The organism is Herbaspirillum sp. Her3 (genome assembly GCF_057961275.1).
This window is the reverse complement of the sequence record NZ_CM176328.1, coordinates 4,716,561-4,774,231: the sequence shown is the minus strand read 5'-3', so window position 1 is coordinate 4,774,231 and position 57,671 is coordinate 4,716,561. Positions and strand designations below refer to the sequence as shown.

Below are 57,671 nucleotides of genomic sequence, written 5' to 3'. Positions count from 1 at the left end.
TCGACGACAAGCCCGTCGGTGCGGATATCTTTACGCGAGAAGCCTGCGACCCACGCCATTCGGTCGTGGTGGAAGCATGCGCCGGCAGCGGCAAGACCTGGCTGCTGGTGGCGCGCATGCTGCGCCTGCTGCTGGCGGGTGCGCAGGCGCCGGAACTGCTGGCCATCACCTTCACCCGCAAGGCCGCGCAGGAAATGCGTGAACGCCTGCTCGAACTGCTGCATGAACTGGCCCTGGCCAGCGATGCCCAAGCCGCTGCGCTGTTGCGCGAGCGCGGCGTGGCCGAGCCTGACCTGCCCCGGCTGTTGCCGGTGGCGCGCGGCTTGTATGAACGCATTCTTTCGTCCGAACAAAGCCTGTCCATCGATACGTTCCACAGCTGGTTCGCCCGCCTGCTGCAGATCGCGCCGCTGGCCTCGGGCGTGCCGCACGGTTATACCCTGACGGAAAAAAACGGCGAGCTGCTCGATGAAGCCTATCGGCGCTTCATGCAGAAACTGGGGGATCCCGATGGCGCGCCGATCAAGGCGGCGTTGCTGGAACTCTACGAACTGGCGGGCGACTTCAATGCACGCCAGTTGCTCGACGCCTTCATCGACAAGCGCGCTGAATGGTGGGCGGCCACGCAGGATGATGAAGAGGAGGGCGGTGAGGAAAACGTCATGCCCTCCCCCTTGCGCTGGCTGGAAGACCTCTGCGGCGCCGATGCGCAGCGCGATGCGCGCCTGTCGCTGTGGGAGGTTCCCACGCTGGTAGCGCGCGCAAGCCAGATTGCGATCCTGCTGGGGCAGGGCGGTAGCGCTAACAAGACGCGCGCGGTAGCCATCGAATCCGCCTTGACAGCGGGCCCCGCACTGGAGAATTTTGATGCGCTCTACAACCAGTTCTTCGATGACAAGGACAAGCCACGCAAGAACGGCAAGGTCAAGTCGCTGCTGGCGGCGCTGGTGCAGCACTTCGAGGCTGGCGAGGAAGCCGCGCTGTCCGCCTTTGAAGACGAATTCAATGCGATCGGTGCAGAACTGCGCAGTCTGCAGGGACGCAGCAAGGAGAAGGGCGTACTGCAACTCAACCGCGCCCTCTTCACCGCAGGCCGCGCCTACCTGGCCAGCTACCAGGAAGTGAAAGCCGAACAGCGCGTGCTGGACTTCGCCGACCTCGAATGGCAGGCCTACCGCCTGCTGCGCAACGAAGCCAGCGCCGCCTACCTGCAGACCCGTCTGGATGCGCGCTACAAGCACATCCTGCTGGATGAATTCCAGGACACCAACCCGCTGCAATGGTGCATCGTACGCTGCTGGCTCGATGCCTATGGCGGCGATGCGGCCCAGCCCAGCGTGTTCGTGGTGGGCGATCCCAAGCAGTCGATCTATCGCTTCCGCCGCGCCGAACCGCGCGTGTTCGTGGCAGCGCGCGAGATGCTGCGTGCGCAGGGGGCGGCCATTCTGCGCGCCAACCAGACCCGCCGCAATGCGACGGCGGTGGTCGCGGTGCTCAATCGTTCATTCGTCATGGGCTGCAATCCCTTGTTCGCTGAACAGACCACGCTCGGCCTTGCTGGTGGCGAGGTCTGGCGTCTGCCCCTGGCGCGGCAAGACGATAGTGCAGAAAACGTCACCCCGCCTGAAACCACCGAAGAACCGGCCTCTGCAGACACGGCGCAGAACGAGCCGGACATCATCCCCTGGCGCAATCCGCTGACCACGCCGCGCGGCGAGGAAGACGATGCGCGCCGCCTGCTGGAAGGGCAGGCGCTGGCGCAGGCGCTGTTGAAGGCGTATCGGGAAGTACCGGTCATCGAGGGCCGGGGCACGCGCGCCATGCGCTGGGGCGACATCATGCTGCTGGTGCGCAAGCGCACCCACCTGGCCGCCTATGAGAGCGCCTTGCGCGCGGCCGGTATTCCCTTCATTTCCGACAAGCGCGGCGGCCTGCTCGAATCGCTGGAGATCGCCGACCTGATCGCGCTGCTGACCTTCCTCATCACGCCCAACGATACGCGTGCGCTGGCCCACGTCCTCAAGAGCCCCATCATCGGGGCGGCCGATGATGACCTGGTGCAGATCGCGCGCCGCGTGGCACAGGCCGAGGGCGGCCACTGGTGGCAGCACCTGCAGGCCATGCAGCAGGAGGGCGCAGCCTCGGCCGCGCTGGTGCGTGCGGTCACGCTGTTGCAGCGCTGGCTGGCGGCCGCGCCGCACCTGCCGGTGCATGACCTGCTGGACATGATCCTGCATCAGGGTGAACTGGTGGCGCGCTATGCGCAGCATGCCTCGCCGCTCACGCGCAGCCAGACCCTCGGTAATATCGCGGCCTTCGTCGAGCTGTCCCTGAACATGGATGCGGGCCGCTATCCCAGCCTGCCCAAGTTCATCGATGCGCTGCGCGTCCTGCAGCGCAGCTCCGGCGGCGATGCGCCCGATGAAGCCAGCGTGGACGCCAGCGCCGATGCCGTGCGCATCCTCACCGTACACAGTGCCAAGGGGCTGGAGGCGCCGGTGGTGGCGATCCTCGATGCCAATCACAGCGATTCGGTGGAAGACAACCTCGGCATCCTCTGCGCCTGGCCGCAGGACCAGGATGCGCCGACGCATTTCTCCGCCTTCGGCCGCCGCAGCGAACGCGGCTGCGCGCGCGATGCGCTGTTCGAGGAAGAAGAGCTGTTGAAGACCCAGGAAGACTGGAACCTGCTTTATGTCGCCATCACGCGCGCCAAGCAATTGCTGCTGGTCTCGGGCGTGGCCGGCAAACGCGGCGCTGGCGAGGGCGGGGTGGTGGAGGGCAGCTGGTACCAGCGCCTCTTCGCCAGCGATGCCCCGGTGCGCGAGATCAGCGAGGAGTCGGTCCACGGTGCCGATGCCGCCGACATCGAGGAGCACTTCTCGCTGCCGCTGTTCGATCCCAAGCCGGTGCCGATGTCGCTCTTTGGCGCGGACGAGGACGGCGCGCTGCCGGAGGTCGACGCCGATGGCACGCTGGTCAGCACCGACGCCATCGATGAAGGCGTGGCCCTGCATGCGTTGCTGGAACGTCTCACCCACGGCAACGCCTGGCCGTTGCGCCTGCCGTCAGCCTCCACTCTGGTGCGCTGGCTGGGCATTTCCTCGGAGATGGCGCAGGTGGTGCATGCGCAGGCGCGCGAGGTGCTGGCCCAGCCGCAGCTGGAACGCTTCTTCAATCCGGCGCTGCATCGCTGGGCGCGCAACGAGATGGAAATCGTCGCGCCGTCGGGCGTGCTGCGACTGGACCGCGTGGTCATGTTCGACGATGAAGTCTGGGTGCTCGATTACAAGCGCCGCCTGCTCGATAGCGAACGCGCCGATTACGCGGCCCAACTGGCACGTTATCGCAGTGCGCTCGTGTCGGTTTTTTCTGACAAACGAATCAGGTCTGCGCTGATTACCGCTGACGGCATGCTGACGGAACATTGAGGCTCCCCCAACTACCGTCGTCTTCTCCATGCGCTTCGGACAGATTCCAGACATTCAATAAACATCAGATCAGGAAGTTAGAACTCATTTCATCAATAAACGTGAGTGCGAGCGAGTCCCGTTTGGGATGAAGTGCAAGGCGCGAATTTGGGTCAAGACTGGACGTCTTGACCCAAATTCGTAACGCAGCAATTCGCCCAAACGGGCCGCTCCCTTCGGGTTCTGCCCAGAAAGGGCGCTGGCCGCGTTGTGCTCCTTGCGTGTGGCACCGCCACACGACGCGTCGCACGCCTTGCCAGCGCCCTTTCTGGGCAGAACGCATCTCACGTTTATTGATGAAATGAGTTCTGGCATTTCCGTTGTAGGTAAAAAAAACATCATCGCGTAGAGCAAGAGTGATATCTTCTGGGCTCCGAGTTTTTTGATGGCAGATTTTTCCTTAGAAAATCTTCACCAGAAAAACGGGCCTGTTCTCGTCGGGCAATCCGTGCACCCCATGTGCGTTACGCTGCCCGCGCTCACGCGATCCGCGCCGTGCATGCCGTATTACGCCATGCGATTGCGGTTCAACACCTAATCGTTACAGGAGGAGATATGGAGTGGGCTCTTCCGTCGTTCACCCTCGCACAGACGCTGCAATGGAATGCCCTGCTGGTATTCGGCGGCCTGCTGCTCTTCGGGCTGATCGCGGGTTACATCGTTTCCAAATCCCCATGGGTGCCACGCATCACGGGGTATCTGCTGGTCGGTTTCCTGCTGGGCACCGGTGGCTTCAATCTGCTGTCCGGTGAAGTCCTCAAGGTCACCAACATCTTCGCCGACATCGCCGTGGCGCTGGTGGTCTATCAATTGGGCCGCTATGTGGACATCGGCTGGCTGCGCCGCGAAAAATGGCTGATGATCACCGTTGGCGTCTCGGCCGTGCTGTGTTTCGGTTTCGTCAGTGTTGCATTGAGCTGGTTCGGTACCGATTCGGTGATGGCGCTGTTGGGCGGCGTGATGGCCATCGCCACCGCCCCTGCCGTGGTGCTGGTGGTGCTGCGCGACCTCAAGGCCGAAGGCCAGGTCACGCGCCGTCTGGCTGCCATGACGGCACTCAACAATTTCGTCGCCGTGCTGGCGGCTTACGCGCTCTTGCCGGTCATCGCGCATGAGGCGGGTACACCCGTCTGGACGCTGATCCAGCACACGCTGTATTCGCTGATCGGTTCGGCCATCCTGGCCTATCTGACGTATTGGTTGATGATGCCGCTGGCGCGCCTGCTGGGCCGCGAAAGCAGTTCGCAATTCGTGCTGGTGATCTCGGTGATCGCGCTGGCCATCGGGGTGGCGCATGCGCTGCATCTGCCGGTGATGCTGTCCATGCTGATCTTCGCCATCCTCTCCAAGAACCTGGATCGCCAGTTCGACCTGATGGAGCTGGAGTTCGGCGTGGCCAATGAATTGTTCATCGTGATGCTCTTCGTCACGGTGGGTGCGTCGATGAAGCTGTCGGACCTGAGCCTGCTGGGCTTCTCGGTGCTGATCCTGATCGCGGCGCGCTTCCTGGCCATGGGGCTGGGCATCTTCCTGTTCGCCCGCTTTGCGCGCATGAACTGGCGCCAGGCCGGCCTGCTCACGCTGGGTACCTTGCCCATGACCGAGGTCGGCGTGGGACTGATGCAAACCGTTTCGTCGCTGTACCCGCACACCACGGCCAATGTCTTGCCGCTGCTGGCGGGCAGCATGGTGGTCCTGGAATTCCTGGGGCCGGTGGCAACCCAGTTTGCCTTGATCAAATCTGGAGAGAGTGGACGCGAATGACTACCGAGACACTGATCCGCAACGAACATGACGCCCCCGCCAGCCAGGCCCATGTGGCCGGCCCGCAGGGCAGTGCCGGCATTTTGCCGTTCGGTTCTTCCACGCCCTTTACCATGGGCATCGAGCTGGAACTGCAACTGGTCAATCGCCGCAACTACAACCTGGCCAGCGATGCGGTGGACCTGCTGAACTGGATCGAACCGCGCGACCTGCAAAAGCAGATCAAGCTGGAAATGACGCAGGGCATGATCGAGCTGAACTCCGGCATCCATACGCGCGTCGATGAACTGATCGAAGAACTGAAGGGCTTGCGCGCGGCCTTGAACAAGGGCGCGCAGTATCTCAACATCGACGTCTCCGGCGGCGGTGCGCATCCCTTCCAGCACTGGAACGAGCAGCGCATCACGCCCAGCGAGCGCTTCCATTACCTGCACGAGAAATACGGCTACCTGGCCAAGACCTTCACCGTCTTCGGCCAGCACATCCACATCGGCGTGGAGAATGGCGATGATGCGCTGTATCTCACGCACGGCTTCTCGCGTTACGTGCCGCACTTCATTGCGCTGTCGGCGGCGTCGCCGTTCTATCAAGGGGCGGACACCAAGTTCGAGTCTTCGCGCAGCAACGTGGTACGCGCTTTCCCGCTCTCGGGCACGGCGCCGGTGCATACCACCTGGGCCGAGTTCGAGACGTATTACGATGAATTGCACCAGATGGGCATCATCGCCAGCATGAAGGATTTCTATTGGGACATCCGCCCCAAGCCCGAGTACGGCACCGTCGAAATCCGCGTCTGCGATACGCCGCTGACCATCGAGCATGCCGCGCACCTGGGCGCCTATGCGCAACTGCTGGCACGCTGGATCCTGACCGAGCGGCCCTTCGTGGTCGGGGATGATTTCTATCTGCTGTACCAGTACAACCGCTTCGAGGCCAGCCGCTTCGGGCTCAACGGCCAGCTGGCCCTGCATGGTGCCACGCCATCGCAATCGCGCAAGCTGCCCATCTATGAACACCTGCTGCAGCAGTTGCAGTTGCTGGAGCCCTATGTGGCCAATGAGGCGGAACAGCAGACCATCACGCGCTTGCGGCGCATTGCGCATGATCGTTTGTCCGATGCGGGCTGGCTGCGCCAGATGTTCGCCCAGCGCGGTTCGCTCAATGACATGATGCGCTTGTCGTCGGAATTGTGGATGGGCGTGGAGCCGCCGCCGTATTTCCAGTAAATGATATAAATGATTTGCTGATTGTTGAGGTAAGGTTGAGGCACCTGGCATCCGCCGTGTTTGCAGAGCGCAGCGGATGATGGGAGGAAGAAGGCAAGGGGCCGGTGTCACGAGATGCCGGCCCTTTGTCTTTGGTGCGTTGTTTCCCGGCTCTTGTCTTGCGGGGCCGGGATCGCCGACAATCACAGCTTTGAAGCGGCCTCGGGCTGCACCGAGATGCGTGCCGGAGGAAGCATGAGCAAAAACAACCCCAATCATTTTGATGTCGCCATCATCGGCGCCGGTGCGGCCGGCATGATGTGTGCCGCCGTGGCGGGCCAGCGCGGCCGGCGCGTGGTGCTGATCGATCACGCCGCCAAGCTGGCCGAGAAGATCCGTATCTCCGGCGGCGGCCGCTGCAATTTCACCAATGTGGGCGCAGGTCCGCAGCATTACCTGTCGCAGAATCCGCATTTCTGCCGCAGCGCCTTGTCGCGCTATACGCCGCAGGATTTCATCGGGCTGGTCAAGCGGCATCGCATCGGTTTCCATGAAAAGCACAAGGGGCAACTCTTCTGCGATGACTCCGCCGAGGACATCATCGCCATGCTCAAGGCCGAATGTGAGGCCGGCAACGTCAGCTGGCGCATGCCCTGCACGGTGCAGGAGGTGGGCAAGAGCGGCGAGCTGTTCCGCATCGCCACCAGCGCCGGCGAGATCCAGGCGGCGAGCCTGGTGATTGCGACGGGCGGCTTGTCCATCCCCAAGATCGGGGCGACCGATTTCGCCTATCGCATCGCCCGCCAGTTCGACTTGAAGCTGGTCGAGACCCGTCCGGGCCTGGTGCCGCTGACCTTCGATGGCAAGGCCTGGCAGTCGCTGACCGAACTGGCCGGCATTGCGCTGGAAGTGGAGGTGGAGACGGGCGTGAAGAAGGAACGCGGACATTTCCTCGAAGACCTCCTGTTCACCCATCGTGGCTTGTCGGGCCCGGCCATCCTGCAGATCTCCAGTTTCTGGAAACCGGGCACGCCCCTGACGCTGAACCTGCTGCCACAGCTGGACGTGGCCGAGACCCTGATCGAGGGCAAGGGCACGCTCAAGAAGAACCTCGGCAACCTGCTGGCGCAGTGGCTGCCCAATCGGCTGGCCGAAGGCTGGCTCAAGATCAATGGCTTCGATGCCGGGGCGCGCATCGCCGACATGCCTGACAAGTCCCTGAAGAAGCTGGGCGATTCGCTCAACCGCTGGGTCATCCTGCCCAGCGGCTCGGAGGGCTACCGCAAGGCCGAAGTCACGCTGGGCGGGGTGGATACGCGCGAGCTGTCGCAGCAGACCATGATGGCCAACAAGGTGCCGGGCCTGCACTTCATCGGCGAGGCCATGGACGTTACCGGCTGGCTCGGTGGCTACAATTTCCAGTGGGCCTGGGCCTCAGGTGTGGCGGCGGGTTCGGCGGTGTGACGCCGGCCTGGAAGGCCGATGTCTGACTTGTTCCTTCATTTGCCCTTGACTTCAGGTGAAGGATCATCTTGACTGAGGTAAGTGACTGATTCTTAGCCCTTTTTTACCACGAGGGTGGAAAAAATGCCACGTTTGGCCTTCCAATCGGGGGCTAGTGCTGCTACAATCGCTTTCTTTGCTAATCCAACCTAACCTTTTTGGTTTGAATTTACATGACCACTATTCGCGTTAAAGAGAACGAGCCGTTCGAAGTTGCAATGCGTCGCTTCAAGCGCACCATCGAGAAGACCGGTCTGCTGACCGAACTGCGCGCACGCGAGTTCTACGAAAAGCCGACCGCTGAGCGCAAGCGCAAGCTGGCTGCTGCCGTGAAGCGTCACTACAAGCGCATCCGCAGCCAACAGCTGCCGAAGAAGCTGTACTAAGAATTTCTCGCCGCGCGTTCGTGCGGCCGATGTGTAAACCCGCTCCGGTGTTGGTCCGCAGCGGGTTTTCGCATTTATTCCCGATTTGTCGTGGTGTTTTCTCCGGGCTGGCGGCTGGCCTGGTTTTTCCTATGGGCAGCCCCAAATAGGAAGGAAAAGCGCCAAATCGGGCTGGCGATAAGCCCATCCATGTTCTACGATCCTAAGACCGGGGCCGCCTTGTTGCCGCCCGGAATACTGGATGCGGGATGGCGCCAGATCGCAGAATACTCATCCACCTCATCTTCGGAGTACCCCATGGGTTTGAAAGAGCAGATCACGGAAGACATGAAGGCCGCCATGCGCGCCAAGGACATGGGCAAGCTGGGCACCATCCGCCTCTTGACCGCCGCGATGAAGCAGAAGGAAGTCGATGAGCGCGTCGAACTGACCGACGCTCACGTGCTGGCCATCATCGACAAGATGGTCAAGCAGCGCAAGGATTCGATCTCCCAGTTCGAAGCTGGCGGCCGCCAGGACCTGGCCGACGTCGAGAAGGCCGAACTGGCCGTGCTGTCGGCCTACATGCCGGCCAGCCTGTCGGATGACGAGATCAAGGCCGAAGTCCAGGCCGCCGTGGCCGCCACGGGCGCCGCCGGTCCCCAGGACATGGGCAAGGTCATGGGCGTGTTGAAGCCCAAGCTGGCCGGACGTGCCGACATGACGGCCGTGTCCGCGCTGGTCAAGGCCGCGCTGGCTTCGTAAGCAGCGTCTTCGTCGCATTGCCGCCAACCCCGCTACCCAGGTGATTCCTCAGTCGTTCATCCAGGACCTGCTCAACCGCGTCGATATCGTCGACGTGGTAGGCCGCTATGTGCAACTGAAGAAGGGTGGCGCCAATTTCATGGGCCTGTGCCCCTTCCACAACGAGAAGTCGCCCAGCTTCACCGTCAGTCCGACCAAGCAGTTCTATCACTGCTTCGGCTGCGGGGCGCACGGGACGGCGATCAGTTTCCTGATCGAGTATTCCGGCATGGGTTTCGTGGAAGCGGTCAAGGACCTGGCCCAGAACGTGGGCATGGTGGTGCCCGAGCGCGAAGACAGCATTCCCCTGGCCCAGCGCCAGGAAAAGCAGGCCAGGAGCATGGCCTTGTCCGACGTGATGTCGCGTGCCAACGATTTCTATCGCCACCAGCTGCGCGCTGCCCAGCCGGCCATTGCCTACCTGAAGGGGCGCGGGCTGACCGGCGAGATCGCCGCGCGCTTCGGCCTCGGCTATTCGCCGGACGAGTGGGATAGCCTGCGCCAGGTCTTTCCCGATTACGAGAACGAGGTGCTGGTCGAGTCCGGCCTCGTGATCGACAAGAGCGAAGAGGGTGGTGGCCATCGCAAGCGCTATGACCGCTTCCGTGGACGCATCATGTTCCCCATCCGCAATACCAAGGGCCAGGTGATCGGCTTTGGCGGTCGCGTGATGGATGGCGGCGAGCCCAAGTACCTGAACTCGCCCGAAACGCCGCTGTTCCAGAAGGGCAGCGAGCTTTATGGCCTGTTCGAGGCGCGCCAGGCGATCCGTGAAGCCGGTTACGTGCTGGTCACCGAAGGCTACATGGATGTGGTGGCGCTGGCCCAGCTGGGTTTCCCGCAGGCGGTGGCTACGCTGGGTACGGCTTGTACGCCCATCCACGTCCAGAAGCTGGTGCGCCAGACCGATGAAGTGATCTTCAGCTTCGACGGCGACAACGCTGGCCGCCGCGCCGCCCGCCGTGCGCTGGAGGCTTGCCTGCCGCATGCCTCGGACAACAAGACCATCAAGTTCCTGTTCCTGCCCAAGGAGCATGACCCCGACAGTTACGTGCGCGAAATGGGCGCGCCCGCCTTTGAGGAGCAGATCCGCGAGGCGCTGCCGCTGTCGCAGTTCCTGCTGCGCGAGATCATCGGCGAGAACGACCTGCGTACGCCCGAAGGCCGCGCCCATGCACAGTTTGCCGCCAAGCCGCTGCTGCAGGCGCTGCCGGCTTCCGGATTGCGGCTGCAAATCGTGCGCAGCGTGGCCCAGGCCACCCAGACCACGCCGGCCGAGCTGGAAGTGTTGTTCGAACTGGAAAAGCCGGTGGCGCGCGTACGCAGCGCCCCGCCGCGCACCAAGCGCAGCGCCCCGCTCGGGCTGGAACGCCAGATCATGCGGCTGCTTGTGGCGCATCCGCAACTGTCTGCCGACCTCGATGCCGCGGCGCTGGAAGCCATCGCCCGCATCGCGCCGGACCAGGCCGAGATGCTCACGCACCTGGTCGGCGTGGCCCAGGGCATGGGCGAGCAGGCCAACTTTGCCGCGCTGGTCGAGCACCTGCGTGAAGGTGGTCCCGAGTTCGACTCGATGATCGCGGAAATCGCGGCCGAGTCGGAATCCGAATTCGACGTGGTGCGGGCCGAGATGGCCGGCGCCATCCGCCAGGCCAGGATCCGCGCCCTCGATGAGGAGATGCAGATGCTGGTGGCCTCCAACCTGCGCACCGAGGAGGAGCGCAACCGCTATCGCGAGCTGATGCAGCGCAAGGAATGGCTCAAGCGCCAGACCGGCGGCGCCGTCGCGGCAGGTTGAGTGCAGCTTCACCGGCAGGCGCCGGAGGCGGGCGGAAAGAAGGAGATGGGCAGGCAGGGATTCCCGCAAGGTTCAGCGGGGCCAGGTCTGACGGGTGTGCAGGAGCAGTAGATGCCCGGATGTGGAAAACACGGTAAAGCGCTGCAAATTGTCGTGATTTACGCACCGGATCGCTGGCGGATGGCCGAATATCCCGGCTTGATCCCGGAGAAAAGAGCCCCATCTGTGCTATACTATAGGGCTTTAGTTCCGCCGGATGGCTCTTGCATCCCCACCCTGCGGCGACATGCCTTCACCCCGGCGCATCGGGGGAAGGACGGCAGATAGCGGTATTGCTGCCGGATTGCAAGCGGCACGACTGCCTGCTGCGCGCGATCGATGGCCCGCCGGTAAAAGGAACGTTGCGCGTGCAGCCGGGGTCTACCGGGAAATCGGTACCGGAGTTGCATCATTAGCATGACTTGATTGGCGCAATGAGTGAATTCTCAATTGGCAGTTGATTCTATGGCAAATGCAATGAAGAAACCCGCGAAAACTCCAGCAGCGTCGGCAAAGAGCAGCAAGACGGCAACGGCGGTAAAATCGACCGCCGCGGCCAAGACCTCCCAGGCGGTAGCCGCCAGATCGCCCGTCAAGGGGACGGCGAAGGCAGCGGTGACCACCGTAAAACCCGCGGCAAAGACTGCAGCAGCAGCGACGCCGAAAACGACGGCAGTCAAGACAGCTGCCTCCAAGCCGGCCCGCGCCGCAGCGCCCAAGGCGACTGCAACGCCAGCCAACAAGTTACCTCAAGCCGCCGAACAAGCGGTTTCTGTGAAAGCGACGAAGACTTCCGTGACCACCAAGAAACCCGAAACCAAGACCGCCAAGACCACCAAAGCTGCAAAGGTCGAAGGCAAAGACGTCAGCGCGACCGCCGCGTCGAGCGTAAGCCAAACCACTGATGCCGCTGCCCTGGCAGCCATCGACACGTCCGGCTATGTGCTGCCGAGCGTCAAGGTGCCGGGCCGCCGTGGCCGCAAGCCCAAGGAATTCCAGCCCGAGAGTGATGAAGTCGCCGCACTGAACACCATCGAGCGCACCGAACTGAAGGCCGCCGACAAGGCCAAGGCCAAGGATCGCAAGGCCAAGGAAAAGGCCCTGTTGAAGGATGCCTTCTCTTCCGACACCGAAGCCAGCGAAGAAGAGCTGGAGCGCCGTCGCCAGAAGCTGAAGACCCTGATCAAGCTGGGCAAGGAACGTGGTTTCCTGACCTTCTCGGAAATCAACGACCACCTCCCGGAAAACATCGTCGACCCGGAAGCCATCGAAGGCATCATCGGCACCTTCAGCGACATGGGCATCTCGGTCTACGAGCACGCCCCTGATGCGGAAACCCTGCTGCTGTCGGACAACGTGGCCAACGTCGCCAGCGATGACGACGCCGAAGCCGCCGCCGAAGCTGCCCTGTCGACCGTGGACTCCGACTTCGGTCGTACCACCGACCCGGTGCGCATGTACATGCGTGAAATGGGTTCGGTCGAACTGCTGACCCGCGAAGGCGAAATCGAAATCGCCAAGCGCATCGAAGATGGCCTGAAGGACATGATCCAGGCCATCTCCGCCTGCCCGACCACGATCGCCGAGATCCTGGCCGCAGCGGACCGTATCTCCAAGGACGAGATCAAGGTCGACGAAATCGTCGATGGCCTGGTCGATCCCAACGAGAGCGAACAGCAGGTCGAGGCCGCCGCCTCCGACTCCGATGAGGACGACGAGGAAGAGGAAGAAGAGGAAGAAGACGAAGAAGAAGAGGAAAGCGAGAGCACCGGCTCGGGCGCTGCCGGCTTCTCCGCCGAACAGCTGGAACAGTTGAAGCGCGACGCGCTCTCCAAGTTCGCCGTCATCGGCACCCAGTTCGAGAACATGCGCAAGGCCTTCGAGAAGGAAGGCTACAACTCCAAGCCTTACGTCAAGGCGCAGGAAATCATTTCCAACGAGCTGCTGGGCATCCGCTTCACTGCCAAGATCGTCGAGAAGCTGTGCGACACCCTGCGTGCGCAGGTGGACGAAGTGCGCACCGTGGAACGCCAGATCCTGGACGTGGCCGTCAACAAGTGCAACATGCCGCGTGCGCACTTCATCAAGGTGTTCCCGGGCAATGAAGTGAACCTGGACTGGGTGGATGGCGAAGTCGCCGCCAACCATGACTACAGCGCCGTGCTGAGCCGTAACGTACCGGCCATCAAGGAACTGCAGCAGAAGCTGATCGACCTGCAGGCGCGCGTGGTACTGCCGCTGCCGGATCTGCGTGCGATCAACAAGAAGATGGGCGCTGGCGAGAAGAAGGCGCGCATGGCCAAGCGTGAAATGACCGAGGCCAACCTGCGTCTGGTGATCTCCATCGCCAAGAAGTACACCAACCGTGGCCTGCAGTTCCTGGACCTGATCCAGGAAGGCAACATCGGCCTGATGAAGGCGGTGGACAAGTTCGAATATCGTCGCGGCTACAAGTTCTCGACCTATGCGACCTGGTGGATTCGCCAGGCCATCACCCGCTCGATCGCTGACCAGGCGCGCACCATCCGTATTCCGGTGCACATGATCGAGACGATCAACAAGATGAACCGCATCTCGCGTCAGATCTTGCAGGAAACCGGTGCCGAGCCGGATCCCGCGACCCTGGCGATCAAGATGGAAATGCCGGAAGACAAGATCCGCAAGATCATGAAGATCGCCAAGGAACCGATCTCCATGGAAACGCCGATCGGTGACGACGACGATTCGCATCTGGGCGACTTCATTGAAGACAACAACACGCTGGCGCCGGCCGATGCGGCGTTGCATGCCTCGATGCGCAACGTGGTCAAGGACATCCTGGATTCCCTGACCCCGCGCGAAGCGAAGGTGCTGCGCATGCGTTTCGGTATCGAGATGTCGACCGACCATACGCTGGAAGAAGTGGGCAAGCAGTTCGACGTGACCCGCGAGCGTATCCGCCAGATCGAAGCCAAGGCATTGCGCAAGCTGCGCCATCCTTCCCGTTCCGACAAGCTCAAGAGCTTCCTGGAAGGGAATTGATCTTAAGGGTGAGTCAGGATTGGCCGGCGAGATGTTAAAATCGCCGGCTGATTTTTTGGCCCCCTAGCTCATGCTTGGTTAGAGCAGCGGACTCATAATCCGTTGGTGCCGTGTTCGACTCACGGGGGGGCCACCAGTACTAGAGCGGCTTAGCGACTTATTGTTCTAAGCCGCTTTTTCATTTGCTGGGGGATTTTTGCCCATTTTGACCAAATGGCTGTGGGCAACTGGACTGTTTTATTCAACTGCTGAAGGCTCAGGTGGTACTTGATCCAGAGAGAATACAAAGCCACATTGCGTTCGAGGTCGGCTTTCAAGACTGACGAACACGTGAGGGTCAGATTGCGGCGCTTACTTCAGTGATCCATTGCACACACTCCTCCCAGACATTCTCCTCAGCTGACGCGATTGCTGTTTGTAGTGCCTGGCTGCGTGCGGCCAGATGGTCTAGTCCCATGGCCAGCAAACCGCCTTGCAGGCGATGCAGAATACGCATGACGTATTCGGCCTGTCGCGCCTGCAATGCCTGCTCCAGCTTTTGCCTTTCGTGCGGCCAGGTGTGCCGGAAGGCTTCCAGCAGGATCTGGCCGAGCGGGTCGTCTGCGTCTTCCTGCGCGGCCCTGACCGGGGCGAAGCGGCTCACCAGTTCTTGCATCTGTTCCAGCGAGCCTGGTTTGTAGAGGATGGCATCAAACAGTCCCGCCGGTAATTGCGCCAGGCTGTCCGGACCGGCAGCCGTGGTCGCGATGATGCAGGCCTTTGCCTGCTCCTGGCGCACGCGCTTTGCCAGGGCTACGCCATCCAGTCCCGGTATGCCCAGGTCAGTGATGAGCAGGTCTGGTGGCCGCGCCTGCCATTGGGCCAGCGCATCCAGTCCATCGCGCGCCAGCCGCATGCGCGAGCAACCGAGCGCCTGTAGCTGCTGCTGGATCAGGATCAGATTGACGTAATCATCTTCGACCACCAGCACGTCCAGCGTGCTGGCCACCCGGCAGCCAACGGGCAGGCGTGGCACCGATGTCGGGCTGGGGCGCGCCTGTTCGGCCAAGGCGCGGCACCATGCCCGGCGGTCGAATGCGCTGACTTCGCACCAGCGCTCCTCGCTGCCACCGTGGCGCACCACATCTGCCCGTATCAGCACTGCATGCACAGGCTCCTTGCGCGGTGTAGCCAGGAAGGCGGCTACCTCTTCCGGTGCCACCAGATGCTGTGCTCCCGCTATCGCCGCTCCCGGTGAGGCTACCTCGGTTCCCCAGTATCGCAGGTAGTTGCGCAGCATGTCGGCAGTGCCGGTGTCCCTGGCGTGCAGGATGACGTTGCGTCCGCGCAGTGGCAGCAGATCGGCCTGCACGGTGCGCGGCATGGTTGCGAGCGCGATATCGGCACCGAAGACGCTACCCCGCCCGACCTCGCTGCTCAGCGTGATGTTGCCGCCCATCAGTTCGGCCAGCCGTCGGCACAGGGACAGCCCCAGTCCGGTGCCACCGAAGCGTTGGCTGATGCTGTCGTCGGCCTGCTGCAGCGATTTGAAGATGCGCTGGCGCGCGCCGGGGGAAATGCCGATGCCGGTATCGGCTACTTCGAAGCGCACCACGGTCATCGCATGCGTGCTGCGTAGCAGTTGCACCGAGAGCGTGATGCTGCCGCTGGCGGTGAACTTGACCGCATTGCCCACGAGGTTCTGCAGGATCTGCATTATTCGCCGAGGATCACCGTGCAAGGGTTGCTCCAGCGCGACGTCCGGCAGGCAGCGGAATTGCAGGCCCTTGTCCAGCGCCAGCGGCGCGAACAGTTGCGCGCATTCTTCCAGCAAGTCGTTGACGTTGAGTGCTTCCGAGGCCAGTGTGATGGTCTGCGATTCGATTTTGGTGATGTCGAGGATGTCATTGACCAGGCTCATGAGCATGTCGAAGGCATGGCGAATCAGTTCGATGCGCTGACGCTGCGGCGCCGACAACTCTTCGCGCGCCAGCAGTTCCATGTGGCCGATGGCACCGTGCAGGGGCGTGCGGATCTCGTGGCTGACCTGGGCCAGGAACATGGATTTGGCCTGATTGGCGCGGTCGGCCATGCTCTTGGCTTCCAGCATCAACGCTTCATGCGCCTTCTGCATGTTGAGATCGATCATTCCCAGCAACAGCACGTCCTGCCCTGAAAAGCGGGTACGCGACCAGACCGCGCCCAGATGGCTCACACCGCCATCACGCAGCGGCAATTCTGCTTCGATCATGGCTTGCTGCAGATTGTCGCCAACGCGCACGGCGGTGAGGATCTGGGCGTAGAACTCGGAGCCGGGCAAGGTCGATTGATCCAGCATCTGCGCAGCCACCGCATTGCGCAGCACTACCTCGCCCGATCCGGGCGCGTAGACGGCAATGCCGACCGGCAGCGTGTCGATGATGGTCTGGCTGAACTTGCGGCTTTCCACCATGGCCAGCGCTTTTTTCTGCAGCGGACCGATCACGCAGCGATCGAAATATAAGGTGGCGGCCCACACGAACAGCAGCGAGAACAGACCCCAGAATGCGCCGGTGGTGAAATTGCCCTGCAAGCCTGCCAGCACGTCGCTGAGCGTAAAGGTATAGACCACCACCCATTCCGGACCCTCGATGGTCTGCGCGATGAAGAAGCTGCCGTCGTCATGGAAATGTCCGGCGCGATCTTGCGGGTCCATCTTGCGCTGGACGTGCTCCTTTATGTGCTGCATCAGGGGCGGCGCGATTGGGCGACCGGGCTGGCTCAGCAGCCGCGTGCTTCCTCCGCCTTCGAAGACGAACAGGCCGGGTGTGTCTTCACTCTTCATGAAAAACTGGCGGAACTGGCTCTCGGGGACCGAAAAGACGGCGGCGGCATCATCCTTGTCCACAGGAATGCGCACCGCCAGCTGCGTCACGGCAGCACGCACCAGCGGTGCACTCAGGGCCGGACTCATCCATAGCACGCGCTGTCCGCTGCTGCCCTGGGCCCGCGCAGCACGTTCCCGCTCGGCGGCGAAGGCAGCATTGACAGGCGCACCCATGCCACTGATGAAGTGCGCCACCCCTTGTCGGCGTACCTGCGCGGCTTCTACATCCGTGAGCGGTGGCGATATGGCCAGGAAGCCGGCATCGCCGGTGTAGAGGAAACCATCCAGTGTCACGCCCGGTTCGGCGGGATTGAACATCGGCAGGGCCGAGGCCTGTCGCAGCAGGAGCAGCAGACGCGCCAGACGCATGCGATCAGCGGCGGTATCGCTGCGGACCATCAGCGAGAACGGCACGACGGTGAGCTTCTCCGGACTGAGCGTGATGTTCTCGCTGGCGACGATGGAAGTGTACGCGTCCAGCGCCAGCAGCTCATTGCGGTACAGGTTCTGCAGGCGGCTATACATCTCGGCAAACTGCACTACGCGTGCGGTCAAGCGGTCAACCTCGGCCTTGATCTGTTCGCGCTTGCTGGTGAAGGTGCCGATCTGGCGTTCGCGGAACTGGGAAAACGCACTATAGCCCAGGGAGAGTATCGCGCAGACGATGGCAACGGAGAGCAGGCTGGCGCAGCCATACAGCACACGCCGATAGTAGCGCTCGGACAGGGCAAGGATCTGGCGCGGCATGCGGTTCAGTTGCCCAGGTTCTGGAATACCTGGCTCAGCTCGACGTCATTGCTTACGCCGAGTTTTTTCATCGCTGCGATCTTCTGGTTGCTGATGGTCTTGGGACTGCGGTTGAGGCGCGCGGCGATGGCGCTGATCGACATTCCCTGACAGATCATGCGTGCCACCACCAGTTCGCGCTCGGACAGCTGGCCCAGACCGCTCTGTCGCGGCTGAGTGCTGAACAGGCTGCCCAGCAGGGCCGATGACAGCGACTGCGGCAGATAGATCTGGCCGTTCTGTACGCAGTAGATGGCTTGCGGGAGATTGACGAATTCATTGCGGTTCTTGCCGATGAAGCCGACGGCACCCAGTTCCAGAGCGCTGGAGATGATCTGCGGCTGCGCATGGGCACTGAGGAAGATGACCTTCAGGGCCGGATGATGGCGGCGCAGACGCTTGAGCAGGTCCAGTCCATCGGCTTGCAGATCGTCGTCGAACGCATAGTCACACAGAAGCACGTCCACCGGTGTCTGCTCCAGCGCGGTCATGAGCTGGGCGATGCTCTCGGCCGAAAAGCGCAGCACGATATCGGGACAGGGCGCGAGGATGGCTTCGATCCCGCGCAGGACGACCGGAAAGTCATCCGCGATCCCGACCCGGATCAGTATCCCTTTAGCTGCCATGGTGGCGTCCCCTTTCTGTTGCTGCCGCTGTTGGATGCCGGCCGTGGCAGACTGCCCGACGCTCGGACCGGTTCATTCGCCGGAAGAAATCCGGTGCCGCCAGCGGCCTGGCGAAATAATATCCCTGAAATTGCCGCACTCCGATGCGCAGCAGATCTTGCCATTGTGCTAGCGTCTCGATGCCTTCGGCGGTCACGTTGGCCTCCAATACGTTGGCCAGGGCCACGACTTTTTCGATGAGGCGACTGTACATGGAATTGCTGTGCATCGCAGTAACAAACGAGCGGTCGAGCTTGAGACAGTCAATACGGCCGCTGGCGAGCTGGTGCAGGCGAGCATCACCGACGCCGAAATCGTCGATGGCTACGGCGATGCCGGCGCGCTCGCACTGCGCGAACAGCCGGTCGCAGGTGGCCGGATCAAGGTCGCCGCCGCGCTCTGGCATCTCTATCATCAGTTGCAATTTCCCTTCCTGCAGCCCGTGTAGCAGGGTCTGGCAATGCGCCACCAGCGAGCCGTCCTGCAGCAGCTGGCGGCAGATATTGAAGGACAAGACGAAGGGTTGCTGCAGCTTCAGCCGGGACTGCACCCATGCCAGCCGCACTTGGCGAAGCATCTGCCTCGTGGCAGTCGCCAGCAGTTCCTCTTCGTCCAGCCTGGCCAGGAAGTGGCCGGGGGCGAGCACGCCGGCACGCGGATGCTGCCAGCGCATCAGGATCTCGGCGCCTATCCAGTTCCCGTCTGCGGCGACGATGGGCTGGAAGAAGGGGTGGAACTGGCGCTGGCGCAAGGCCTGCAAGAGCTGCGCGCGTGATATCGGTAGCGTGCCAGCCTGAGGACCGGTGGAGGCAAGGTCTAACATGTCATCTCCGTTCAGGGAACAGCTGGCACGGCCAACGTGGCGTCGTGTTCAATGGTGAGTCCGGCATCGTCGAGCATCTGATAGTGCAGGCGTGGCGCCTGCCATGGAGGGAGGCTGTCGCTGTCATCAAGCGGGTAGCGCTGCTGAGCGAAGGGCGGGACCATCCTTTCAGGCGCGACGGCAGGCATGAACTGTCGGGCGCCATCGCTGAGCACGAGCGCGGCAAACGAGACGAAATAGGGACTGTCATTACGGCATGTCAGTACCCATTGCTGCGGTTCCCGATGCAGCTGGAAGTGCAGGGCGGTGTGCCATTGCGCAGCGGGATCGGGCACGCCTGGCGGGCGATAGAACACCTTGATCTGGGTATTGAGTCCCAGCACCAGGCGCGATCCCTGCTGTGGTTCGGCATGCGCGGGCAGCAGGGGGATTTCATAGAGATTGAGCCAGAATGCTGACTCCCTGTCTGCCGGCAGCGGCTCGCCCGTGTAGAGTACACGGACCTGGCTGATATCGTGGGGTTGCAGCCGCAGCACCGAGGGCATCACGAACATTGAGGACAGCACCATGTCGGGTGCCAGGCTGCCTTCGCCCTGATCCACCCAACTTTGTACCACCACCGGGTAGTCATTGGTGTTGGCCAGGCGCACGCTGATTTCGCCTGCCCCCTGGCTGAACACCACGCGGGTACGCTCAGGCATCACCCCGGCTTGCGTGCGGCTGCACAGTGCCATCGCCAGCAGCAGGCAGACACGCATCCACGCGCTCGCGCGGCCAACCATCCCGATCCGCTTGCGCTTCATTGGCGGCCTTGTCGCACATCGGGCCGGCTGGCGTCGGCCGGCAGGAATTGCTCGCGTCTGGGCGCAGCGATGCAGCGCGCTTGCAGACGCAGTAGTGGTGATGACAGGTCCTGGCCGTTCAGATCGTATTGGACGGCGCATCGTTCCTGCGGCCCCTCTCCCCAGCGCACCAGCAATTTGCCGCGCAGCTGGTCGCTGCGCAGATAGGCCTGGCTGCCTTGTCCTACCATCCCCACCACCTCGCCGCGCTGATCCAGGACGTCAGCGCCCATGGGCAAGGGATCGCCACCCTCGCGAAGCAGCCTCATCAGCATGGCATGGCCGGCACGGGTCCTGAAGCTGAGCTTGAGCGTGGCTCCCGCATAGGGAATCACGATGCGCTGGCTTTCCAGAATTTCGCTTTTTCCGTTCACGCCGGTGGTGGCCAGTTCCACCACGTTGCGATGATAGGGGGACAGCGACGGCAGAAGCGCGAAGCCGTTGCCATCGATCACGGCACCCTGGCCGTTGAAGAGCCTTGCGCCTTCGGCGCCCTTCGCTTCCACCAGGGCGAAGCTGTCGCCAAGATAGGGGCCGAAGGTGATGCCGCCGCCATGTATTGCCAGTGCACCACGTGCATTGGCAGAGGCCTGCCAATAGTCGCGGCCGTGCGCCAGGTTCAGATTGAGGTTGGCCTTGGAAAGACGCGCTCCGAGGTTGCCATTGATGCTGTCCTGCCCGCCCCCTCGCGCATGGCTGGCGCCCACGCCGTAGCTGACATTGTGCGGTCCCGGTAGCATCCCGGAAAGTTGCGTCTGGTACTGGTCTTGTCCGTCCGCCTTGACGACCGAGGTGTTCAGCGAGGGGCGCTCACCACCGGGGCTGCCCAGCGGAATGGACAGCGACAGCATCACCGATGACCCCGGTCGCGCCGTCACCGGCAGGTTGCCGTCGCGTACTTGCGGGGAGCCGTGAACGGCGCTGACCTGCTGCCGTTGGAATGCCAGGTTGAGGCTCATGCCGTTTCTCCACATGGTCGAATAGCCGAACTGCAGCTGGGTGATGCGACTGCGGTCGTGATAGAAGGTTTGCGTCAGGCCGGAGAGATAGAGCGAGCCGACGCTGCCCAGTTGCTGGCTCACCGACAGATCGAAGCGCGAATGCTGCTGGTAGCTCAGGGAGTTGCCCAACGCGCAATGGCCGTTACGGCAGATAGCCCGCTCGCTGAGGACGTCGCCCAGCTCACGGTAGCCTGCCGTCGAGTAGCGGTAGCTGGCGATGGAGAATTGCGTGCCGGTGGCGTCGAAGGAGCGCGAGTACGACAGGCCCGTCATCCAGCCGCCGCTGCTCTTGCGACCGGTGTTGGCATGCGAGTAGTTCAGGGCAAGGCCGACCGATCCCAACGGACCCGCCAGGGTGGTTCCCAGCACTGCCGACTGGTAGCCTGGGGCCAGGCGAGAGCCGAGGCTGGCCGTCATGGTGTTGCTCATGCCGCGCTGGTAGAGCGCGTCCACGAACAGCGCCCGCGTATCGGTATCGCGCGTACGGCCAAGCGTCAGACTGTAGCGCGAACGGCCTGGACGCATCGATTCCGGCAGGGCCGAGAACGGCACACTGAAGTGCGCGCGCGAGCCATCGGCTTCGATCACCGTCACGTCGAGGTCACCGTTGTAGCTGGTCGGGTAGAGATCATCGATGACGAAGCTGCCCGGTGCCACCGTGGTGCGATAGATTTCGCGTCCCTTCTGACTGACGATGACTTGCGCATTGGTCCGTGCCGAGCCGCGGATGATGGGCGCATAGCCGCGCAGGGAATCAGGCAGCATGCGTTCATCCGAACTCAGCTCCACTCCCTGGTAGGCCAATCCTGATAGCAGCGAGCCCGAGGTAAAATTCTCGCCTGCCGTCAGCTCGCTGGTCCATTGCGGCAGTGCGCGCTTGACATAGGTGCGCACCGGATTCCAGCTCAGGCCGTTGCGGCTGTCGTAGCCCAGACTTCCCTGCTGGCGCAGTCGCCACAGTCCCAGGTTGACGCCGCTATTGGTGAAGCCGTAGGTCGAGGCGCTGGTGGCCTGGGCGGTGCGCGCGTAGTACTGGCTGATGCTGTAGTTGATGAAACCGATGGTCTGGCCCGGATCATAGAGTTCGGGATCGACATGGCCGCGCGCCACATGCTTGAGCTGCGATTGCGGGATGGTGACGTTCAGGCGCAAGTTGGCGAGGTCGAACACGGCCTGGGCACCCGCCGCCAGCTCATCAATGCGAGCGCATTCACGCTGCCCTAGTTGCGCCACCAGATCGGGACGCAGATTGAGCAGCGCTGCATCCTCGGCCTTGAAACAGGGTGCTACACCCCGGCTTTCCAGAAGATCGAAGCGCAGCGAGCGGCGATGGCTGAAGCTGCCATTGAGGAAGATGTCCACGCTGTAGACTCCGGGCTCAATATTGCCGATCCGGTTGAAGCGCGACAGACTGCCCTTGTTGATCGGCGAGGCCATTTCCAGTGCTTCGAGGAAACGATAGGAGGATTCGGGTTGGGTGGCTGCCGCCGGTTCCATGCACAGCAGACCGGTTCCGATCGACAGAATGGTCCATGCGGCGCCGCGCGACGGCGATGTAGCGTGCTTCATCGCCATCACCGTCATTGCACAGGATAGTCGCGCACGACCTCTACACCGACATCGTTGACGATGCGCAACTGCATGCGCAGCCTGGACAACTCCACAGGCATCTGTGGCAGCGGCCAGCGCAGTTCCTGGAAGGGACGGATCAACGTGGCGCGGACCAGCGCCTGCGGCTGCCCATTGACCAGCAGCGCAGCCTGCTGAAGGACCACGTGGTAGGCGCTGGCATTGCGCACCACCATGCTTGCAGCAGCGCCAGCGCTATCGATCGCAAAGCTCAGTGCATCGGGTGCGCGTGCCGCATCGGCTTCGCTGTCCAGACCCGCCGGACGATAGAACACTTTCATGCGACTACGCACGGTGAGCACCAGCTGGTTGTCGCCGACCGAACCGGCTTTCAATGCCGGTACCTGCAGGAAGTTGAGAAAGAACAGCGACTCCCTGTCCTGCGGGAGCGTCGCGCCCACATAGGACAGCCTCACCACTTGGCCGCTGCGGGGCTCCATGCGGAATACCGGGGGGATAACCAAGAACGGTGAGGGCAGGTTCTCCGCACCATCCGTAGCGCCTGTGCGGCCATCATCCAGCCAGATCTGGACCAGGTTTGGATGATCGTCGGGATTGCTGAAGCGCAGCGCCTGTTCGCCCGCGCTGGCGGGATAGATGGCGCGGGTGCCGAGCATGGTCACGCTGGCGTGGGCGTCAGCGCTTGCAATGAATACCAGCACCATGAGCAGTCCTGCGAGCAAATGTGTTCTTTTCATGTCGAAAACGGCAGCCGTCCCGGAGCATGGCGCCGGGGGCGATGAAAGCGATGCGAAGGGGAATGGGCTAGGGCCTGTTCAGCCAGCGCATGGGGCGCTGGCGCAAAGGCAGGTGCGAGGGCGCGCTTGCGGTGCCCGCACCTCGGAATGGCGCTGCGCGGACTGATCCGCCGGATCAGCCCTGCCAGGGTCTCAGAGGTAGTCCAGAGCGTATTGCACAGAGCCGATTACCGAGCCGGCGGTGGCCGAACCGGCTTCCGAGACGTAGCGCACGGAGAAGGTATGCGAGGCGCTGGTGGCTCCAGCGGCGATCTCCAGTCCATCGACCGAGGTGGCGCTGCCGCCGACCAGCCTGATGGCGTCGCCGCCGACGCTCTTGCGCAATTGCAGCGCCACATTCTTGGCCGTCCCCAGGTTGGGGATGTTGTTTCCGCTGGTGGCCGCACTGGCGAGGAACTGGGTCTTGATCTTGAGGCTGTCCGACGCCGAGGAGGAACAGCCGTTGACGCTGACCACGAATGGGGTTTCCCCGGCTGCGCTGCCAGCGGCCACCAGATCCCCCGATGCTACCGTGGGCAGCAGGACCACCGGATTGGCTGCGCCATCGACCATCACCTGGCAGGTCTGCTGGTTGACCTGGCCGCGGAAATTGATCGTGTTGCCAGCCGCCATCGCCAGCGATGGCGAGACCAGCATCAGGATGACAAAGTGCTTTTTCATGTTTACCTCCCAAAAGGAACCGGTTGCTTTCAACGGAGAATGCGGGCCGCAACCGAAGTGCCGAACATCAGGCAAATCTTAGGCGCCACCCATGCTGCGTGTGGATCGGGCAAGGCCCATTCCGGATGGGGCGAGACCTGAATGTGGTATGGGCAAAATCCCAAAGCCCGGGGCGGCGGAAAATGGGTGAAGGCCCATGCCAATTGAGGAATCGGCCCATGTATCCGGTCCCGATCTGCGGGGATGATGTCGTGCTTGTCCATCCTTGCCAGAACCAGTTCATGTCAATCCGTCCATCCTGTCGCGCATGGCGCGGCGCCCGTGGTGCCTGGCGCCTGCTGTTGGTGGCGCTCGCGCTGTGTCTGTTGGCGGCGCCGGCGGCACAGGCGACCTGCAAGCGCAACAACCGATCCAGCTATCCGTTCACGCCGCTCAGCGATGGAGGCTCTGCACAGTTCTGGTTCGGCCGTATCAACCTCGCCAGCACCGAGATCGAGCCCGTGGGCAGCATGCTGGGAACCGCCGTGGCCACCGCTGCCGAAGCCTCGGGCATCGATGGCGACACGCTGCTGTGGACCTGCGATCTCGCCGATGCCGGCCAGATCTATGAAGTGTTTTCCACCAATGGCGATGATCGTGTGGGTGGCTTTGCGGAGATCGGCACCAAGGATGGACTCTATGGCTTCTACCGGACCTGGTTTCCTGGTGTGGCCATCCGGCTCACCCATCTGCGTTCGGGCAAGGTGCTATCGCGCTATTACCAGTCCAGCCGGCTCGATACCTATGACATTGATCAGGCCGCCAAGAAGATCCTCATCCGCGCCAAGCACCTTAGTCCGATCAAGGCCGAGGTGGCGCGTGTGTCAGACCTGTCACCCGGCACCGGCACCAGCAACTGGTGTGCCGGGGCACCCGATAACCAGCGCTGGGCGGCGGTCGCCTACACCTGCACCCAACCCAATGGCTACCTGATGTTGCGCGGGCCGGGCTATAACCGGGCCAGTGGCGACACCGATGATGATGGGGAGGATCACGCTTATCGCTATCGCTTTTTCGGTGCGGCCAATGGCATTGCCTTCGGCATGCGCATGGGCGCCACGCTTAGCGTGCTGCCTTCTTGTATGGTGCAGAACGTCACGCCGGAAGTGGTTTTTCCGGCGATCTCCGAGACCGAGCTCAATCAGGGTGACACCCGGCAGGCGGAGTTCACCCTGACGTTCCGCTGCGACGAGGGCGTCAACAGTACGCCGCCCTTCCAACCGGGAACCGACGACAATCAGACCGCCTTCGGCATCCAGGTCTCGCCCGGCGCGCTGGCAGCCGCGCGGCTGATGGGCTATGTCAATCAGGCTCAGGGAGTGCGCTACCTTCTCTCCGACGGTTATGGCACTGATCCGAGCGTGGCCAAGGGTGTGGGAATCAGTCTCAGCGACGCTGAGAGTCACCAGCAGATGCAATGGTTGAGCTCATCATTGAGCGGACACTGGCTGCCGAGCGCGTTTCCTGCGGGGGCCAGTGCCGGCTGGCACCGTCTGAACGCGTCCGGCCAGCAACGCTGCAAGCCACGCCCACCTTCAGCTCCAGCGTCTACCGGACAGTTCACCGTGGAGAAGAGGCTCACTGCCACTTTGCAGAAGCTGCCAGGACAGACGGTCACGGCGGGCAGGGTATTTTCGACGGCTTATGTGATCGTGAAGGTACAGTAATCCGATATAACCAGTGTTAATTGAGCACAATTCATGACCCCATTGCGACCGGTCTGGAGGCAGCGCGCCGTAAACATTAGCTACAGAGTTGAAAACCGAGGAAGCAAATCTTGATCTGCAAGGCGAATCTCAATCGCATTTGCTACCTTGATGTGCTCCTTGTTTTTTACGGAGAGCGTTTGTAGGGGCCGAGTCGGAGAGCTCGCTCGGCGTAAGTTTAGATTGCCGAATGTTGTTTATATGTTTGAGTACAACCTGGGCGCACTCTTCTTATCGCAAACTGTAAGTCAGCGTTCCATAGCCGAGCTGATCAAAACCACCACTATTGGGGCCGTAATTTCCTCCTCCACCCTCAGGGCGGACCTTCTCTGCGGACATTTTGGTATACGGCGCCTCCAGGCCCTTGAGCACCACGTAGTGAGCATAGAACAGCTCCCATACAGGTCGGATGTCTCCGCGTCCGTCGGGAGAGATCACTTCTTGAGTGACATCACTGTTCTTGTATGTAGTGTAGGGGACGTCAAAGCCGAGGTTATATCTGGCGACGTATTCAACACCCTTTAATACTCGGTTGTCCTCATAGCCGAACAGATCCACTTTTTGATTCCAAGCCATCTGGCATATCGCACCCAATAATCCGACATTCAAGGTGTTGTGCCCTTGGTCGCGACCACTTTCTTGAGTCTGCCCCAGCCCATCAGAATAGATCTTCCAGACCACATGATTGATGGAACCGTTGCCTTTCCCATGTTTGAAGTAGTCGACAGCCTCATCGAATATTTCCTGCTTGTCGGCCAATATTCCGATCGCCATCATCGAGGCGATATTTGCCAAATCCCAGTTGGCCCAATAGTGGTCGATCTTCGCCCCATTGTGATTCACAAGAAAATCGTGATTCATGGGATAGAAAACGTCGAGCATCATTTGTTTGAAGCGAGCGAAGTTTTTCTGCGGCCACTTTTTGTACCCTCTCAGGAGTTCGGCAGCATTGGAAATTTGATAGCCATAGATCCCTGAGGCCAGGAATCTGTCAGAACTCCCGCTGATCGTTTTCAGTCGGTCGGACCATGCGTCAAGAATGTATGCAGCTCTGTCGGCATATCTATCGTCTCCGCTGATGCTCCACCTCAATGCAAGCGCATAAGCTGCCGCCGCATCGTTAAATAAGCTGGCGTAATTTTCGCCATGTCCTTCACCATCCTTGCCTCGATAAACAATCTCAACAGGCCTGGGATTCCACGTCAGCGATGAATGGGGATTGGCGATCAGCAGGTTCCAGCTGTCAATCCAGGGTTTTTCCAGATGAGCCACATTCTTTTTCATACGCAGCAGATCGGACTGGCTGTGTAATGCACCCGGGTGATCGAAGGCACTCGCCGCCGTCGACATACAGCTCAGAGTAAGTGCCAACATCAGCGGAAATGGCGAAAAGCTATTTTTCATAAAGCGCATGATTGTTTCTCGGGCCTTGATCAGAACCGAGAATCTTCGCACACGCGCCTGACAACAATTTGACGGCTGAGTAGTCGTGCTGGACGGGGCGAAAATGCGGGTTGATTCACTGGCACACATCGCCAGACGTTCGGGGTAGCCAACTGCCGTCCCTATGAACGATCAAACCACAGCCGCCCTAACCAACGGCTGCTCCGCCAAGGTATCCCGCATCAACGTCAACGCATGCTGAATATCCCCCCGACTGGCAATCCCCCCAATACAAACACGCACAGCCTGCACCGGCGCAGTAGTCACCGCAAACGCATCCACCCCCACCACCGCCACCCCATTGGCCCGCATCTGCGCTGAAAACGTACTGGCCTGCCATCCCCCCGGCAGTTTCACCCACAAATGAAAAGCCTCCGGTTCCGAGGCATACCCATGTTCAGGCAAGATACGCGCCGCTATCTTCTGCCGCGCCATCGACTCCTTGCGGATATTGGCCAGCGCCAGATCCGCCACGCCATCGCGTATCCAATAAGTCGCCAGGGTCGAGGTAATCGGTGAAGCCATCACCGTAGTCGCACGCAGTGCCGCCGTCAGGCGCGCCGCCGAGGCGGCATCAGGCGCCACCATATAGGCAATCCGCAAACCGGCCCCCACGGTCTTGGCCAGCCCGGTGACGTAGTAGGTCAGTTCGCTCCCCATGCTGGCAATGGCCGGCGGCGCGACACGCGGCAGGAAGCCATAGGCATCATCCTCGATGATGGCCACTTCATAGTGACGGGCGATTTCCACCAGCGCCTGACGGCGCGATGCCGAAGTCGTGCACGTCGTCGGATTGAGCAGGGTGGGATTGCAATACAGCGCTTTCGGCGCATATTGCGCACAGGCCCCGGCAAAGGCCACCGCATCGATGCCCTCATTGTCCATCGGCAAGCCGACCAGCTTGATGTTGAGATGCCCGGCCAGGGCGCGCAGGCCGGGGTAGGTCACGTCCTCGCAACAGAGCACCCCGCCCGGGCCGACCAGCATGGTCAGGATGGCCAGCAGCGCACATTGCGCCCCCGGCGTCACCAGCACCCGTTCCGGTTCCACCACCAGCCCGCGCCGGCGCAGCCATAGCGCACCGGCTTCGCGATCCTCGGGCGAACCACCGAAATCCTGATAACGCATCAGGTCGCGCAGGCGTGCATTGACCTTGTTCCAGCCCGACTGCATCAACTCCATCAGCTCCGGCGACTCCGGCTCGGGCGGCATGTTCATCGACATGTCGACGTTGGGCCGGCCCTCGGTCACGCGCGGGATGCGCGGGCGGCGCTTGCCACAGACAAAGGTGCCGCGTCCCACCACCGAATCCACCAGTCCGCGCCGATGCGCTTCCGTATAGGCGCGCGCGACCGTGGTGAAGTCCAGGTCCAGTACCTCGGCCAGCTTGCGCTGCGGCGGTAGCCGCTGCTCGGGCTGCAGGTGGCCCGTGGCGACGTCCTCGGCGATCGCATTGGCGATGGCCAGATAAAGCGGACCGCTACCTTTCTTCAATTTGGGAACCCACATGGCGCTGTTCTTGGTCATGGCAACTTCCTTGTTTCCTGACTTCAATATTGACTGCATCGACTGGTTAGATTGAATGCAATTTGCATTCCATCCAATCTCTGCCGTGCAGGTACAAAAGTGCACCGTCTTGCATCATCCGCGCGCAGCGCTCTGCACCATCTCAAGACGCGCCGCAACGCCAGGGTGCACAAGGGTTTGCGTGATGCCGTCCGATTGTATGGAGCGATTGAATGGATTGCTTCATATGGCCCAAAAACCATGCTGCAAGCGACGATTCGGCAAGCCGCGCAGATGCTGGATTCCATTCTGCGAAGGGAGGATTGACGGGATTTTTATGCAGTCAATTCGCACATTGACGGGGTGCTGGTGGCATGCCTGATGCATTCAATGCCAGCGTCGCGGCGAGGTCGCCGGACCACTTCCCCAAGTGCAGACCAACAGCAATCGAGAGGAGTATCACCATGCCCGCAGTCACCAAAGCAGCCCACGCCCCCGGCGATTTCCTGGTGGATTATGAAGAGAAGGTGTTCGAAGACGTCAAAGCCCAGCCGGGAGAAAAAGCGCTGGTGACCTTTCATACGGTGGCCTTCGAAGGCTCGATCGGTTTCGTCAACCTGCTGCAGGCAACCCGCTTGAAGCGCAAGGGTTTCGAGACCTCCATCCTGCTCTATGGTCCCGGCGTGACGCTGGGCGTGCAGCGCGGTTTCCCCACGCTGGGTGACGAAGCCTTCCCCGGTCACCAGAACTTCAACAAGCAGATCGTCAAGTTCATGGAAGAGGGCGGCAAGGTCTACGCCTGCCGCTTCGCCCTGCAGGCGCTGTACGGCCACGGTGAGCCCTCGCTGATCCCGGGCATCCGCCCCATCAATCCGCTGGACGTGCTCGACCTGGTGCTGCTGCATCGTCGCGACAATGCCTTCATCCTCGACACCTGGACCCTGTAATGGAAAGGGGCGGCGCATGAGCATCCACAAGAGAACGGTACGGGCGGCGGCGGTGCAGATCGCGCCCGACCTCGACAGCGAACTCGGTACCGTGGCCAAGGTATGCCAGGCCATTGCCGACGCTGCCAGACAAGGCGCGCAACTGGTGGTGTTTCCGGAAACCTTCGTTCCTTACTATCCGTACTTCTCCTTCGTGCGGCCGCCCTTTGCGTCAGGTCCGGAACACCTGCTGCTCTACGAGCGTGCGGTGACGGTGCCCGGCCCCGTGACCCAGGCAGTATCAGAAGCGGCACGCGCGCATGGCACGGTGGTGGTGCTGGGCGTCAACGAACGCGACCATGGCACGCTCTACAACACGCAGCTGGTCTTCGATGCCGACGGCGAGCTGGTGCTGAAACGCCGCAAGATCACGCCGACCTATCACGAGCGCATGATCTGGGGGCAGGGCGATGCCAGCGGCCTGAAGGTGGTGCCTACCGCCGTGGGGCGCCTGGGGGCGCTGGCCTGCTGGGAACACTACAACCCGCTGGCGCGCTACAGCCTCATGGCCCAGCACGAAGAAATCCATTGCGCCCAGTTCCCCGGTTCCATGGTGGGGCAGATCTTCGCTGACCAGATGGAGGTCACCATCCGCCATCACGCACTGGAGTCGGGTTGCTTCGTCATCAATGCAACCGGCTGGCTGACCGATGAACAGATCGCCGCCATCGAGCCCGATCCCAAGGCGCAGAAGGCGCTGCGCGGTGGCTGCTGCACCGCCATCGTCTCGCCGGAAGGCAAGCTGTTGGCCGAACCCCTGCGCAGCGGCGAAGGCATCCTGGTGGCCGACCTGGACATGGAACTGGTCACCAAGCGCAAGCGCATGATGGATTCGGTGGGGCACTATGCGCGCCCCGAACTGCTGCACCTGGTGATCGATGATCGCCGTACTTCTCCCATGTCTTCGCTGTTCCCGGCGGAACAGCCTGCTCCTGTCACTCATCCTTCCACGAGGTCCCATCATGCAGACAGCCGTCATCCAGTTGCATCCCCAGCGTCCGAGCCGCAAGGCCCCCATGGAGTTGATCTCGGAACTGCAATCCTTAGGACTGCGTCTTGACGATCCCGGCGCCGGCGCACAGAGCCGGCGCGGTGGGGCCGGGCCGTCGGATCACAAGGCGGTCACCGTCGATGGCCATACCGTGATGATCCCGGTTCACACGGCCGGCGCCTGGTCCTCGCCCTACGTGGCGACCCAGCCCGGCGCGGATGGCGCCTCGCGCATCCTGCGCGATGGCGTGGAGGTGGGCGTGGTGTCCTTCCCGCGCCAGCCGCGCTTCTACAAGATGCAGACCTTCGACGGTATCCCCTACGGCAAGATTGCTACCCTGCATGGCGCCGACGTGTTGGCGACCACCATCCTGCAGAGCTGCATCCGTTACGAGAGCCGCCGCAAGTCCTGCCAGTTCTGCGCCATCGGGCAGTCGCTCGCGGCCGGCCGCACCATCCTACGCAAGACCCCCGAGCAACTCGGCGAAGTCGCGCGCGCGGCGGTATTGCTGGATGGCGTCAGGCACATGGTCATGACCACTGGCACGCCCAATGCCACCGACCGGGGCGCGCAGATCCTGTGCGAAAGCGCCTTCGGCGTGAAGTCGGCGGTGAACCTGCCGATCCAGGGCCAGTGCGAGCCCCCCGACGACGACGCCTGGTTCCGCCGCATGCACGATGCAGGCATCGATACGCTGGGCATGCACCTGGAGGCGGTCACGCCCGAGGTGCGCCAGCGCATCATGCCGGGCAAGGCCACCGTGCCCGTGCAACGCTACATGGACGCCTTTGCCGCTGCCGTCGAGGTCTTCGGGCGTGGCCAGGTCAGCACCTACATCCTGGCCGGCCTGGGCGACAGCGACGAGGCCATCCTGCGCATGAGCGAGCAGTTGATCGCGCTGGGCGTCTATCCCTTCGTGGTGCCCTTCGTGCCCATCTCGGGCACGCCGCTCGAAGACCATCCTTCCCCCGATGCCGCCGCCATGCGCCGCCTGCTCGCACCGCTGGCAGAGATGCTGGAGAACGCCGGCATGCGCTCAGGCGATGCCAAGGCAGGCTGTGGCAAGTGCGGCGCCTGTTCGTCCCTCTCTTCGTTCGAAAGGAAATGACATGAGCGACGTGGCTGAAAAAACTGCGCTGGCGCATGAGGTACAGGCCCAGGGCGTGCGCATCAAGCTGGCGCTGGACCGGTGGGAGCGCGAAGAAGCACGCCGCCTGCGCCGTGACGTTTTCTGCACCGAGCAGGGGGTCTTCCGCGACGACGACACCGATGCCATCGATGACATTGCCATGCCCATTGTGGCCGTGCTGGAGCGTGACGACGGTTGCCGTGAAGTCGTAGGAACGGTGCGAATCCACGAATCTGCGCCAGGTGTCTGGCACGGTTCGCGCCTGGCCGTGGCGCAGCATGCGCGCCGTATCGGTTCGGTCGGCAGCGGCCTCATCAGGCTGGCTGTCTGCGCCGCCCATGCGCATGGCTGCCATACTTTCCTGGCCCAGGTGCAGAGCCAGAATGCACCGCTGTTCCGCCGCCTGCATTGGCACACCCTGGCCGAGATCGAGGTGCACGGTTTGCCGCATCATCAGATGCAGGCGGACCTGAACTTCTATCCGCCCATCAGCGATGGCGATATCGGTTTCCTGGTGGGTGGCCGCGAGGAGCGCCGGCCATGAACGCGCGCGACACCTCGTCCTCGCTGGCGCAGATCGTGCAGGATCTGCGCGCCTCGCGCGGCATCGCCCACAAGCGCGATATCGATGCGGTGGTGCAGGCTTTGCCGCTGGCGCCGGCCATGCAGCACCAGGGCCATACGCTGGCCGTGGGCGATGATTGCGCGGCCATTCCCGATGGCGATGGCTACCTGCTCTTTGCCATCGAAGGCTTCATCAACGAGTTCGTCGAGCAGCAGCCGTGGTTTGCCGGTTACTGCGGGGTGATGGTCAACGTCAGCGATATCTATGCCATGGGCGGCCGTCCGCTGGCGGTGGTCGATGCCCTGTGGAGCCGTGGCGGCGAGGCCGCGCAGCCCATCCTCGCCGGACTGGCCGAGGGGGCGCGCGTGTATGGCGTGCCGCTGGTGGGCGGGCACAGCAATCGCCGCAATGACCGCGAGCAGCTGTCGGTGTCCATCATCGGCCGGGCCAGGCGCCTGCTGACCAGTTTCGATGCCCGCAGCGGAGAACACCTGGTGGCCGCCATCGATCTGCGCGGCCGCTTCCAGGAACCCTATGCCTACTGGAACGCCAGTACCGGCGCGCCCGCCGAGCGCCTGCGCGCCGACCTTGAATTGCTGCCCGAACTGGCCGAGCAGGGCCTGGCGCGCGCTGCCAAGGACATCAGCATGGCCGGCGTGATCGGTACCGCCCTGATGCTGCTGGAGTGTTCCGGCAAGGGCGCGGTGATTGACCTTGATGCTTTGCCTTGTCCGCCGGGAGTGGATTTCACACGCTGGCTCACGGCTTTCCCCAGCTACGGTTTCCTGCTCAGCGTGGCCGACGATGACCTGCCTGAGGTCTTGGCGCGCTTTGCGGCACGCGACATCGCGGCCGCCTCCATTGGACGCATCGACGACAGCGGCCAGCTCGATCTGTGCATACAAGGGCAGCGCCTGCCGTTCTGGAATCTCAATGACGAAGCGCTGATCGGCTGCGCTTTGCGCCGGGAGGCATGAATGCAACCGTCACCACACCTGCGCATCGCCATGCTGACTCATTCCGTCAACCCGCGCGGCGGCGTGGTGCATGCGCTGCAACTGGCGGAGAGCTTGCAGGCGCTGGGTCACGAGACCACGCTGTTCGCGCCCGATGCACGCGGCCGTGGACTGTTCCGGCGCGCCGCCTGCACCTTCCTTGCGGTGCCGGGGCCGGTGCAGTGCGCGGACGTGGCTGATATGGTGCGCCAGCGCATCGATGATTACCTGCGCTGCTTCGATCAGATCGACATGGCGCGCTTCGATATCTGCCATGCCCAGGATTCCATCAGCGCCAATGCGCTGGCCACGTTGACGGAGCGCGGCGTGATCGACGGCTATGTGCGCACCGTGCACCATCTCGACCAGTTCGACGATGTGCGGCTGCATGACTGGCAGGCGCGCGGCTATCGCGCTGCCGACCTGGTGCTGTGCGTCAGCCGCACCTGGCAGGACATCCTGCAGCGCGAGCACGGCATCCGTGCCGAGCTGGTCGCCAATGGTGTCGATATGGCGCGCTACGCGCCCCGGCCGGGACAGCATGAGCAGGCCTTGCGACAGTCGCTGGGGCTCACGGGGTCCCCGTTGCTGCTGGCCGTGGGCGGCGTGGAGCCGCGCAAGAACACACTGGGCATCCTGCAGGCCTTCCTGCGCCTGCGCCGCGTCTACCCGCAGGCGCAACTGGTCATTGCGGGCGGCGCCAGCGTGCTCGATCACGCCGGTTACCAGCGCGCGTTCCAGGCCGAGCTGGAGGCAGCGTCCCTGCCTGCCGGAGTCGTGCGCATCTTGGGGCAGGTGGACGATGCCGACATGCCTGCACTGTTCCGCTGTGCCGATGCGCTGGTGTTTCCTTCGCTGAAGGAAGGCTTCGGCCTGGTGGTGCTGGAGGCCATGGCCAGCGGCGTGCCGGTGGTGGTCTCGCGCATCGCGCCCTTTACCGAATATCTCGATGGCGACTGCTGTGCCTGGGTCGATCCGAATGATCCCGCTGCGATTGCTGCCGGCATCGCCCACGCGCTCGACCCGGCTGCACGCACAGCCATGGTGGAGGCGGGTGCGGCCGTGTGTGCGCGGTTTTCGTGGACGCGCTCGGCAAGCCGCCATGTGGCGCTTTATGAAAATTTCATCAGCCGCTGTCCTGTAGCGGCCTCATTCCAAGAGGAACACCATGCCTGAAATGCACTTTCGTGTCCGCTGGCCGGACGATACCGTCACCGATTGCTACTCGCCTTCGCTGGTGGTCAAGGAACACCTGGAGGTTGGCCGCACCTATGCCCTGGCCGAGTTCGTCGAGCGCAGCGCCACGGCGCTGAACATCGGCAGCGAGCGGGTGCGAGAGAAGTATGGTTTTGCCTGCTCGTCGGCGCTGGACCAGTTGCGCCGCATCGAAGAAACGGCGGCCCGCTTCGAGGGCACTGCCGATCCCGTGGTCCGGGTTGAGTCCTTCATTCCCTGATCACCTCATCACCGACTTTCCGTTCAACACGACATCACTGCAAGAGGAACACCATGTCCACCCAAGCCCAAGGCGCAGCGCGCCATCACGGCGTCATCATCATCGGCGGCGGCCAGGCTGGCCTGTCCATCAGCTGGTACCTGAAGCAGGCCGGCATCGATCACCTGGTGCTGGAAAAACACCAGGTCGGCCACGCCTGGCGCCATGAGCGCTGGGACACTTTCTGCCTGGTCACACCCAACTGGCAATGCAACCTGCCCGGTTATCCCTATCGCGGCGACGATCCCTACGGTTTCATGAAGAAAGACGAGATCGTGGCCTACCTCGATGGTTTCGTGGCCAGCTTCCAGCCCCCGGTGCGCGAAGGCGTGACCGTCGAGAAGCTCTGGCGCGTGGGCGAGCGCTGGCACATCACTGCCAGCGATGGCGCCTACACGGCCGATCAGGTGGTGGTCGCCGTCGGTGGCTATCACATCCCGGTGGTGCCACGCGCGGCCGAGCGCCTGCCAGCCGACATCGTGCAGATCCACTCCAGCCAGTACCTCAATCCGCAATCGCTGCCGGAGGGCGAAGTGCTGGTGGTCGGCACCGGCCAGTCCGGCTGCCAGATCGCCGAAGACCTGCACCTGGCCGGTCGCCGCGTGCACCTCGGCGTGGGCGAGGCACCGCGCGTGGCGCGCACCTATCGCGGCAAGGACGTGGTGGAATGGCTGGACAAGATGAAGTACTACGATCTCCCCGTGGACCAGCACCCGCTGGGCACGGGCGTGCGCGAGAAGACCAATCACTACGTGACCGGCCGCGATGGCGGGCGTGACATCGACCTGCGCAAGTTCGCGCTGGAAGGCATGCAGCTCTACGGCAAGTTCGAAGGACTGGAGGGCGACGTGGTGCGTTTCGGCGGTGGTCTCAAGGGCTATCTCGACGAGGCCGATGCGGTCTCTGAAAGCATCAAGGACAGCATCGACAAGTTCATCGCCGCGCAGCAGATCGAGGCACCCACCGAGGCGCGCTACGTGCCGGTGTGGCAGCCCCCGGCGCAGGAAGTGCGCACGCTGGACCTGCGCGAGCGCGGCATCTCGGCCGTGGTGTGGTGCATCGGTTTTCGTACCGACTTCAGCTGGATCGCCGAGCCCATCTTCGACGGCCGTGGCTATCCCGGCCATGAGCGCGGCGTGACCGCCGCCCCCGGCCTGTACTTCCTCGGCTTGCCGTGGCAATACACCTGGGGCTCGGGACGCTTCTCCGGCATCGACCGTGATGCGCGCTACCTGTTCGATCACATCACGGCCTTGCGCGCCCAGGCCGGCCAGCCGGCACTGTCGCAAGCGGCCTGAGCGAGACACGCATGCATTGGCCAGCACATCCGGATCCCGTGGAGGCTGCCGCCTCCGCCTATGGACAATTGATGCTCCGTTCGCAGCAAGACCCGCAGGGTTTCTGGCGCGAGCAGGCGGAGCGCATCCACTGGCAGCGCCCGTTCGATCAGGTTCTCGACGACAGTCGCGCGCCGTTCGCGCGCTGGTTTGCCGGTGGGCTGACCAATCTCTGCTACAACGCGGTGGATCGCCATTTGCCAGCGCGTGCACAGCAGCCGGCACTGATCTTCGTCTCGCAGGAGACCGGGCAGGAGCGGGTGCTGAGCTACGCCCAGCTGCATCGCGAGGTCAATGCCATGGCAGCCATCCTGCTGGAGCGCGGCGTACGGCGCGGCGACCGGGTGCTGGTCTATCTGCCCATGGTGGCCGAGGCCGCCATCACCATGCTGGCGTGTGCGCGCATCGGTGCGGTGCATGCCGTGGTCTTCGGCGGGTTTGCACCGGCCAGCCTGGCAAGCCGTCTGCGTGATGCACAGCCGGTGCTGGTGGTGTGTGCCGATGCCGGATTCCAGAACGGTGTGGCGGTCAGCTACAAGACCTGGGTGGACGAGGCGCTCGATCTTGCCGGGCAGTCCGCGCAGGTGCTGGTGGTGGACCGGGGCCTGCTGCCCTGGCAGAACGCGGTCGGGCGCGACCATGACTATGCCGACCTGCGTGCGCGCCATTTGCAGGCCGAGGTGCCCTGCGTGTGGCTGGAATCGAACGAGCCATCGTATCTGCTCTATACCTCCGGGACCACCGGCCAGCCCAAGGGCGTGCAGCGCGACACCGGTGGTCACGCAGTGGCGCTGGCCACGTCGATGGCGCTGCTGTTCCAGGGTGCGCCGGGGCAGACCATGTTCACCACCTCCGATCTCGGCTGGGTGGTGGGCCACAGCTATGGTGTCTATGCGCCCCTGCTGGCGGGCATGAGCAGCCTGCTCTACGAGGGCTCGCCACTGCGTCCGGATGCGGGTATCTGGTGGCGCCTGGTGGCGCGCTACCAGGTCGGGCTGATGCTGTCTTCGGCGACCGCGATGCGCCTGCTCAAGCGCGGCGGACGGCGCCTGTTCGATGCTGCGGATCTGTCCTCGTTGCGCTGCCTGTTCCTGGCTGGCGAACCACTGGACGAACCGACCACGGCCTGGCTGGAAGAGGCACTGGGCAAGCCCGTCATCGATCACTACTGGCAGACCGAGACCGGCTCGCCCATCCTCGGCCTGCCGCTGACCGACCTGGATGGCCGTACCCCATTGCGGCGCCAGCGCGGGTCGCCAGGGCTGGCAGCGGCGGGCTATTGCCTGGAGCTGGTTGATGAGGACAGCGGCCGACCCTGTGCCGTGGGCAGCAAGGGCGTGCTGATGGTGCGTGGTGTCTTGCCACCGGGATGCCTCAGTACCTTGTGGCAGCGCGATCAACAGTACCTGCGTACTTACTGGAGCCGTGGAGAGGGACAGTGGCGCTATGCCACTTTCGACTTTGCGCTGGCCGATGCGGGTGGCCATCTGCGTGTGTTGGGCCGCACTGATGATGTCATCAATGTGGCGGGCAAGCGGCTCGGTACGCGCGAGATCGAGGAGGTGTTGCTGGAAGATGCGGCGGTGGCCGAAGTGGCCGTGGTCGGTATGGATCATCCTGTGCGGGGGCAGGTGCCGGTGGTCTTCCTGGTGCTGGATCCTCTTCCCGATGAGGCGGGATGGCAGTTGCTGCAAGCCCGCCTGCGCAAGGCCGTGGTCGCCGCCATCGGCAAGATGGCGCGGCCGCACCGGATGATTCTCACGAGCGAATTGCCGCGTACGCGCTCGGGCAAGGTGATGCGGCGGCTGATCAGGGAGACGATTGAAGGCGCAGCAAGCTAACTGTTGTTGCGCTCTTGCCCGCCGCTCAGGATGGCGACGTTGTGAGACAAGCGTTCGCGCAGCATGGTTTGCCATTCCTGATCGAGGCGATCTGCAAGCTCGTCAAAGCTGGCCGTGATGCGTGCCAGCAGCTTGTCGAGCCAAGTTGCGGCCTCCTCGCGACTGGCAAATCCGAAACGATGTGCGTCAGCCAGAACTGCGTCTCGGGAAATATCGAAGCGCCCCTGTGATAGCTGCATGTGCAGACGGGCGGGCGTTTCCACCGGGTTCGGCACCACGTCAAACGCTGGTGCGAGGCGCCAGCGGCGTTCGTCTTCCTGATAGACGATCGCATGATTGCGCACATGGTCATCATCGTTGCCGCAGACGGCATTGAACACCATGCGCCCAAACAGTTCGATACGGTCTTCACTTGGCGCGCCCGCCAACCTGAGTTCTTCAGCCAGACGCGGATAGCTCCAGCGGTCCGTCTCGTGACGCCCCGGGTATTCGGCCTGCAGCAAGGAGGCGGCGCTCACGCACATGTGGCGTTGCTGACCTGTGCGGTCAAACCTGAGAACCCGTACCGTCTTTCTGCCGCCGGCTTCGGCGTGATAGACGGTTTCAGCAAAGTGCAATCCGCTGGCCCTACCCCATTGCTGCCCGACGTGCTCAAGCAGGGGAACAGGGCCAGCGTCTGTGGCAATCTCCGGCTTGATCAGCCAAAACTGTCCGTTGTCGTCTCGTACCGTCGCTTTGGGCCGCGCACCGCCGACGCTGGCGGTCTGGACCAGCCGTTTGCGAATGCTGGCACGCAGAGCAGGACGATGCTCCGCCAGTGCTGCCAGTTCTTCAATCACCTCATTGAGTTGAGGCAGGCCAGGTGTGTTCATTTGCGCACTGGGCGGCTTGGCACTTGTGCCTACGGCGAGCGCACCCCAGCGGTCCAGATTGCTGGCCTTGAGCAGGTATTGCAGCGGCGGAGCATCTTCCGAAAGATTGTGTTCGCGGCGCAGCAGCGCTTGACCCCAGGCATCCGGGCAGGCATCGCGTAATACGTCATGCAGGCCTTGATACCGTTGTGCCCGGAAATCCCTGTCGGGCAAGAACCTCAAGTTCTGCGGGTCAATGGTCCAGGTATGCCCGGCCTCGATGTAAGAGGGGGCATACCTGAAAAATCCTTCGCCAGGACCGCCCGTCTTGTACCGGCCAACGGTGACCCATTCGCCATTGTCGGGACGTTGCAGATAGACGTAGACCGGTTTAGAAATAGTCATCGTCGTCAGCTCCCTTTTTCTCCCCGCTGGTTCTGACACGCTGACCGTAGTCACCTTGCCAGAGCTCGGCAGGCAATGCCGGTACGGCCTGGTCGAACAGGCCCAGCGCAAGAAGCGCAGTCAGATAGGCTCCCACGCCGGCACCGGGATCGCCTTTTTCCATCCTGGCCAGCGTCACCCGCGAGATTCCCAGCCGGGCAGACAGATCAATGGCAGTGATGCGCTGGCGCAGGCGCTGGGTGGCAATACATTTGCCCCAGGTCGTCAGGCGTTCCTGTACCAGCGTTGGCCAGTCCTGCGCCGTGGAGAGTTTCTTGGGCATGCTTTTCTCCGTTCATAGATATGACATTATAGGGTTTAATGTATTATCTATGTTCGCCTATTATTTATGCTTTGTATTGTAGATATAACTTTATATGGTTTAATATCACATCTATGATGCGCATGATATTGACTCATCACCGCCTCACCCTCCCTTTGATCCCGTCCGATCCCGCCCCCTGCCTGGCCAGATGCTCCACCAGACGCCGTGCCGGCACCGACAGGCCTTCCCGTTCGCGGAAGCAGATGGAAAATTCCCGCTGCGCCCAGGCATCCTTCAGCGGGATCATCTTCACCTGCGAAGCCGATGCATACAGCGTACTGATCTCCACCGGGATCACCCCGACGGCCAGGTTGGCTGCCACCACCCGGAAGGCTGCATCGAAATTGGAGACCAGCACCCGATAGCGCACCGGCCGCCCGATCTGCGCCGCTGCCCGCTGCAACATGACCACCACCGCGCTGTCCGGCCGCATGCCCACGTGTTCGTAGTCCAGCGTGTCTTCATAGCGCAGCGATTTGCGCCGCGCCAATGGATGGTCGCGGTGCACCGCCAGGGCCAGGCGGTCCTGGCGATAGGGCAGCTGCTGCAATTCACCCAGGTCGGCATGGTTCCAGCACACGCCGATGGCCGTACTGCCTTCGCGCATGTTGCGCAACAGGTCATTGGTGAGGCACTCCTCGATGTCGACCTTGATCTCGCTGTTGACCGGCTCGCGCATGAAGGACGAAATATCCTCCAGCAGCGATTCCGCCATCGCCGATGGCGTGGCCAGAATGCGGACCTTGCCCTTGATGCCGCCAGCGAATGCGGTCACGTCCGTCTCGATGCGCTCGGCCGCAAAGAGCATCGTGCGCGCATGATCGATCAAGGCCAGGCCCGCCGGGGTCGGCTGTACGCCGCGCCGGGTGCGCACCAGCAGGCGCACGCCCAGGTTCGACTCCAGCTGCGCAATGCGCTTGCTGATCGCGGAGGCGGCAATGTGCGATTGCTCGGCCACCCGTGCCATGTTCTGTTGCTCGCAAACCGCTACCAGCAATCGCAATGTCGTCAGATCCAGGTCTCGCATGTGCCTTTCCATTTCGGAATGTCAGAGCTTCCAATATAACGCTGTAAATCATTTTGGAGAAGTCTAGAATCCTGTTCAGGCCTCGTCCCGTGATCCACGACGATCAGCGGGCCATCGAGAAGGCCACCCAAAACAGCTCGCCGGCAGCACCGGCGAAACACAACAGGAGACACGCAGTGACCCACCCCAGCTTATCGCCCTCATTGTCTTCTTCGGCACCAGTCACGTCTTCGGTCCGCTAGGACCGTCGCCACGATTCCACCATCGCGCCTGCCCGCGCAGGCCAGGAGAACATGATGAGTACACCTTCCTCGGCGTTGCCCTTCCACGCCAATGCCGCCACCGTGACCACGGCCGGCTCCGCTTCCGACATCATCGCCCGCATGGACCGGCTGCCCGTGACCCGCAGCGCGTGGATCCTGGTGCTGCTGATTTCGCTGGGCGGCTTCTTCGAAATCTACGATCTGGTCTTTACCGGCTACATCGCGCCGGGCATGGTCAAGAGCGGCCTGCTCAGCACCACCACCGCCCATTTCTTCGGTTCGCAAGGCATCGGTGCTTTTATCGCCGCCACCTTCGCCGGCTTGTTCGTCGGTACTTTCTTCTTCGGCTTCCTGCCCGATAAATATGGCCGGCGCGCCATCTTTACCGTCTCGCTGCTGTGGTATTCCATCGGCTCGCTCGTCATGGCTTGCCAGACCAGCTCGGAAGGCTTGCTGCTGTGGCGATTCCTGACCGGCATCGGCGTCGGCATCGAGATCGTCACCATCGACAGCTACATCACCGAAATCGTGCCGCAGCACATGCGCGGACGCGCCATGTCGCTCAACCAGGCAGCCATGTTCATGGCCGCACCGACCGCCGCCATCCTGTCCTACTGGCTGGTGCCGCTGACGCCCTACGGTATCGATGGCTGGCGCTGGGTGGTGGTGATCGGTTCGGTGGGCGCCGTGCTGGTCTGGTTCATCCGCCGCTCGGTGCCGGAGAGCCCGCGCTGGCTGGCGCAGAAGGGACGCTTTGCCGAAGCCGAGGCAGCGATGCAGCGTATCGAGGCCAATGCCCGGCGCGATTGCGGCCACGAGCTGCCCGCACCCCGACCCGTGGTGCAGCAGCCGGTGGAAGAGAAGGCTTCCTTTGGCGAACTGTGGCAACCGCCTTACCGTGGCCGCTTCATCATGCTGCTGGTATTCAACTTCTTCCAGGCCATTGCCTTCTATGGCTTCGCCAACTGGGTGCCCACGCTGCTGATCGCGCAGGGCATCACGGTGACCAAGAGCCTGCTGTATTCCTTCATCATCGCCTTCGCCAGTCCCATCGGTCCCCTGCTGGTCATGACCGTGGCCGACAAGATCCAGCGCAAATGGCTCATCGTCGGCGGTGCGGGAGCGGTGGTCATCTTTGGCCTGAGTTTCTCGCAGATGACATCGGCGGTTCCGCTCACCATGCTGGGCATCCTCATCAGCCTGTGCGGATCGATGATCTCAGTGAATTACCACGCCTATCAGACCGAGCTCTTCCCGACCCGCATCCGCTGCCAGGCGGTGGGCATGGTGTATTCCTCCAGCCGGGTCGGCGCCATGCTGTCCGGGTTCCTGATCGCCTTCTTCCTGCGTGACTTCGGTGTCACCGGCGTGTTTGCCGGCATCACCGCGGCGATGCTGGCGGTAATGATCTCGATCGGTTTCTTTGGTCCCAAGACCAATGGCGTTCGTCTGGAAGAACTCTCCAAGTAACCAAGCACGTGAAGGAAATCAGAGCATGAACAGCCGCGGCAACAAGGTCATCGTCCAGGAAGTCGGATTGCGCGACGGGCTGCAAAGCCTCTCGCAGGTCATGGCCACCGACGACAAGAAACGCTGGATCGACGCCGCCTACGCGGCCGGCGTGCGCCACATCGAAGCAGCCTCATTCGTGCCGCCGCGCCTGTTGCCGCAGATGGCCGATGCGCAGGAAGTCATCGCCCATGCGCTGAGCTATCCCGGCCTCACGGTGACGGCCCTGGTGCCCAATCTGAAGGGCGCGCAGCGTGCGCTGGAGGCGGGCGTGCATCGCATCGTCGCGCCCGTCTCGGTAAGTGCGGCGCATAGCCAGGCCAATGTACGCAAGAGCCCGCAGGAGATGGTGGAAGAACTGCACCGCATCCGTCTGCTGATCGACGAGGCGCCCGCCAGGCCCATCCTGATCGCAGGACTGTCGACCGCCTTCGGCTGCACCCTGCAGGGGCAAGTGCCGGTGGATGAGGTCGTGCAGGTGTCTCGGCTGGTGCTGCAAGCGGGTTGCGATCTGCTGGCACTGGGCGATACGACCGGCCACGCCACACCCGGCCAGGCAGACGATGTGCTCAGGGCGGTCCGCCAGGTCGCCGGGGACAAGCTGGCCATTGCGCACTTCCACGATACGCGGGGCCTGGGACTGGCCAATACCCTGATCGCACTGGAGCATGGCATCCGCGAATTCGATGCCACCCTGGGAGGCATCGGCGGCTGTCCCCATGCGCCGGGGGCGTCCGGCAATATCGCCACGGAAGACCTGATCTTCATGCTCGACAGCCTGCACTATCACAGCGGCATCGACCTGATCCAACTGCTGGCCATGCGCGAGTTGCTGCAACAAAGCCTGCCGGGCGTCCAGCTCTACGGCAGCCTGGCCCGCGCCGGCCTGCCGCAGGGCTACGCCACCCCCCATCCCCTTTCTGAAAAGGCCGCAGCATGAATACCGCACATCAGCCTGACCAGGCCGCCAGCGAAGACTTGCCCCTGAAAGGGATTCGCGTGGTCGAGATGTCCCACATGGTCATGGGACCGACCTGCGGCATGATCCTGGGCGACCTCGGTGCCGACGTGATCAAGGTCGAACCGCCGCGTGGCGATGGCACCCGGCGCCTGCTGGGTGCAGGCGCCGGTTTCTTCCGCACCTTCAATCGCAACAAGCGCAGCGTGACCCTGGACATGGAGAGCGAAGAGGGCATCGCCGCCCTGCAGAAACTGGTCAGCAGCGCCGACGTCTTCATCGAAAACTTCAAGCCCGGCCGCATGGCTGCGCTGGGCATCGATTATGAGAGCGTGCGGGTCCACAATCCCAAGGTGATCTACGTTTCCCACAAGGGTTTCCTGAAAGGTCCGTACGACAAGCGCCTGGCCCTGGACGAGGTGGTGCAGATGATGGCCGGCCTGGCCTACATGACCGGCCCGGTCGGACGCCCGCTGCGTGCCGGCAGCTCGGTCAATGACATCATGGGCGGCATGTTCGGTGCCATCGGCGTGCTGGCGGCCTTGTACCAGCGCCGTGACAGCGGCCAGGGCAAGGAGGTGCAGAGCGCGCTGTTCGAGAACTGCGTGCTGCTCTCGGCCCAGCACATGCAGCAATACGCGGTCACCGGCCAGCCCGCTGCCCCGATGCCGGCGCGCATCAGTGCCTGGGCGGTGTATGACGTGTTCGAGCTGGCAGGCGGTGAGCAGATGTTCATTGCCGCCACCGGCGATACCCAGTGGCGCGCCTTGTGCGAACTCATCGAACGCCCCGACCTGCTGGCCGATGAGCGCCTGCAGACCAACAACCAGCGGGTGCTGCTGCGCGAGTGGCTGTTGCAGACCCTGCGTACCACCCTGATCGGCCTGGACGGCGCGATGCTGGGGCCGGAGCTGGAACGGCGCGGTATTCCTTTTGCGCCGATCTCCCGGCCGGAAGAGTTGTTCGACGATCCGCATCTCAAGGCCAGTGGCGGCCTGGCCAGGCTGACCCTGGAAGACGGCAGCCAGACCGATATGCCGTTGCTGCCGATCTCGCTCAACGGCCAGCGCCTGCCACCGCGCCGCCCGATTGCGAAGATCGGTGAGCACACACACGAGATCATGCGCGAGCTGGGCTACAGCGACGCGCAGATCGACGTCTTCTGCCGCGAACGCCTGAAGCAGGCAAGCTGAGCACGCTGCACAAGCGCACGCGTGCATTGATTGAATCACCTTCACCATCAAGAGAGAATCATGGCTGATCTGTTCGATAATCCCATGGGCCTGGCAGGCTTCGAATTCGTGGAATTCGCTTCGCCCCAGCCCGGCCTGCTGGAAACCGTCTTCACCGCAATGGGCTTTGCCAAGGTCGCGGTACACCGCTCCAAGCAGGTGAGCCTGTATCGCCAGGGTGGCATCAATTTCATCATCAACCATGAGCCGCGCAGCCACGCCGCCTACTTCGCCGCCGAGCATGGCCCGTGCGCCTGCGGCATGGCGTTCCGGGTCAAGGATGCGCACCGGGCCTACGCCCGTGCACTGGAACTGGGCGCGCAGCCGGTCGATATCCCGACCGGACCGATGGAGCTGCGCCTGCCGGCCATCAAGGGCATCGGTGGGGCACCGCTGTACCTGATCGACCGTTTCGCCGAGGGCAGGTCGATCTACGATATCGACTTCGAATTCATCGAGGGGGTGGAGCGCCATCCCGAGGGTGCCGGCCTGAAGGTGATCGACCACCTGACCCACAATGTCTACCGCGGCCGCATGAGCTACTGGGCCGGGTTCTACGAGCGCCTGTTCAATTTCCGCGAGATCCGCTACTTCGACATCAAGGGCGAATACACCGGCCTGACCTCGCGCGCCATGTCGGCCCCGGATGGCATGATCCGCATCCCCTTGAACGAGGAATCGGCCAGGGGCTCCGGCCAGATCGAGGAATTCCTGATGCAGTTCAACGGCGAGGGCATCCAGCACATCGCGCTACTGACCGATGACCTCATCGGTACCTGGGATCGCCTGAACCAGGCCGGCACACCGTTCATGACGGCGCCGCCGGCCACTTACTACGCGATGCTGGAACGGCGCCTGCCGGGACACGGCGAGCCGACCGAACAACTGAAGACGCGCGGCATCCTGCTCGACGGTTCCAGCGCCGAAGGTGGACAGCGCCTGTTGCTGCAGATCTTTGCCAAGCCGCAACTAGGCCCCGTGTTCTTCGAATTCATCCAGCGCAAGGGCGATGAAGGCTTCGGCGAAGGCAATTTCAAGGCATTGTTCGAATCCATCGAACGCGACCAGATCGAGCGCGGCGTGTTGCAGACGACGTAGTTCCAGGTAGAAACACGGCATGAAGCGTTTCCCGCGAACCGGCGACGTCCGGATCTGCGGCGACGTGATCGCAATAATGCCGTGTCGCATCCCGTCAAACGAGAAAAAGGCCCTGATCTCCTGCTTAGCTCATCTGCTCATCACATCTGTACTCGCGCTATAGTCCACCGCTGACCATTCGACTCCTGCCGCGAAACGATGAAAAACAATGCCATGGATTACCTGCCCCGCATGGTGATCTTTTCCCGCGTCGTCGAGCTGGGCGCCTTTTCCAAGGCGGCTCGCGAGCTGGGTCTGACGTCCTCTTCGGTCAGCCAGCACATCAGTGCACTCGAATGCATCCTCGGTGTGACGCTGCTGCACCGGACTACCCGCAAGCTGAGCCTTACCGAAGCCGGCCAGGGTTTCTATGCGCATTGCGCGCGCATCGTTGCGCTGGCCAATGAGGCAAGGGATGCCACCGAGAGCCTGCACAAGGAACTGGTCGGTGAGTTGCGTATCGCTTCCTCCAGTTTCATGGCGCCCGAATACCTGGTGCCGGCGCTGGACGATTTCATCCGCGCCCATCCCCAGTTGAGGATCAGCATCGACGTATCCGACCAGAATGTGGACCTCATGGATCACAGCGTCGACCTGGCCCTGCGGGTAGGCCGGACCCCGGGCCCCGGCGATATACCGCTGGCGCGGATGGAGGCGGTGCTGTGCGCCGCACCCGCCTATTTGCAGTCCCATCCGGCCATTCGCCGTCCGGAGGACATGCTGCATCAGCAATTGCTCTACTTCAGCCCGCACGGGCCGGGGGCGGCCGTGGAACTGACCCTGCGCGACCATGCCGGGCAGTGCGCACAGCTGCGGCTGCTTCCCCGCATCACCGCCAATCATGCACGCTCGTTGCGACAACTGGCCGTGCAGGGACATGGCATAGGGCGCTTCCTGCGCAGCAAGGTACAAGCGGACCTGGACGCCGGCCGGCTGGTGGAAGTGTTGCCGGACTGGTCGCTGGAGGGCTATTGGGCGTTCATCACGACCCGGCATCGCGACGCCATGCCCGCCAAGATCCTGGCTTGCATCGCCCAGCTCAAGGCTTACTTCCAACACCGCCACCCTGGCGAGCACAAAGCTTTTCCGCCCGGTTGATCGGGGCAATTTCGTCAGCAAGTCTGCCAGGGCATTTGCTGCAGTCTGCGCGCCCAGGCTGTCGCGCGCCCTGCGCATTGCTCCCTTGCCCCGATTCTTAAGCTGGATTAATGAGTTTGTTCGCCAAACGATGGCTAATCAAATGGCCCCGCTTGTAATACAGTGGCCCCTGCCATTCCCTGCCGGATACGTGTCGGGGGGCACTGCGAGCCAGGCGCTCGCGCCGGCGTGGCGCTGTCCCGGAGGGGGAGATTGGATAGCGCCGGATTGCAGGGAGGAGGGGGGCGATGCCGACAATCGCAGGATGCACCCGACTTCTCTCTCGGGAATGGCCGTCAATGGATAGATCATGCATCTGCTCGGCATCGTGATCGACATTGGCATGCAAACGCACTGCAGGAGGCGCATCGTGCTGCCCGGACAAATAAGGTAAGCTTTGGTTTTGCGCCGTATGGACGTGCGAAGGATGGTTGCACCATGGCTGGTACCGTAATACCGTCTGACCAAACCTTGTTCCTCAACGCTTATTACAGTGCGTGGTCCAGCCACTGGCTCGACCGCACGCACCTCGATAAGGTAATCAACGCATCGTCAAAAGTACTATGGATCGGCAGCTATTTTGAGCTGGCCAGATCCATAGCCGATTCATGTTGGGTCATCGCTGATCTGGACCCGGAGATGTTGGCCATCGGGCGCCAGCGACTCAGCAACGTGGCGGCCGTACAGGCGGACATCACACAGCTTCCCTTTCGAGAATGTTTCGACACCATTGTAGTGCTGGGCGCGGTCACGGCCTATCTTCACAGCGATACGCTGGTAGAGCGGGCAGCTCAGTCACTCAAGGCGGCGCTTGCCAGGCATCCGTCAGCGCGTCTGCTCATCGATGCCTACGACATTGATTCAATACACTCCTCAACATACTTTGATTGTCGAGGTGAATGGACCTTTGTAGACGCCCGCTATACCCATCTGGCGCAAACCCGGAGATCAGCTGGAAGAAATGACATATTCCTGTCTACCCTGACTCTCTCGAAAGAAGAGGGGCAAGAACGTAGGACTGAGCATTTCCAGTTTTATCAGCGCGCCCATGCCGGCTGCCAACTGGCTGAATCGTTCAGAGGCCAGGGGCTCAGACTCATCGAACATCACGCAGATTCTCGGCATGGCCGCCTCTATCATACGTACACCCATATTTAGAGCCTGCTTGGCAGAACGCTTTGGACGCCTGCCCAACAAATGTCTTCCATGAGTAAAAGGCATCGAACCCTCAGAAATAATCGTTTTATTCCGACCCCGCGCTGCCCTTACCATGAGGCTATCTCATAGTCACCCGGTCAAAGGCACGCAAATGACGATCTCCGCGCAGCACAGCAATCTCCATCAACTCCTGCTTTCCCATTACGGCGATGAAGCCCTGGTCCGGCGCCAGTTCGCCCGCCTGGATGTTCCGGCATCGACCCTGCGCCCGGCCGCGCAAGACGTCTCGCGCCTGGAGCTGGCCCAGGCCCTGAACATGCTGCTCTTCGAAGGCTTGCTGGAACAGGTCGCCACCGGCCGCGATTACGTTGCCGATGCCGAGCGCGAAGGCGTGAAGATCTGCTTCGACCACGGTGCCGTGCGTACCGTGCGCCTGGGGCGCACGACCGGCTTTCCCGATGGCGAGGCGCTGTTCACCCAGGTGCTGCTGCCGCTGGGCTACCAGCAGACCGGTACCTATCCGCTGGCCCGCATCAAGATGACCGGCCGCGTCTATACCCACATCGACGATGCCGAACACATCGCCCAGTTCTTCGTCAGCGAATTGCATCCGGAACAGTTCTCGCCGGTATTCCAGCAGACCGTGGAGGCGGTACTGGCCAGCGCCCGCAATCCGCTCCCGGAGGAGGTGCAGGCGCTGCTGGCCAAGCTCTCTGCCCGGGGCCAGCTTTCCATGGACGAGGCCAGGCGCCTGCTGCCGGCGATGCTGAAGTGCTTCGCCCGCCACCACGACCTGCCGACCCTGGCCCAGTACGAAACCCTCAAGGCCGAGTCCGCCGAGATGGCCTGGATCTCCACCGAAGGCAGCGCCTTCAATCACGCCACCGACCGTGTGGCCGATGTGGTGGCCACCGCCGAGCGCCAGCGCCAGCTGGGCCGTCCCATCAAGGACCAGGTGGAGGTCTCGCGCAATGGCCGCGTGCGCCAGACCGCCTTCCGTGCCGTCAAGGTGGATTACCAGCTGCAGGGCGAAGATGGCCAGCCGGTGGCCGTGACCGTGCCCGGCTCCTTCTACGAATTCATCTCGCGCGACTATTACGCCGATGAAGCCGGCCAGCGCAAGCTGGACCTGAGCTTTGACAGCGGCAACGCCCAGGGCATCTTCAAGATGACCGAAGCGGTGGCTGCCGGTGCGGCCAGCGGCGAGGCGGCCAGTGTCTGCTGAAGCCACGCTGGCGCGCCTGCAAGACCTGCTGGGCAGCGCCGGCCTGGTCACTGCGGCACCCGAGCGCCAGCCCTATGAACACGGGCCGCGCTATGGTGCCGGGCAGGCGCTGTGCGTGGCGCGTCCGGCCGATGTGGCGCAGGCCGCCGAGCTGATGCGCCTGTGTGCTGCCGAGCGGATCCGCCTGGTGCCGCAGGGCGCCAACACCGGCCTGGTCGGCGCGGCTTCGCCTGACAGCTCCGGCCTGCAGGTGATCCTGAGCATGGAGCGCATCAAGGGGGTGATCGATATCGATCCGGTCGATGGCGTGGTGCAGGCCTGGGCCGGTACCCGGCTGTCGGACCTGAACCAGGCGCTGGCGCCGCACGGGCTGTGCTTCCCCATCGACCTGGGCGCCGATCCCTCGGTGGGCGGCATGCTGGCGGCCAACACGGGCGGCGCACGCCTGATCCGCTATGGCGACGTGCGCCACAACACGCTGGGCCTGCAAGCCCTCTTGATGCAGCCGCCCGGCGAACTGCTGGAGATGAGCAACCGCTTGCACAAGAACAATACCGGCCCGGACTGGAAGCAGCTCTTCATCGGCACGGCCGGCAGCTACGGCATCGTCACCCAGGCCGTGCTGCGTGCTCATCCGCTGCCACGCCAGCGCGCCACCGCGCTGATCGTGCCGGCCTCGCTGCAGGCGGGTTTGCGCCTGCTGCAGGATGCCCAGGCGCAGTTCGCCGATTTCCTCTCGGCCTTCGAAGGCATCTCGCGCAATGCGCTGGCCTCGGCGCTGCGCCATTTGCCGCAGGTGACCGCGCCCTTCGACCCGCTGCCCGACTATGCGCTGCTGGTGGAAGTGAGTTCGTCAGCCGAAGCCAGCGAACACTTCGATCTGGACAAGCTGTTCATGGCCTGGCTGGAACGCCATTTCGACGATGCCATCCTCGATGCCGTACTCGACAAGCCCGAGACCCTGTGGCGCCTGCGCCATGCCATCAGCGATAGCGTCAAGCAGGAAGGCAAGATCGTCGCCTTCGACATCTCGGTCTCGCGCTCGCGCATGCCGGCCTTCCGTACCGAGGCGCTGGCCCTGGTCGCACGCGACTTCGCCGGTGCCGAGGTATTCGACTTCGGCCACTGGGGCGATGGCGGTGTGCATTTCAACCTGGCCATCGCACCTGCGCATGAGCCGCAGTTCCCGCCCGAACGCATCGACGCGCTGCGTACGGCGCTCTATGACCTGGTGGTGCAAGGCTACCAGGGCAGCTTCAGCGCCGAGCACGGCATCGGTCCCTTCAACCAGCATTACTACCAGCGTTATACGCAGCACGCCCAGCGTGCACTGGCTGGTCGCATGCAGCCGGTATTCGATCCGCACTGCCTGCTGGGCAATACCCGCTTCACATGACGATGACGGCCCATGGCCAGGCTGGAGGGAAGGGCAGGCCATTTGCTATAGTGCGGAGTCCTTCAGCCACTTCGCCTTCAGCCAGCGGAATTCGTCCCATGCGCCGTTTCATCCCGTCAACGTCCTGCCTGATCGCCTTCGATACCTCGGCCCGGCACATGTCGTTCACGAAGGCGGCCAATGAGCTGCACATGACGCAGGGCGCGGTCAGCCGCCAGGTGGCGATCCTGGAGGACTATCTCAACGTCAAGCTGTTCGAGCGCATCAACCGCCGCCTGATCCTCACCGAGGCCGGCCGCGACTATGCGGCCCAGGTCTCCACCATCCTGAAGCAGATCGAGATGGCGACCTTCCAGGTCATGACCTACAACAGCCTGGCCAGCGTGCTCAACCTGGCCATCCTGCCGACCTTCGGCGTGAAGTGGCTGATCCCGCGCCTGGCCAAGTTCGCCGCCGCCCATCCGGACGTGCTGTTGAACCTGAGCACGGAAGTGCTGCCCTTCGATTTCAATACGCGCCAGGTGGATGCCGCCATCCACTTCGGCGAACCCGACTGGCCCGATACCGTGATGGTGCGGTTGATGGGCGAGGAAGTGGTACCGGTCTGCAGCAAGGCCCTGGCCGAACGCCTGCCCACGGTGGACGACCTGGCCAACGTCACGCTGCTGCAGCACACCACGCGTCCGCAAGCCTGGCAGGACTGGTTCCGCCATGTTGGCGTGGATTGTCCCAACGCCTTGTCGGGACCGCGTTTCGAGCAACTGGCCATGGTCATCCAGGCCGCCGTCGCCGGCATGGGCGTGGCGCTCATGCCCAAGTTCATGGTCGAGACCGAGATCAGCCTGGGGCAGTTGCACGTGCCTTTCCCGCTGGCGGTCAAGAGTCCGCAATCCTATTACCTCGTCTATCCCGAAAAGAATGCCGGCAAGGCCGCCATCCTCAAGTTCCGCGAGTGGATCCTGAGCGAAGCGCAGGGCGGCTGAGGCCCTTCGCCCGCGTGCATCGATTCGGTGCGCGCATTTTCCCATGCTGACTAAAACTCATGGCGGTGCGCTTTGCATGTGCGCTCAGGTGATCGGCCGGGCAGGCCATGGTCGCCTCGCGAGCAGCCTCCGGCGCGGCCCCGGCATCTGCTCGGAAAAGCCCGTTCCATCGGCGCTTCCGGGCGATGTGAAGTGATGCGCCGCACCATCCTCGCGCATCCGCTCCCATTCCCGCGCGCCAGGGCAGTGCATTCCAAAAACTCATGATGTGGTGAAATTTTTTGGTTTTAACAATAGGGCCGGCTGTCCTTATACTCCATCGTTCCAGACCCATCCCACTCCACTTTTCAAGGGAATCCCATGTCTTCTCCACGCATCTTCTCCACCCTGGGTGCCGACTTCTCTGCCTGGGCCGGCAACGATCTGGTGATCCGTTCGCCGCGCGATGGCGAGGTCATCGCGCAACTCAAGGCGCAGACGCCGGCCGATGCCCAAGCCGCCATTGCCGACGCACAGCAAGCCTTCCTGGCCTGGCGCGAAGTGCCGGCGCCGGTGCGCGGCGAACTGGTGCGCGTGCTGGGTGAAGTGCTGCGCGAGCACCGCGACGAACTGGGCGCCCTGGTCACCCGGGAAGCGGGCAAGATCCTCTCCGAAGGCCTGGGCGAGGTGCAGGAAATGATCGATATCTGCGACTTCGCCGTGGGCCTGTCGCGCCAGTTGCATGGCCTGACCATCGCCTCCGAGCGTCCCGGCCACCGCATGATGGAAACCTGGCATCCGCTGGGCGTGGTCGGCGTTATCACCGCTTTCAATTTCCCGGTCGCCGTGTGGGCGTGGAACGCCGCGCTGGCGCTGGTGTGCGGCAATGCCGTGGTGTGGAAACCGTCCGAAAAGACCCCTGTCACCGCGCTGGCCGTGCAAGCCCTCTTCGCCAAGGCCGTGGCGCGCTTCTCGGCGCAGCGTCCCAACCTGGTGCCTGCCAACCTGTGCGCCTTGCTGATCGGCGGCGCCGACCTGGGCGAAACCCTGTCGCGCTCGGCCGCCGTGCCGCTGGTGAGCGCCACCGGCAGCGTGCGCATGGGCCGCAAGGTGGCCACCGTCGTGGCTGAGCGCCTGGGCCGCAGCCTCCTGGAACTGGGCGGCAACAATGCCATGATCGTCGCGCCCTCGGCCGACCTGAACCTGGCCCTGCGTGCCATCACCTTCTCGGCCGTGGGTACGGCCGGCCAGCGCTGCACCAGCCTGCGCCGCCTGTTCGTCCACAGCAGCATCCACGACCAGGTGGTGGCGCAGATCAAGCGCATCTATGCCAGCGTGAAGGTCGGTGATCCGTTGCAGGGCGATACCCTGGTCGGCCCGCTGATCGACCAGGCCGCCTTCGATGCCATGCAGGCCGCGCTGGCGCAAGCCCGCGAGCAGGGTGGTGAAGTGACCGGTGGCGAACGCGTGGACGTGATGGGCCAGCAGTCCTGGTACGTGCGCCCGGCCGTGGTCACCATGCCGGCCCAGACCGCGATCATGCATCACGAGACCTTCGCGCCCATCCTCTACATCGTCAAGTACGATGAACTGAGCGACGCCATCGCCATGAACAACGCCGTGCCGCAAGGCCTGTCCTCGGCCATCTTCACCAATGACATGCGCGAAGCCGAGCTGTTCGTTTCGGCCGTGGGCAGCGACTGCGGCCTGGCCAACGTCAACATCGGCACCAGCGGTGCGGAAATCGGCGGTGCCTTCGGCGGCGAAAAGGAAACCGGCGGAGGCCGCGAATCCGGTTCCGACGCCTGGAAGAATTACATGCGCCGCGCCACCAATACCATCAACTACAGCAAGACCCTGCCGCTGGCGCAGGGGGTGAAGTTCGATATCGACTAAGTGCCCGCGTAGTCCACCGGTACATCCCAAGAAAAAAGCAGCACCGCTGCCAGATCCCTGCTCCAACAAGGGATCTGGCATGGCATCCCACGACCCACGCCCGCGCAAGCGGGATCCACATCGGCAAACCGGCAAGGAGTGCAGTAATGAAGATGAAGACCCTGGCAGTGACCTGTGCAATCGCAGCGACCTTCGTCGCCACTGGCGCGCAGGCGCAGACCAAGACCATTTACGTCGGCATGAACGGCGGCACGATGGAAAAGAACTACAGCGCCTCGATCTTCCCCGACTTCGAGAAGGCCAACAACGTCAAGGTGGTGGTGGTGCCCGGCACCTCCTCCGACATCATCGCCAAGATGCAGGCCCAGCGTGACAAGCCGCAGATGCACGTGGCCTTCCTCGATGACGGCATCATGTACCGCGCCATCAACATGAGCCTGTGCGAGAAGGTCAAGGACGCTGCCGTGCTCAAGGATGTCTATCCCTTCGCGCGCCTGGCCAACGACCAGGCCGTGGCCATCGAGATGGGCGTGCTCGGCATCGGCTACAACAAGAAGCTGTTCGCCGAAAAGGGCTGGCCGGCCCCGACTTCGTGGATGGATTTTGCCGATCCCAAGTACAAGCAGAAGGTGGTGTTCCAGTCGATCTCGGCCAGTACCTTTGGCCTGTATGGCTTCATGATGTTCAACCGCCTGGTGGGCGGCACCGACAAGAACGTCGAGCCGGGCTTCAAGAAGTGGGGCAGCACCGTCGGCCCCAACGTGGTCGAATACCTCTCCAGCTCGGCCAAGATTTCCGAGATGGTGCAGACCAATGAAGCCGCCATCTTCCCGCTGACCGTCACCGGCATCGCCAACCTGAAGGACAAGGGTATCCCCGCCGAATTCGCCACGCCCAAGGAGGGCGGCGTATTGCTCATGACCGGCGCCTGCCCCATCAAGGGCAACAGCGAACCCGAACTGGCCCAGAAGCTGGTGGAATATCTGCTGACCCCGGCCGTGCAGGCCAAGAGCATGGCACTGACCAATTCGATTCCGGTCAACCGCAACGTGCCCCTGTCCGAGGCCGCGCAAGCCAAGCTGGGCAAGAGCGAGGTGCTGACCAGGAACCTCAATACCGTGGACTGGGACACCATCAACGAAAAGCGCTCCGAGTGGAACAACCGCTGGAACCGCATGATCGAGCAATAAGCATCGTCCCGTCATGACCGTCGCCTATCGCTTCCATCCGGCCTTCCAGTCGCCACAAGGCTCGCCCATCCGGGAGCTGTTCAAGTACACCCAGCAGCCCGGCATGATCTCCTTTGCCGGCGGTTATCCGGCGCCGTCGCTGTTCGATACGCAGGGCTTGGCACGCAGCGCCGCCACCCTGCTCGACGGCGCGGCGGCGGCCTGCCTGCAATATGGCGCCACCGAAGGCACGGCGCAGCTGGCGCAGGTGCTCAAGGAGCTCACGCGCAAGCGCATCGGCGGTGCCGATGCGGGCGAGCTGATCGTGACCACCGGTTCGCAGCAGGGTTTCGAGCTGCTGCTGCGCATCCTGCTGGAACCGGGGGAGTCGGTCGCCATCGAGCGGCCCTGCTATCCGGCGGCGATCCAGGCTCTGCGCCTGGCCGGTGCCGAGCTGATGGAAATCCCCGGCGATGCCCAGGGCATGGATACTGCGGCCCTGGAGACCATGCTGCTGGCGGGTGCCCGGCCCAAGCTGCTGTACCTGGTGCCGAGCTTTGCCAACCCGACCGGCGCCACCTTGCCGCTGGCGCGGCGGCGCCATCTGCTGGCGCTGGCGGTGCGCTACCGCTTCATCGTGATCGAGGATGATCCCTATGGCCAGCTGCGTTTCTCCGGCCAGGCCGAACCGCCGCTGCTGCAGGTCGCGCAGGAGATCGAGGGCGCACGCGACTGGCTGGTCTACCTGTCCAGCCTCTCCAAGACCGTGGCACCGGGTTTGCGCATCGGCTGGATGTGCGGCCCCGGTGAGATCCTGCGCCGTGCGGTGATCGCCAAGCAGACCGGCGACCTGTGCACGGCACCGTGGATGCAGATGGTGGCCGCGCACTACCTGCAGGCCGGCCGCCTGGAGGAACATCTGCCGCTCATCATCGCCACCTATCGCGAGCGCTGCGCCATCATGCTGTCGTCCTTGCGCGAAGCCTTTGGCGAGAGCCTGGCGCTGATCGCTCCGGAAGGCGGCATGTTCATCTGGGCCAGCTGGCAGGATGGTACGGACGCCACCGCGCTGTTGCAGGCTGCGGTGCGCCACAACGTGATGTACGTGCCCGGCAGCGCCTTCTATGCGACGCAGCCCCACGCAGGGCACTGGCGGCTGTCCTTCGCCAATGCCCAGCCATCGGAGATCATCGAAGGCGTGGCCCGTCTGAAGCAGGCGCGGGAGGAATGGATGCGCATGGAAGCATGAATTTCCTGCATGCATGAAAAACGCCCCGTTGCGCAGGTTGTGCATCGGGGCGTTGTCTTTTCTGCCGGCGCTGGCTCCAGGCAAGCTGTGCAGTCAGCCAACGGTCAGCGATAAAGAGTATGATGATTTATTTTTTAATCATATGAAGGTCGGCGATCTCCATGGAGCGAGCCGGCCCATCGCCAAGCTGCCATGTTTCAATCCTTGCGCACCGTGCTCAATGACGCCGCTCCCGAACTGCGGAACAAGGTCATCGCCATCTACGCCTTCCTGATTTTCTTCAACGTCGCCGTCTGGATCGCCGCGTATCTGGCCTTCAGGCAGACGCCCCTGTTGCTGGGCACGGCGTTTCTGGCCTATGGATTCGGGCTGCGGCACGCGGTCGATGCCGACCATATCGCCGCCATCGACAACGTGACCCGCAAGCTGATGCAGGATGGCAAGAAACCGGTGGCCGTCGGCCTGATGTTTTCGCTGGGACACTCCACGGTGGTCATCCTCGCCTGCCTGCTGCTGGCGCTCAGTGCGATGGCCCTCAAGAACCAAATGGATTCATTCCATGAGATCGGCGGCATCATCGGGACGCTGGTGTCTGCCTTCTTCCTGCTGCTCATCGCGGTGCTGAACCTGATCGTGCTGAGATCCGTCTGGCGCAAGTTCCGCGACCTGCGCAGCGGCAAGCCTTACGTGGAAGAAGACGTGGACCTGCTGTTGGGCAATCGCGGTTTCATGGCACGCATTTTCCGGCCCATGTTCAAGCTCATCACGCGCAGCTGGCACATGTACCCGCTGGGCTTCCTGTTCGGGCTGGGGTTCGATACCGCCACCGAAATTTCCCTGCTCGGCATCTCCGCGACGCAGACGGCCAATGGCTTGCCGATCTGGACCATCCTGCTGTTCCCGCTGCTCTTTACGGCTGCCATGTCGCTGATCGACACCACCGACGGCATCCTGATGCTGGGCGCGTATGGCTGGGCCTTCGTCAAGCCCGTGCGCAAGCTTTACTACAACATGACCATCACCTTTGTCTCAGTGCTGGTGGCGGTGCTGGTGGGCAGTATCGAAGTGCTGGGGCTGCTGGCGGACAAGCTGGAATTGTCAGGCGCCTTCTGGGATTTCATCGGCCGGCTCAGCGACAGCTTCGGCGTGATCGGCTATCTCATCATCGGGCTCTTCGTTGCCGCCTGGCTGCTGTCGCTGCTGATCTACAAGTGGCGGCGCTATGACGAGCTGGATCTGCCGCCCGCCTCAGATATCAGCTGAGACTCTACCTGGCCACACTTCAGGACTTAGGATGGAAATGAACGTGCCCATGCCCGTGGGTGGCACGCACGTATTTTTCCTTCTTCATCTCGACCGGCACGATATGGACGTTCCCATGCCGCACGCCGGTTTGTGAAATGATCGCGTCGGCGCAGGCGCGTACTTCGTCCACGCGCCCCTTCAGGATCGTCGTCTCCAGACAATTGTCGTGATCCAGATGAACGTGCTGGGACGCAATGGCGACGTCATGGTGCTCATGCTGCAGCTGGGTCAGCCGGTTGGCCAGCATGCGCTCATGGTGATCGTAGATGTAGCTGACGGTGGCCACGCACCAGCGCGACTTGCCCTCGTCCAGTTCAGTCTGTCCCAGTTCCTTGCGCACCAGGTCGCGGAAGGCTTCGGAACGGTTCGAGTAACCCTTGCTGTCGACGAACTTGTCGAACTCTGCCGCCAGGTCGT

Annotated in this window: 45 protein-coding genes and 1 tRNA gene (2 of these 46 cut by a window edge); 32 read left to right on the top strand and 14 right to left on the bottom strand. The window is 62.8% G+C overall.

Annotated elements, in window-relative coordinates; genetic code table 11:
• The 7 genes from ACVC5H_RS21730 to dnaG all read left to right on the top strand — a co-directional run.
• Nucleotides 1–3,431: the 3' portion of a UvrD-helicase domain-containing protein gene (locus ACVC5H_RS21730; protein ID WP_489619804.1), read on the top strand. It extends 37 nt beyond the left edge of the window; only the last 3,431 of its 3,468 coding nucleotides appear in the window; its start codon lies off the left edge, out of view; its stop codon occupies nucleotides 3,429–3,431.
• 594 nt (nucleotides 3,432–4,025) lie between these two features.
• The gene (locus tag ACVC5H_RS21725) at nucleotides 4,026–5,234 is read left to right on the top strand and encodes a cation:proton antiporter (RefSeq protein ID WP_489619803.1); all 1,209 of its coding nucleotides are present in this window, start codon (nucleotides 4,026–4,028) and stop codon (nucleotides 5,232–5,234) included.
• The gene (locus ACVC5H_RS21720; RefSeq protein ID WP_489619802.1) at nucleotides 5,231–6,460 is read left to right on the top strand and encodes a YbdK family carboxylate-amine ligase; all 1,230 of its coding nucleotides are present in this window, start codon (nucleotides 5,231–5,233) and stop codon (nucleotides 6,458–6,460) included. Before ACVC5H_RS21725 ends, ACVC5H_RS21720 begins: the two co-directional genes overlap by 4 nt.
• Before the next feature lie 234 nt (nucleotides 6,461–6,694).
• Complete coding sequence (locus tag ACVC5H_RS21715; RefSeq protein ID WP_489619801.1) at nucleotides 6,695–7,903, top strand: BaiN/RdsA family NAD(P)/FAD-dependent oxidoreductase; 1,209 nt, start codon at nucleotides 6,695–6,697, stop codon at nucleotides 7,901–7,903.
• Between the two features lie 212 nt (nucleotides 7,904–8,115).
• Entirely contained in the window at nucleotides 8,116–8,328 is a 213-nt protein-coding gene (gene rpsU, locus ACVC5H_RS21710; protein WP_006462949.1) for a 30S ribosomal protein S21, read from the top strand.
• 297 nt (nucleotides 8,329–8,625) lie between these two features.
• The gene (locus ACVC5H_RS21705) at nucleotides 8,626–9,072 is read left to right on the top strand and encodes a GatB/YqeY domain-containing protein (protein WP_489619800.1); all 447 of its coding nucleotides are present in this window, start codon (nucleotides 8,626–8,628) and stop codon (nucleotides 9,070–9,072) included.
• Nucleotides 9,073–9,112: 40 nt separating this feature from the next.
• Nucleotides 9,113–10,909 carry a DNA primase gene (gene dnaG, locus ACVC5H_RS21700; RefSeq protein ID WP_489619799.1) on the top strand — a complete coding sequence of 599 codons (1,797 nt, stop codon included), beginning with the start codon at nucleotides 9,113–9,115 and terminating at the stop codon, nucleotides 10,907–10,909.
• A 485-nt stretch (nucleotides 10,910–11,394) separates the two neighbouring features.
• On the opposite strand, the gene ACVC5H_RS21695 is transcribed toward dnaG, so the two are convergent.
• Entirely contained in the window at nucleotides 11,395–11,628 is a 234-nt protein-coding gene (locus tag ACVC5H_RS21695; RefSeq protein ID WP_489619798.1) for a hypothetical protein, read from the bottom strand.
• 115 nt (nucleotides 11,629–11,743) lie between these two features.
• Between ACVC5H_RS21695 and rpoD the strand changes: the two genes are divergently transcribed.
• Together rpoD and ACVC5H_RS21685 are read left to right on the top strand one after the other, a co-directional pair.
• Nucleotides 11,744–13,969, top strand: coding sequence for an RNA polymerase sigma factor RpoD (gene rpoD, locus ACVC5H_RS21690; RefSeq protein ID WP_489619797.1), 2,226 nt, complete (start codon nucleotides 11,744–11,746; stop codon nucleotides 13,967–13,969).
• A gap of 57 nt (nucleotides 13,970–14,026) precedes the next feature.
• Nucleotides 14,027–14,105, top strand: a tRNA-Ile gene (locus tag ACVC5H_RS21685).
• Between the two features lie 201 nt (nucleotides 14,106–14,306).
• On the opposite strand, the gene ACVC5H_RS21680 is transcribed toward ACVC5H_RS21685, so the two are convergent.
• The 7 genes from ACVC5H_RS21680 to ACVC5H_RS21650 form a co-directional block, all read right to left on the bottom strand.
• On the bottom strand, nucleotides 14,307–17,561 hold the full coding sequence (locus tag ACVC5H_RS21680) for an ATP-binding protein (RefSeq protein WP_489619796.1): 3,255 nt from the start codon (nucleotides 17,559–17,561) through the stop codon (nucleotides 14,307–14,309).
• 5 nt (nucleotides 17,562–17,566) lie between these two features.
• Complete coding sequence (locus tag ACVC5H_RS21675) at nucleotides 17,567–18,226, bottom strand: response regulator (protein WP_489619795.1); 660 nt, start codon at nucleotides 18,224–18,226, stop codon at nucleotides 17,567–17,569.
• The gene (locus ACVC5H_RS21670; RefSeq protein WP_489619794.1) at nucleotides 18,216–19,088 is read right to left on the bottom strand and encodes an EAL domain-containing protein; all 873 of its coding nucleotides are present in this window, start codon (nucleotides 19,086–19,088) and stop codon (nucleotides 18,216–18,218) included. The genes ACVC5H_RS21675 and ACVC5H_RS21670 overlap by 11 nt, the downstream gene beginning before the upstream one ends.
• Nucleotides 19,089–19,099: 11 nt before the next feature.
• The gene (locus ACVC5H_RS21665) at nucleotides 19,100–19,891 is read right to left on the bottom strand and encodes a fimbrial biogenesis chaperone (RefSeq protein WP_489619793.1); all 792 of its coding nucleotides are present in this window, start codon (nucleotides 19,889–19,891) and stop codon (nucleotides 19,100–19,102) included.
• Nucleotides 19,888–22,500, bottom strand: coding sequence for a fimbria/pilus outer membrane usher protein (locus ACVC5H_RS21660; RefSeq protein ID WP_489619792.1), 2,613 nt, complete (start codon nucleotides 22,498–22,500; stop codon nucleotides 19,888–19,890). The genes ACVC5H_RS21665 and ACVC5H_RS21660 overlap by 4 nt, the downstream gene beginning before the upstream one ends.
• 11 nt (nucleotides 22,501–22,511) lie before the next feature.
• Nucleotides 22,512–23,225, bottom strand: a complete 714-nt coding sequence (locus ACVC5H_RS21655) for a fimbrial biogenesis chaperone (protein WP_489619791.1) — start codon at nucleotides 23,223–23,225, stop codon at nucleotides 22,512–22,514.
• A gap of 225 nt (nucleotides 23,226–23,450) precedes the next feature.
• On the bottom strand, nucleotides 23,451–23,978 hold the full coding sequence (locus ACVC5H_RS21650; RefSeq protein WP_489619790.1) for a fimbrial protein: 528 nt from the start codon (nucleotides 23,976–23,978) through the stop codon (nucleotides 23,451–23,453).
• Nucleotides 23,979–24,196: 218 nt separating this feature from the next.
• Here ACVC5H_RS21650 and ACVC5H_RS21645 point away from each other — a divergent pair, with 218 nt between their 5' ends.
• Entirely contained in the window at nucleotides 24,197–25,684 is a 1,488-nt protein-coding gene (locus tag ACVC5H_RS21645) for a fimbrial protein (RefSeq protein ID WP_489619789.1), read from the top strand.
• A gap of 270 nt (nucleotides 25,685–25,954) precedes the next feature.
• Here the strand turns inward: ACVC5H_RS21645 and ACVC5H_RS21640 are convergent, their stop codons facing one another.
• Together ACVC5H_RS21640 and ACVC5H_RS21635 are read right to left on the bottom strand one after the other, a co-directional pair.
• Nucleotides 25,955–27,136: an alginate lyase family protein gene (locus tag ACVC5H_RS21640; RefSeq protein ID WP_489619788.1), complete on the bottom strand. Its 1,182-nt coding sequence runs from the start codon at nucleotides 27,134–27,136 to the stop codon at nucleotides 25,955–25,957.
• A gap of 162 nt (nucleotides 27,137–27,298) precedes the next feature.
• Nucleotides 27,299–28,693 (bottom strand): aminotransferase-like domain-containing protein, encoded by a 1,395-nt coding sequence (locus ACVC5H_RS21635; RefSeq protein ID WP_489619787.1) that lies wholly within the window; start codon nucleotides 28,691–28,693, stop codon nucleotides 27,299–27,301.
• Nucleotides 28,694–29,136: 443 nt separating this feature from the next.
• On the opposite strand from ACVC5H_RS21635, the gene ACVC5H_RS21630 reads away from it, so the two are divergent.
• From ACVC5H_RS21630 to prpE, 9 genes are all read left to right on the top strand, one after another.
• Nucleotides 29,137–29,619 (top strand): MSMEG_0572/Sll0783 family nitrogen starvation response protein, encoded by a 483-nt coding sequence (locus ACVC5H_RS21630; RefSeq protein WP_006463016.1) that lies wholly within the window; start codon nucleotides 29,137–29,139, stop codon nucleotides 29,617–29,619.
• Between the two features lie 16 nt (nucleotides 29,620–29,635).
• Complete coding sequence (locus tag ACVC5H_RS21625; protein ID WP_489619786.1) at nucleotides 29,636–30,718, top strand: Nit6803 family nitrilase; 1,083 nt, start codon at nucleotides 29,636–29,638, stop codon at nucleotides 30,716–30,718.
• Nucleotides 30,675–31,757 (top strand): MSMEG_0568 family radical SAM protein, encoded by a 1,083-nt coding sequence (locus ACVC5H_RS21620; RefSeq protein WP_489622743.1) that lies wholly within the window; start codon nucleotides 30,675–30,677, stop codon nucleotides 31,755–31,757. The genes ACVC5H_RS21625 and ACVC5H_RS21620 overlap by 44 nt, the downstream gene beginning before the upstream one ends.
• 1 nt (nucleotide 31,758) lies before the next feature.
• A complete protein-coding gene (locus ACVC5H_RS21615) occupies nucleotides 31,759–32,322 on the top strand; it encodes an MSMEG_0567/Sll0786 family nitrogen starvation N-acetyltransferase (protein ID WP_489619785.1) in 564 nt (187 codons plus the stop codon).
• Nucleotides 32,319–33,320, top strand: a complete 1,002-nt coding sequence (locus ACVC5H_RS21610; protein ID WP_489619784.1) for a sll0787 family AIR synthase-like protein — start codon at nucleotides 32,319–32,321, stop codon at nucleotides 33,318–33,320. The genes ACVC5H_RS21615 and ACVC5H_RS21610 overlap by 4 nt, the downstream gene beginning before the upstream one ends.
• A complete protein-coding gene (locus ACVC5H_RS21605) occupies nucleotides 33,321–34,514 on the top strand; it encodes an MSMEG_0565 family glycosyltransferase (RefSeq protein ID WP_489619783.1) in 1,194 nt (397 codons plus the stop codon).
• Nucleotides 34,507–34,794 carry an MSMEG_0570 family nitrogen starvation response protein gene (locus ACVC5H_RS21600; RefSeq protein WP_489619782.1) on the top strand — a complete coding sequence of 96 codons (288 nt, stop codon included), beginning with the start codon at nucleotides 34,507–34,509 and terminating at the stop codon, nucleotides 34,792–34,794. The genes ACVC5H_RS21605 and ACVC5H_RS21600 overlap by 8 nt, the downstream gene beginning before the upstream one ends.
• 53 nt (nucleotides 34,795–34,847) lie before the next feature.
• Nucleotides 34,848–36,131 (top strand): MSMEG_0569 family flavin-dependent oxidoreductase, encoded by a 1,284-nt coding sequence (locus ACVC5H_RS21595; protein ID WP_489619781.1) that lies wholly within the window; start codon nucleotides 34,848–34,850, stop codon nucleotides 36,129–36,131.
• A 71-nt stretch (nucleotides 36,132–36,202) separates the two neighbouring features.
• Entirely contained in the window at nucleotides 36,203–38,011 is a 1,809-nt protein-coding gene (gene prpE, locus ACVC5H_RS21590) for a propionate--CoA ligase (RefSeq protein WP_489619780.1), read from the top strand.
• Here prpE and ACVC5H_RS21585 read toward each other — a convergent pair.
• The 3 genes from ACVC5H_RS21585 to ACVC5H_RS21575 form a co-directional block, all read right to left on the bottom strand.
• The gene (locus ACVC5H_RS21585; protein WP_489619779.1) at nucleotides 38,008–39,267 is read right to left on the bottom strand and encodes a type II toxin-antitoxin system HipA family toxin; all 1,260 of its coding nucleotides are present in this window, start codon (nucleotides 39,265–39,267) and stop codon (nucleotides 38,008–38,010) included. The genes prpE and ACVC5H_RS21585 overlap by 4 nt on opposite strands.
• On the bottom strand, nucleotides 39,254–39,589 hold the full coding sequence (locus ACVC5H_RS21580; protein WP_489619778.1) for a helix-turn-helix domain-containing protein: 336 nt from the start codon (nucleotides 39,587–39,589) through the stop codon (nucleotides 39,254–39,256). The genes ACVC5H_RS21585 and ACVC5H_RS21580 overlap by 14 nt, the downstream gene beginning before the upstream one ends.
• Before the next feature lie 136 nt (nucleotides 39,590–39,725).
• Nucleotides 39,726–40,658, bottom strand: coding sequence for a LysR family transcriptional regulator (locus ACVC5H_RS21575; RefSeq protein ID WP_489619777.1), 933 nt, complete (start codon nucleotides 40,656–40,658; stop codon nucleotides 39,726–39,728).
• A 296-nt stretch (nucleotides 40,659–40,954) separates the two neighbouring features.
• Here ACVC5H_RS21575 and ACVC5H_RS21570 point away from each other — a divergent pair, with 296 nt between their 5' ends.
• The 13 genes from ACVC5H_RS21570 to ACVC5H_RS21510 all read left to right on the top strand — a co-directional run bounded on the left by ACVC5H_RS21570 (nucleotide 40,955) and on the right by ACVC5H_RS21510 (nucleotide 57,212).
• Nucleotides 40,955–42,391: an MFS transporter gene (locus ACVC5H_RS21570; protein WP_489619776.1), complete on the top strand. Its 1,437-nt coding sequence runs from the start codon at nucleotides 40,955–40,957 to the stop codon at nucleotides 42,389–42,391.
• Nucleotides 42,392–42,416: 25 nt separating this feature from the next.
• The gene (locus tag ACVC5H_RS21565) at nucleotides 42,417–43,370 is read left to right on the top strand and encodes a hydroxymethylglutaryl-CoA lyase (RefSeq protein WP_489619775.1); all 954 of its coding nucleotides are present in this window, start codon (nucleotides 42,417–42,419) and stop codon (nucleotides 43,368–43,370) included.
• Nucleotides 43,367–44,581 (top strand): CaiB/BaiF CoA transferase family protein, encoded by a 1,215-nt coding sequence (locus ACVC5H_RS21560; RefSeq protein WP_489619774.1) that lies wholly within the window; start codon nucleotides 43,367–43,369, stop codon nucleotides 44,579–44,581. Before ACVC5H_RS21565 ends, ACVC5H_RS21560 begins: the two co-directional genes overlap by 4 nt.
• Before the next feature lie 60 nt (nucleotides 44,582–44,641).
• Entirely contained in the window at nucleotides 44,642–45,718 is a 1,077-nt protein-coding gene (hppD, locus tag ACVC5H_RS21555) for a 4-hydroxyphenylpyruvate dioxygenase (protein ID WP_489619773.1), read from the top strand.
• A gap of 213 nt (nucleotides 45,719–45,931) precedes the next feature.
• A complete protein-coding gene (locus tag ACVC5H_RS21550; protein WP_489619772.1) occupies nucleotides 45,932–46,855 on the top strand; it encodes a LysR family transcriptional regulator in 924 nt (307 codons plus the stop codon).
• A 477-nt stretch (nucleotides 46,856–47,332) separates the two neighbouring features.
• A complete protein-coding gene (locus tag ACVC5H_RS21545; RefSeq protein ID WP_489619771.1) occupies nucleotides 47,333–48,052 on the top strand; it encodes a class I SAM-dependent methyltransferase in 720 nt (239 codons plus the stop codon).
• Nucleotides 48,053–48,203: 151 nt separating this feature from the next.
• Nucleotides 48,204–49,277, top strand: a complete 1,074-nt coding sequence (locus ACVC5H_RS21540) for a DUF1338 domain-containing protein (RefSeq protein WP_489619770.1) — start codon at nucleotides 48,204–48,206, stop codon at nucleotides 49,275–49,277.
• Complete coding sequence (locus tag ACVC5H_RS21535; RefSeq protein ID WP_489619769.1) at nucleotides 49,267–50,673, top strand: FAD-binding oxidoreductase; 1,407 nt, start codon at nucleotides 49,267–49,269, stop codon at nucleotides 50,671–50,673. Before ACVC5H_RS21540 ends, ACVC5H_RS21535 begins: the two co-directional genes overlap by 11 nt.
• A gap of 98 nt (nucleotides 50,674–50,771) precedes the next feature.
• Complete coding sequence (gene gcvA, locus ACVC5H_RS21530; protein WP_489619768.1) at nucleotides 50,772–51,656, top strand: transcriptional regulator GcvA; 885 nt, start codon at nucleotides 50,772–50,774, stop codon at nucleotides 51,654–51,656.
• Between the two features lie 360 nt (nucleotides 51,657–52,016).
• The gene (gene amaB, locus ACVC5H_RS21525; RefSeq protein ID WP_489619767.1) at nucleotides 52,017–53,531 is read left to right on the top strand and encodes an L-piperidine-6-carboxylate dehydrogenase; all 1,515 of its coding nucleotides are present in this window, start codon (nucleotides 52,017–52,019) and stop codon (nucleotides 53,529–53,531) included.
• A 146-nt stretch (nucleotides 53,532–53,677) separates the two neighbouring features.
• Nucleotides 53,678–54,721, top strand: coding sequence for an ABC transporter substrate-binding protein (locus ACVC5H_RS21520; protein WP_489619766.1), 1,044 nt, complete (start codon nucleotides 53,678–53,680; stop codon nucleotides 54,719–54,721).
• Nucleotides 54,722–54,734: 13 nt separating this feature from the next.
• Complete coding sequence (locus ACVC5H_RS21515; RefSeq protein ID WP_489619765.1) at nucleotides 54,735–55,949, top strand: aminotransferase-like domain-containing protein; 1,215 nt, start codon at nucleotides 54,735–54,737, stop codon at nucleotides 55,947–55,949.
• Between the two features lie 192 nt (nucleotides 55,950–56,141).
• The gene (locus ACVC5H_RS21510) at nucleotides 56,142–57,212 is read left to right on the top strand and encodes a HoxN/HupN/NixA family nickel/cobalt transporter (protein WP_489619764.1); all 1,071 of its coding nucleotides are present in this window, start codon (nucleotides 56,142–56,144) and stop codon (nucleotides 57,210–57,212) included.
• Nucleotides 57,213–57,231: 19 nt separating this feature from the next.
• On the opposite strand, the gene nikR is transcribed toward ACVC5H_RS21510, so the two are convergent.
• Nucleotides 57,232–57,671, bottom strand: the 3' portion of a protein-coding gene (nikR, locus tag ACVC5H_RS21505; RefSeq protein WP_489619763.1) for a nickel-responsive transcriptional regulator NikR. 28 nt of this gene lie beyond the right edge of the window; 440 of the gene's 468 nt are visible here — the last part of the coding sequence; the start codon falls outside the window, past its right edge; the stop codon is at nucleotides 57,232–57,234.

What these genes read in the sequence shown, in the direction of transcription:
- ACVC5H_RS21725 (WP_489619803.1), top strand. Translation starts at nt 4,026, where the DNA reads ATGGAGTGGGCTCTTCCGTCGTTCACCCTCGCACAGACGCTGCAATGG.
- hppD (WP_489619773.1), top strand. Translation starts at nt 44,642, where the DNA reads ATGGCTGATCTGTTCGATAATCCCATGGGCCTGGCAGGCTTCGAATTC.
- ACVC5H_RS21645 (WP_489619789.1), top strand. Translation starts at nt 24,197, where the DNA reads ATGTATCCGGTCCCGATCTGCGGGGATGATGTCGTGCTTGTCCATCCT.
- rpsU (WP_006462949.1), top strand. Translation starts at nt 8,116, where the DNA reads ATGACCACTATTCGCGTTAAAGAGAACGAGCCGTTCGAAGTTGCAATG.
- ACVC5H_RS21625 (WP_489619786.1), top strand. Translation starts at nt 29,636, where the DNA reads ATGAGCATCCACAAGAGAACGGTACGGGCGGCGGCGGTGCAGATCGCG.
- ACVC5H_RS21705 (WP_489619800.1), top strand. Translation starts at nt 8,626, where the DNA reads ATGGGTTTGAAAGAGCAGATCACGGAAGACATGAAGGCCGCCATGCGC.
- ACVC5H_RS21585 (WP_489619779.1), bottom strand. Translation starts at nt 39,267, where the DNA reads ATGACTATTTCTAAACCGGTCTACGTCTATCTGCAACGTCCCGACAAT.
- ACVC5H_RS21515 (WP_489619765.1), top strand. Translation starts at nt 54,735, where the DNA reads ATGACCGTCGCCTATCGCTTCCATCCGGCCTTCCAGTCGCCACAAGGC.
- ACVC5H_RS21720 (WP_489619802.1), top strand. Translation starts at nt 5,231, where the DNA reads ATGACTACCGAGACACTGATCCGCAACGAACATGACGCCCCCGCCAGC.
- ACVC5H_RS21540 (WP_489619770.1), top strand. Translation starts at nt 48,204, where the DNA reads ATGACGATCTCCGCGCAGCACAGCAATCTCCATCAACTCCTGCTTTCC.
- ACVC5H_RS21545 (WP_489619771.1), top strand. Translation starts at nt 47,333, where the DNA reads ATGGCTGGTACCGTAATACCGTCTGACCAAACCTTGTTCCTCAACGCT.
- ACVC5H_RS21660 (WP_489619792.1), bottom strand. Translation starts at nt 22,500, where the DNA reads ATGAAGCACGCTACATCGCCGTCGCGCGGCGCCGCATGGACCATTCTG.
- ACVC5H_RS21510 (WP_489619764.1), top strand. Translation starts at nt 56,142, where the DNA reads ATGTTTCAATCCTTGCGCACCGTGCTCAATGACGCCGCTCCCGAACTG.
- ACVC5H_RS21615 (WP_489619785.1), top strand. Translation starts at nt 31,759, where the DNA reads ATGAGCGACGTGGCTGAAAAAACTGCGCTGGCGCATGAGGTACAGGCC.
- ACVC5H_RS21575 (WP_489619777.1), bottom strand. Translation starts at nt 40,658, where the DNA reads ATGCGAGACCTGGATCTGACGACATTGCGATTGCTGGTAGCGGTTTGC.
- ACVC5H_RS21620 (WP_489622743.1), top strand. Translation starts at nt 30,675, where the DNA reads ATGGAGTTGATCTCGGAACTGCAATCCTTAGGACTGCGTCTTGACGAT.
- ACVC5H_RS21560 (WP_489619774.1), top strand. Translation starts at nt 43,367, where the DNA reads ATGAATACCGCACATCAGCCTGACCAGGCCGCCAGCGAAGACTTGCCC.
- ACVC5H_RS21665 (WP_489619793.1), bottom strand. Translation starts at nt 19,891, where the DNA reads ATGAAGCGCAAGCGGATCGGGATGGTTGGCCGCGCGAGCGCGTGGATG.
- ACVC5H_RS21595 (WP_489619781.1), top strand. Translation starts at nt 34,848, where the DNA reads ATGTCCACCCAAGCCCAAGGCGCAGCGCGCCATCACGGCGTCATCATC.
- ACVC5H_RS21550 (WP_489619772.1), top strand. Translation starts at nt 45,932, where the DNA reads ATGGATTACCTGCCCCGCATGGTGATCTTTTCCCGCGTCGTCGAGCTG.
- ACVC5H_RS21675 (WP_489619795.1), bottom strand. Translation starts at nt 18,226, where the DNA reads ATGGCAGCTAAAGGGATACTGATCCGGGTCGGGATCGCGGATGACTTT.
- ACVC5H_RS21520 (WP_489619766.1), top strand. Translation starts at nt 53,678, where the DNA reads ATGAAGATGAAGACCCTGGCAGTGACCTGTGCAATCGCAGCGACCTTC.
- ACVC5H_RS21650 (WP_489619790.1), bottom strand. Translation starts at nt 23,978, where the DNA reads ATGAAAAAGCACTTTGTCATCCTGATGCTGGTCTCGCCATCGCTGGCG.
- ACVC5H_RS21605 (WP_489619783.1), top strand. Translation starts at nt 33,321, where the DNA reads ATGCAACCGTCACCACACCTGCGCATCGCCATGCTGACTCATTCCGTC.
- ACVC5H_RS21640 (WP_489619788.1), bottom strand. Translation starts at nt 27,136, where the DNA reads ATGCGCTTTATGAAAAATAGCTTTTCGCCATTTCCGCTGATGTTGGCA.
- ACVC5H_RS21565 (WP_489619775.1), top strand. Translation starts at nt 42,417, where the DNA reads ATGAACAGCCGCGGCAACAAGGTCATCGTCCAGGAAGTCGGATTGCGC.
- ACVC5H_RS21715 (WP_489619801.1), top strand. Translation starts at nt 6,695, where the DNA reads ATGAGCAAAAACAACCCCAATCATTTTGATGTCGCCATCATCGGCGCC.
- gcvA (WP_489619768.1), top strand. Translation starts at nt 50,772, where the DNA reads ATGCGCCGTTTCATCCCGTCAACGTCCTGCCTGATCGCCTTCGATACC.
- ACVC5H_RS21655 (WP_489619791.1), bottom strand. Translation starts at nt 23,225, where the DNA reads ATGGTGCTGGTATTCATTGCAAGCGCTGACGCCCACGCCAGCGTGACC.
- ACVC5H_RS21580 (WP_489619778.1), bottom strand. Translation starts at nt 39,589, where the DNA reads ATGCCCAAGAAACTCTCCACGGCGCAGGACTGGCCAACGCTGGTACAG.
- amaB (WP_489619767.1), top strand. Translation starts at nt 52,017, where the DNA reads ATGTCTTCTCCACGCATCTTCTCCACCCTGGGTGCCGACTTCTCTGCC.
- prpE (WP_489619780.1), top strand. Translation starts at nt 36,203, where the DNA reads ATGCTCCGTTCGCAGCAAGACCCGCAGGGTTTCTGGCGCGAGCAGGCG.
- ACVC5H_RS21570 (WP_489619776.1), top strand. Translation starts at nt 40,955, where the DNA reads ATGAGTACACCTTCCTCGGCGTTGCCCTTCCACGCCAATGCCGCCACC.
- ACVC5H_RS21630 (WP_006463016.1), top strand. Translation starts at nt 29,137, where the DNA reads ATGCCCGCAGTCACCAAAGCAGCCCACGCCCCCGGCGATTTCCTGGTG.
- ACVC5H_RS21670 (WP_489619794.1), bottom strand. Translation starts at nt 19,088, where the DNA reads ATGTTAGACCTTGCCTCCACCGGTCCTCAGGCTGGCACGCTACCGATA.
- ACVC5H_RS21635 (WP_489619787.1), bottom strand. Translation starts at nt 28,693, where the DNA reads ATGACCAAGAACAGCGCCATGTGGGTTCCCAAATTGAAGAAAGGTAGC.
- ACVC5H_RS21610 (WP_489619784.1), top strand. Translation starts at nt 32,319, where the DNA reads ATGAACGCGCGCGACACCTCGTCCTCGCTGGCGCAGATCGTGCAGGAT.
- ACVC5H_RS21680 (WP_489619796.1), bottom strand. Translation starts at nt 17,561, where the DNA reads ATGCCGCGCCAGATCCTTGCCCTGTCCGAGCGCTACTATCGGCGTGTG.
- ACVC5H_RS21600 (WP_489619782.1), top strand. Translation starts at nt 34,507, where the DNA reads ATGCCTGAAATGCACTTTCGTGTCCGCTGGCCGGACGATACCGTCACC.